60 protein-coding genes (2 of these 60 cut by a window edge) are annotated in these 57,671 nt (G+C 30.4%); 41 read left to right on the top strand and 19 right to left on the bottom strand.

The window, feature by feature from the left end; genetic code table 11:
• Nucleotides 1-99: the 3' portion of an FAD/NAD(P)-binding protein gene (locus BUC03_RS03280; RefSeq protein ID WP_073148220.1), read on the top strand. The gene continues 1,665 nt to the left of window position 1, outside the view; the window shows 99 of its 1,764 coding nt (coding positions 1,666-1,764); the start codon falls outside the window, past its left edge; it ends in the stop codon at nt 97-99.
• Between the two features lie 15 nt (nt 100-114).
• Complete coding sequence (locus BUC03_RS03275) at nt 115-1,572, top strand: alanine racemase (protein WP_073148218.1); 1,458 nt, start codon at nt 115-117, stop codon at nt 1,570-1,572.
• Between the two features lies 1 nt (nt 1,573).
• On the opposite strand, the gene BUC03_RS03270 is transcribed toward BUC03_RS03275, so the two are convergent.
• Complete coding sequence (locus tag BUC03_RS03270; RefSeq protein ID WP_073148216.1) at nt 1,574-2,251, bottom strand: LytR/AlgR family response regulator transcription factor; 678 nt, start codon at nt 2,249-2,251, stop codon at nt 1,574-1,576.
• Between the two features lie 170 nt (nt 2,252-2,421).
• On the opposite strand from BUC03_RS03270, the gene BUC03_RS03265 reads away from it, so the two are divergent.
• The 15 genes from BUC03_RS03265 (at nt 2,422) to BUC03_RS03195 (ending at nt 16,049) form a co-directional block, all read left to right on the top strand.
• Nucleotides 2,422-3,753: a DEAD/DEAH box helicase gene (locus BUC03_RS03265; RefSeq protein WP_073148214.1), complete on the top strand. Its 1,332-nt coding sequence runs from the start codon at nt 2,422-2,424 to the stop codon at nt 3,751-3,753.
• 25 nt (nt 3,754-3,778) lie between these two features.
• On the top strand, nt 3,779-4,003 hold the full coding sequence (locus tag BUC03_RS03260) for a hypothetical protein (RefSeq protein ID WP_073148213.1): 225 nt from the start codon (nt 3,779-3,781) through the stop codon (nt 4,001-4,003).
• Between the two features lie 48 nt (nt 4,004-4,051).
• On the top strand, nt 4,052-4,270 hold the full coding sequence (locus BUC03_RS03255; protein ID WP_073148211.1) for a VF530 family protein: 219 nt from the start codon (nt 4,052-4,054) through the stop codon (nt 4,268-4,270).
• 108 nt (nt 4,271-4,378) lie between these two features.
• Nucleotides 4,379-4,828, top strand: coding sequence for a KTSC domain-containing protein (locus BUC03_RS03250; RefSeq protein ID WP_073148209.1), 450 nt, complete (start codon nt 4,379-4,381; stop codon nt 4,826-4,828).
• A 223-nt stretch (nt 4,829-5,051) separates the two neighbouring features.
• The gene (locus BUC03_RS03245; RefSeq protein ID WP_073148207.1) at nt 5,052-6,383 is read left to right on the top strand and encodes a TolC family protein; all 1,332 of its coding nucleotides are present in this window, start codon (nt 5,052-5,054) and stop codon (nt 6,381-6,383) included.
• Nucleotides 6,384-6,395: 12 nt separating this feature from the next.
• Nucleotides 6,396-7,625 (top strand): efflux RND transporter periplasmic adaptor subunit, encoded by a 1,230-nt coding sequence (locus tag BUC03_RS03240; RefSeq protein WP_073148205.1) that lies wholly within the window; start codon nt 6,396-6,398, stop codon nt 7,623-7,625.
• A 6-nt stretch (nt 7,626-7,631) separates the two neighbouring features.
• Nucleotides 7,632-8,375: an ABC transporter ATP-binding protein gene (locus BUC03_RS03235; RefSeq protein ID WP_073148203.1), complete on the top strand. Its 744-nt coding sequence runs from the start codon at nt 7,632-7,634 to the stop codon at nt 8,373-8,375.
• Between the two features lie 2 nt (nt 8,376-8,377).
• Entirely contained in the window at nt 8,378-9,595 is a 1,218-nt protein-coding gene (locus BUC03_RS03230) for an ABC transporter permease (RefSeq protein ID WP_073148201.1), read from the top strand.
• Between the two features lie 316 nt (nt 9,596-9,911).
• Nucleotides 9,912-10,946, top strand: coding sequence for a sensor histidine kinase (locus BUC03_RS03225; protein WP_073148199.1), 1,035 nt, complete (start codon nt 9,912-9,914; stop codon nt 10,944-10,946).
• A gap of 3 nt (nt 10,947-10,949) precedes the next feature.
• Nucleotides 10,950-11,687 carry a LytR/AlgR family response regulator transcription factor gene (locus BUC03_RS03220; protein ID WP_200799123.1) on the top strand — a complete coding sequence of 246 codons (738 nt, stop codon included), beginning with the start codon at nt 10,950-10,952 and terminating at the stop codon, nt 11,685-11,687.
• Nucleotides 11,688-11,810: 123 nt separating this feature from the next.
• Nucleotides 11,811-12,104: an EF-hand domain-containing protein gene (locus BUC03_RS03215; RefSeq protein ID WP_073148197.1), complete on the top strand. Its 294-nt coding sequence runs from the start codon at nt 11,811-11,813 to the stop codon at nt 12,102-12,104.
• Nucleotides 12,105-12,321: 217 nt separating this feature from the next.
• Complete coding sequence (locus tag BUC03_RS03210; protein WP_073148195.1) at nt 12,322-12,909, top strand: DUF6515 family protein; 588 nt, start codon at nt 12,322-12,324, stop codon at nt 12,907-12,909.
• A 126-nt stretch (nt 12,910-13,035) separates the two neighbouring features.
• Nucleotides 13,036-13,716: an NUDIX hydrolase gene (locus BUC03_RS03205; protein ID WP_073148193.1), complete on the top strand. Its 681-nt coding sequence runs from the start codon at nt 13,036-13,038 to the stop codon at nt 13,714-13,716.
• 100 nt (nt 13,717-13,816) lie between these two features.
• Nucleotides 13,817-15,271, top strand: coding sequence for a nicotinate phosphoribosyltransferase (locus tag BUC03_RS03200; RefSeq protein ID WP_073148191.1), 1,455 nt, complete (start codon nt 13,817-13,819; stop codon nt 15,269-15,271).
• 7 nt (nt 15,272-15,278) lie between these two features.
• Complete coding sequence (locus tag BUC03_RS03195; RefSeq protein ID WP_234971595.1) at nt 15,279-16,049, top strand: phosphoribosyltransferase family protein; 771 nt, start codon at nt 15,279-15,281, stop codon at nt 16,047-16,049.
• Nucleotides 16,050-16,116: 67 nt separating this feature from the next.
• On the opposite strand, the gene BUC03_RS03190 is transcribed toward BUC03_RS03195, so the two are convergent.
• From BUC03_RS03190 to BUC03_RS03175, 4 genes are all read right to left on the bottom strand, one after another.
• Nucleotides 16,117-16,758 (bottom strand): thiamine phosphate synthase, encoded by a 642-nt coding sequence (locus BUC03_RS03190; protein WP_073148187.1) that lies wholly within the window; start codon nt 16,756-16,758, stop codon nt 16,117-16,119.
• A 20-nt stretch (nt 16,759-16,778) separates the two neighbouring features.
• Nucleotides 16,779-17,402, bottom strand: coding sequence for a DEAD/DEAH box helicase (locus BUC03_RS03185; RefSeq protein ID WP_073148185.1), 624 nt, complete (start codon nt 17,400-17,402; stop codon nt 16,779-16,781).
• Between the two features lie 155 nt (nt 17,403-17,557).
• A complete protein-coding gene (locus BUC03_RS03180) occupies nt 17,558-18,118 on the bottom strand; it encodes a DUF4494 domain-containing protein (RefSeq protein ID WP_073148750.1) in 561 nt (186 codons plus the stop codon).
• Between the two features lie 128 nt (nt 18,119-18,246).
• Nucleotides 18,247-18,978 (bottom strand): NUDIX hydrolase, encoded by a 732-nt coding sequence (locus tag BUC03_RS03175; RefSeq protein WP_073148183.1) that lies wholly within the window; start codon nt 18,976-18,978, stop codon nt 18,247-18,249.
• A 231-nt stretch (nt 18,979-19,209) separates the two neighbouring features.
• Here BUC03_RS03175 and BUC03_RS03170 point away from each other — a divergent pair, with 231 nt between their 5' ends.
• The 4 genes from BUC03_RS03170 to BUC03_RS03155 are packed head-to-tail and all read left to right on the top strand — an operon-like array spanning nt 19,210 to nt 23,744.
• Entirely contained in the window at nt 19,210-20,115 is a 906-nt protein-coding gene (locus tag BUC03_RS03170) for a hypothetical protein (protein ID WP_234971594.1), read from the top strand.
• Between the two features lie 31 nt (nt 20,116-20,146).
• Complete coding sequence (locus BUC03_RS03165; protein WP_073148181.1) at nt 20,147-21,214, top strand: substrate-binding domain-containing protein; 1,068 nt, start codon at nt 20,147-20,149, stop codon at nt 21,212-21,214.
• 15 nt (nt 21,215-21,229) lie between these two features.
• On the top strand, nt 21,230-22,756 hold the full coding sequence (locus BUC03_RS03160; protein WP_073148179.1) for a sugar ABC transporter ATP-binding protein: 1,527 nt from the start codon (nt 21,230-21,232) through the stop codon (nt 22,754-22,756).
• Nucleotides 22,757-22,775: 19 nt separating this feature from the next.
• Complete coding sequence (locus tag BUC03_RS03155; protein ID WP_073148177.1) at nt 22,776-23,744, top strand: ABC transporter permease; 969 nt, start codon at nt 22,776-22,778, stop codon at nt 23,742-23,744.
• A gap of 160 nt (nt 23,745-23,904) precedes the next feature.
• On the opposite strand, the gene BUC03_RS03150 is transcribed toward BUC03_RS03155, so the two are convergent.
• Complete coding sequence (locus BUC03_RS03150; RefSeq protein ID WP_073148175.1) at nt 23,905-24,519, bottom strand: hypothetical protein; 615 nt, start codon at nt 24,517-24,519, stop codon at nt 23,905-23,907.
• Between the two features lie 52 nt (nt 24,520-24,571).
• Nucleotides 24,572-24,904: a winged helix-turn-helix transcriptional regulator gene (locus BUC03_RS03145; RefSeq protein ID WP_073148173.1), complete on the bottom strand. Its 333-nt coding sequence runs from the start codon at nt 24,902-24,904 to the stop codon at nt 24,572-24,574.
• Between the two features lie 239 nt (nt 24,905-25,143).
• On the opposite strand from BUC03_RS03145, the gene nfsB reads away from it, so the two are divergent.
• Nucleotides 25,144-25,803 carry an oxygen-insensitive NAD(P)H nitroreductase gene (gene nfsB, locus BUC03_RS03140; RefSeq protein WP_073148170.1) on the top strand — a complete coding sequence of 220 codons (660 nt, stop codon included), beginning with the start codon at nt 25,144-25,146 and terminating at the stop codon, nt 25,801-25,803.
• A 19-nt stretch (nt 25,804-25,822) separates the two neighbouring features.
• A complete protein-coding gene (locus BUC03_RS03135; protein WP_073148168.1) occupies nt 25,823-26,653 on the top strand; it encodes a DUF4437 domain-containing protein in 831 nt (276 codons plus the stop codon).
• Nucleotides 26,654-26,940: 287 nt separating this feature from the next.
• Here the strand turns inward: BUC03_RS03135 and BUC03_RS03130 are convergent, their stop codons facing one another.
• Nucleotides 26,941-27,450: a DUF4251 domain-containing protein gene (locus tag BUC03_RS03130; protein ID WP_159432694.1), complete on the bottom strand. Its 510-nt coding sequence runs from the start codon at nt 27,448-27,450 to the stop codon at nt 26,941-26,943.
• A 159-nt stretch (nt 27,451-27,609) separates the two neighbouring features.
• Here BUC03_RS03130 and BUC03_RS03125 point away from each other — a divergent pair, with 159 nt between their 5' ends.
• A complete protein-coding gene (locus tag BUC03_RS03125) occupies nt 27,610-27,864 on the top strand; it encodes a hypothetical protein (RefSeq protein ID WP_234971593.1) in 255 nt (84 codons plus the stop codon).
• 17 nt (nt 27,865-27,881) lie between these two features.
• Here the strand turns inward: BUC03_RS03125 and BUC03_RS03120 are convergent, their stop codons facing one another.
• Nucleotides 27,882-28,529, bottom strand: a complete 648-nt coding sequence (locus tag BUC03_RS03120) for a hypothetical protein (RefSeq protein ID WP_073148164.1) — start codon at nt 28,527-28,529, stop codon at nt 27,882-27,884.
• A gap of 200 nt (nt 28,530-28,729) precedes the next feature.
• On the opposite strand from BUC03_RS03120, the gene BUC03_RS03115 reads away from it, so the two are divergent.
• Nucleotides 28,730-29,557 (top strand): OmpA/MotB family protein, encoded by an 828-nt coding sequence (locus BUC03_RS03115; protein ID WP_073148162.1) that lies wholly within the window; start codon nt 28,730-28,732, stop codon nt 29,555-29,557.
• A gap of 68 nt (nt 29,558-29,625) precedes the next feature.
• Here the strand turns inward: BUC03_RS03115 and BUC03_RS03110 are convergent, their stop codons facing one another.
• The gene (locus BUC03_RS03110; RefSeq protein WP_073148160.1) at nt 29,626-30,471 is read right to left on the bottom strand and encodes a DUF2911 domain-containing protein; all 846 of its coding nucleotides are present in this window, start codon (nt 30,469-30,471) and stop codon (nt 29,626-29,628) included.
• 141 nt (nt 30,472-30,612) lie between these two features.
• On the opposite strand from BUC03_RS03110, the gene BUC03_RS03105 reads away from it, so the two are divergent.
• From BUC03_RS03105 to BUC03_RS03095, 3 genes are read left to right on the top strand one after another with little or no spacing between them, the layout of a single operon-like run.
• On the top strand, nt 30,613-31,077 hold the full coding sequence (locus BUC03_RS03105; RefSeq protein ID WP_073148158.1) for an SRPBCC family protein: 465 nt from the start codon (nt 30,613-30,615) through the stop codon (nt 31,075-31,077).
• Between the two features lie 3 nt (nt 31,078-31,080).
• A complete protein-coding gene (locus BUC03_RS03100) occupies nt 31,081-31,779 on the top strand; it encodes an SDR family NAD(P)-dependent oxidoreductase (RefSeq protein ID WP_073148156.1) in 699 nt (232 codons plus the stop codon).
• Nucleotides 31,780-33,090, top strand: coding sequence for a cryptochrome/photolyase family protein (locus BUC03_RS03095; protein WP_073148154.1), 1,311 nt, complete (start codon nt 31,780-31,782; stop codon nt 33,088-33,090). It abuts the gene before it with no gap.
• Between the two features lie 18 nt (nt 33,091-33,108).
• Here the strand turns inward: BUC03_RS03095 and BUC03_RS03090 are convergent, their stop codons facing one another.
• Nucleotides 33,109-34,221, bottom strand: coding sequence for a DEAD/DEAH box helicase (locus tag BUC03_RS03090; protein WP_073148152.1), 1,113 nt, complete (start codon nt 34,219-34,221; stop codon nt 33,109-33,111).
• A gap of 158 nt (nt 34,222-34,379) precedes the next feature.
• On the opposite strand from BUC03_RS03090, the gene BUC03_RS03085 reads away from it, so the two are divergent.
• Nucleotides 34,380-34,784: an arsenate reductase family protein gene (locus BUC03_RS03085; RefSeq protein ID WP_143159129.1), complete on the top strand. Its 405-nt coding sequence runs from the start codon at nt 34,380-34,382 to the stop codon at nt 34,782-34,784.
• Nucleotides 34,785-34,853: 69 nt separating this feature from the next.
• Here the strand turns inward: BUC03_RS03085 and BUC03_RS03080 are convergent, their stop codons facing one another.
• A complete protein-coding gene (locus BUC03_RS03080; protein ID WP_073148148.1) occupies nt 34,854-36,821 on the bottom strand; it encodes an aconitate hydratase in 1,968 nt (655 codons plus the stop codon).
• 181 nt (nt 36,822-37,002) lie between these two features.
• Between BUC03_RS03080 and hpf the strand changes: the two genes are divergently transcribed.
• On the top strand, nt 37,003-37,305 hold the full coding sequence (hpf, locus tag BUC03_RS03075; protein ID WP_073148146.1) for a ribosome hibernation-promoting factor, HPF/YfiA family: 303 nt from the start codon (nt 37,003-37,005) through the stop codon (nt 37,303-37,305).
• A 69-nt stretch (nt 37,306-37,374) separates the two neighbouring features.
• On the opposite strand, the gene BUC03_RS03070 is transcribed toward hpf, so the two are convergent.
• The 3 genes from BUC03_RS03070 to BUC03_RS03060 all read right to left on the bottom strand — a co-directional run bounded on the left by BUC03_RS03070 (nt 37,375) and on the right by BUC03_RS03060 (nt 40,697).
• Entirely contained in the window at nt 37,375-38,070 is a 696-nt protein-coding gene (locus BUC03_RS03070; RefSeq protein ID WP_073148144.1) for a YiaD family glycine zipper/OmpA-like lipoprotein, read from the bottom strand.
• A 20-nt stretch (nt 38,071-38,090) separates the two neighbouring features.
• Complete coding sequence (locus tag BUC03_RS03065; RefSeq protein WP_073148142.1) at nt 38,091-38,576, bottom strand: lipocalin family protein; 486 nt, start codon at nt 38,574-38,576, stop codon at nt 38,091-38,093.
• A gap of 111 nt (nt 38,577-38,687) precedes the next feature.
• Complete coding sequence (locus tag BUC03_RS03060; protein WP_073148140.1) at nt 38,688-40,697, bottom strand: alpha-ketoacid dehydrogenase subunit alpha/beta; 2,010 nt, start codon at nt 40,695-40,697, stop codon at nt 38,688-38,690.
• 127 nt (nt 40,698-40,824) lie between these two features.
• Between BUC03_RS03060 and BUC03_RS03055 the strand changes: the two genes are divergently transcribed.
• From BUC03_RS03055 to BUC03_RS15155, 7 genes are all read left to right on the top strand, one after another.
• Nucleotides 40,825-41,787 carry an isopenicillin N synthase family dioxygenase gene (locus tag BUC03_RS03055; RefSeq protein ID WP_073148138.1) on the top strand — a complete coding sequence of 321 codons (963 nt, stop codon included), beginning with the start codon at nt 40,825-40,827 and terminating at the stop codon, nt 41,785-41,787.
• Between the two features lie 6 nt (nt 41,788-41,793).
• Nucleotides 41,794-42,123: a translation initiation factor gene (locus tag BUC03_RS03050; protein ID WP_073148136.1), complete on the top strand. Its 330-nt coding sequence runs from the start codon at nt 41,794-41,796 to the stop codon at nt 42,121-42,123.
• Between the two features lie 3 nt (nt 42,124-42,126).
• A complete protein-coding gene (locus BUC03_RS03045; protein WP_073148134.1) occupies nt 42,127-43,059 on the top strand; it encodes a DUF1835 domain-containing protein in 933 nt (310 codons plus the stop codon).
• Between the two features lie 6 nt (nt 43,060-43,065).
• On the top strand, nt 43,066-43,938 hold the full coding sequence (locus tag BUC03_RS03040) for a nucleoside phosphorylase (RefSeq protein ID WP_073148132.1): 873 nt from the start codon (nt 43,066-43,068) through the stop codon (nt 43,936-43,938).
• 67 nt (nt 43,939-44,005) lie between these two features.
• Nucleotides 44,006-46,054, top strand: coding sequence for a polyphosphate kinase 1 (gene ppk1 / locus BUC03_RS03035; RefSeq protein ID WP_073148130.1), 2,049 nt, complete (start codon nt 44,006-44,008; stop codon nt 46,052-46,054).
• The gene (locus tag BUC03_RS03030) at nt 46,054-46,902 is read left to right on the top strand and encodes a substrate-binding domain-containing protein (protein WP_073148128.1); all 849 of its coding nucleotides are present in this window, start codon (nt 46,054-46,056) and stop codon (nt 46,900-46,902) included. Before ppk1 ends, BUC03_RS03030 begins: the two co-directional genes overlap by 1 nt.
• Before the next feature lie 78 nt (nt 46,903-46,980).
• On the top strand, nt 46,981-47,154 hold the full coding sequence (locus BUC03_RS15155; protein WP_159432693.1) for a hypothetical protein: 174 nt from the start codon (nt 46,981-46,983) through the stop codon (nt 47,152-47,154).
• Here the strand turns inward: BUC03_RS15155 and BUC03_RS03025 are convergent.
• Nucleotides 47,126-47,791, bottom strand: coding sequence for a uracil-DNA glycosylase (locus tag BUC03_RS03025; protein ID WP_073148126.1), 666 nt, complete (start codon nt 47,789-47,791; stop codon nt 47,126-47,128). The genes BUC03_RS15155 and BUC03_RS03025 overlap by 29 nt on opposite strands.
• Nucleotides 47,792-47,835: 44 nt before the next feature.
• On the opposite strand from BUC03_RS03025, the gene BUC03_RS03020 reads away from it, so the two are divergent.
• Both BUC03_RS03020 and BUC03_RS03015 read left to right on the top strand, forming a co-directional pair.
• Entirely contained in the window at nt 47,836-50,019 is a 2,184-nt protein-coding gene (locus BUC03_RS03020) for an endonuclease MutS2 (protein ID WP_073148124.1), read from the top strand.
• On the top strand, nt 50,019-50,435 hold the full coding sequence (locus BUC03_RS03015) for a thiol-disulfide oxidoreductase DCC family protein (RefSeq protein WP_073148123.1): 417 nt from the start codon (nt 50,019-50,021) through the stop codon (nt 50,433-50,435). Before BUC03_RS03020 ends, BUC03_RS03015 begins: the two co-directional genes overlap by 1 nt.
• 41 nt (nt 50,436-50,476) lie before the next feature.
• On the opposite strand, the gene BUC03_RS03010 is transcribed toward BUC03_RS03015, so the two are convergent.
• On the bottom strand, nt 50,477-51,781 hold the full coding sequence (locus BUC03_RS03010) for a dicarboxylate/amino acid:cation symporter (protein WP_073148122.1): 1,305 nt from the start codon (nt 51,779-51,781) through the stop codon (nt 50,477-50,479).
• Nucleotides 51,782-51,797: 16 nt separating this feature from the next.
• Nucleotides 51,798-52,859, bottom strand: coding sequence for a chorismate synthase (aroC, locus tag BUC03_RS03005; RefSeq protein ID WP_073148121.1), 1,062 nt, complete (start codon nt 52,857-52,859; stop codon nt 51,798-51,800).
• Nucleotides 52,860-53,173: 314 nt separating this feature from the next.
• On the opposite strand from aroC, the gene BUC03_RS03000 reads away from it, so the two are divergent.
• Both BUC03_RS03000 and BUC03_RS02995 read left to right on the top strand, forming a co-directional pair.
• Nucleotides 53,174-54,022, top strand: a complete 849-nt coding sequence (locus BUC03_RS03000; protein ID WP_073148120.1) for a UDP-2,3-diacylglucosamine diphosphatase — start codon at nt 53,174-53,176, stop codon at nt 54,020-54,022.
• A 27-nt stretch (nt 54,023-54,049) separates the two neighbouring features.
• Nucleotides 54,050-54,886, top strand: coding sequence for a hypothetical protein (locus tag BUC03_RS02995; RefSeq protein ID WP_073148119.1), 837 nt, complete (start codon nt 54,050-54,052; stop codon nt 54,884-54,886).
• 11 nt (nt 54,887-54,897) lie between these two features.
• Here the strand turns inward: BUC03_RS02995 and BUC03_RS02990 are convergent, their stop codons facing one another.
• Nucleotides 54,898-57,671: the 3' portion of an FAD-binding and (Fe-S)-binding domain-containing protein gene (locus BUC03_RS02990; protein ID WP_073148117.1), read on the bottom strand. The gene runs 145 nt beyond the window's last position; 2,774 of the gene's 2,919 nt are visible here — the last part of the coding sequence; its start codon lies beyond the right edge, outside the window; its stop codon occupies nt 54,898-54,900.

The raw sequence follows: 57,671 nt of genomic DNA, 5'->3' as shown, positions 1-57,671 counted from the left end.
CCCACAGAAGGAATTACTTTTGATAACGATACTTTATCTAACCGTAAAAACAACTTTAGTATTTACTGGGCAAAGCATATAACAGAGCAACTCAACTAACAAAACATAACTAAAATGAACTATTATAAAGGAAATAAAACAGAAGGATTAACCCCAATTACATCCCCTTGGATGTTAGAACTTCTACAAAATAGCTCCCTTTTACATTCTTTATTAGATAATTATGGGTCTCCTATAAATATTCATCACCTTCCAAGTTTTAATAAAAATATTAAAAAATTTCAGCAAGTATTTAGAGCTAAAAAAGTAGACGCTCAAATTTTTTATGCTAGAAAAGCTAACAAGTGTAAAGGTTTGGTAAAAGAGGCTTTAAATACAGGGATTGGAGTAGATACAGCAAGCTTTAAAGAGTTGCAACAAAGTATTTCTTTAGGAGGTAAAACAGACAGTTTAGTACTTACTAGCGCTATAAAAACAAAAGATCAAATTACGTTAGCTGTAAAAAAACAAATACCCATTGTGTTAGATAATAATGACGAGGTAGAGTTAACTCAGCAAATTGCAGAGAGCATCAATAAAAATGCATTAATTGCTTTAAGAGTTAGTGGTTTTTTGGTAGATAATAAAAAACTGTATAGTAGGTTTGGTTTTGATATAGAAAAAGTTAAAGAATATATTGTAGAGAATTTTGTGACTACTAATAAATGCAAAAACTTAAAATTAAAAGGTTTACATTTTCATTTAGATGGTTATTCTACCAAGCAAAGAGCCATAGCACTACAAACTTGTATAGATTTAGTAGAAGAACTACATCAGTATCAAATTAATATAGAGTTTATAGATATGGGAGGCGGAATTTTAATTAACTATTTAGCCGATGAAAATGAATGGATTCAGTTTAACAAAAAACTACAAGATTCTGTAAAAAATAAAGAAGAAAGTTTAACATTTAATGGTACAGGTTTAGGTTATGAAATGATTGAAGGGAAACTACAGGGAAGCCTAAAAACCTATCCGTATTTCAATAAAGTTAATAGTGAATCTTTTCTTGAAGAAGTGCTGGTTAATGATTTTAAAGACAGTAGTTTAAGTAATTCAGAAAGAGCTATAGAAAATAATATTCAACTAAGAATAGAACCAGGAAGATCTTTATTAAATCAAGTCGGGGTAACTGTAGCAAAAGTAGCACATCGTAAGCAAGATGCAAAAGGGCAATGGCTTGTTGGGTTAGAAATGAATATGAGTCAAATGCTTAGTAGTAGTGCAGATTTTTTATTAGATCCGTTTGTAGTTTATCAAGAAGATGTAACAAGTAACGATGAGGCTGTGAGTTTGTATTTTACAGGAGCTTACTGCTTAGAGCGTGATATACTTTTAAAAAGAAGTATTAAACTACCAAAATTACCAGAAATAGGTGATTTAGTAATGTTTGTAAATACAGCAGGGTATATGATGCATTTTTTTGAAACAGAAGCTCACTTATTTGAATTGTCTACCAATTTAATTTACAAAAAATTAGATGTAAATAAAGCACCTACCACAAAAGATTTTATTAACGATGATAATTTATAATTTAAAATAAATCTTTTTTTACTCGTTCATAATAAGAGTCGCTTACAGGTATTTTTAAATTACCCAAAAGTAAATCTCGGCCTTTTAACCCTGTAACTTTAGATTTGTTAATAATAAAAGATCTATGCACTCTTAAAAATTGTTGGCTGTTAAGCGTTTTTTCTAAAGATTTCAAGCTTTGGTGACTCATTAATTTTTTTCCTAAGTAATGAAAAACAACATATTCACTATCGCTTTCAATATGAGTAATATCATCTGTTTTTAATCGGTGTAAATCATATCCAGATTTAACCGTAACCATATCAGAAGGGGGAGTATTACTTTGTTTATTAGCTTTTAGTTTATTTACGGCAGTTAAAAATCGCTCAAAAGTAATAGGTTTAAGTAAATAATCTAAAGCATTTAGTTCAAATCCTTTTAAAGCATATTCAGAGTACGCAGTAGTAAAAATAACCCTAGTTTCTGGAGAAATCATTTTTGCGAAATCTGTACCATTTAAATCTGGCATTTGTATATCTAAAAACAGAAGATCTACTTGGTTAGATTTTAAGGTAGGCAAAGCTTCAATTGGGCTTTCAAAAGAATTTAATAACTCTAAAAAGTCAATTTTCTTTATATAACTTTCTAATAAAGTTCTTGCTAATTCTTCGTCATCAACAATTATACAGTTATACTTCATTTTTCTAGTTTAAAAGTTCTTTTCTTACAAATTAACAGAAATCAACTTTAATAAATAGAGATTGATTAACAAAATTGCTGAATTTTTCTAGAAGGATATTAAAAAAATAAGAATTTCAATTTATAGTATTTAGAAGAAAAGTGTAGTTATCTTTGCTAAAAAAACAGAAAATGTTAAAACAATTTTCAGCCTTAGGAGTTAAAGAAGAATTACAGAAAAGTTTAGTGAATTTACAAATTTCTGAACCAACAGAAATTCAGAAAAAAGCTATTCCTGCCATTCTAAATCAAAAAGAAGATGTGGTTGTTTTAGCAAAAACCGGTACAGGTAAAACAGCAGCATTTGGTTTACCATTATTACAGCTAGTAAGTGCAGCAAATGAAGATATACAAGCGCTTATTTTAGCACCTACTAGAGAATTAGGGCAACAAATTTATACTAATTTACTTGCTTTTGCAGGAGAGAATTCTGCAGTAGAAATTGTTTCTATTTGTGGTGGTACGCCAATTAAACCACAGATTGAGCAGCTTAAAAGCAAAACGCATATTGTGATTGCTACTCCTGGTAGATTAATAGATTTACATAAAAGAAATGCTCTTGATTTAAAAAGCTTGAAATATCTAGTTTTAGATGAAGCAGATGAAATGTTGAGCGCTTTAAAAGAAGAGGTAGAAACTATTTTAAAAGAAATACCTAAAACCAAAAGAACATTTTTGTTTACAGCAACCATGCCAGGTTACATTAAACAATTAGTTCAAAATTATTTAGCCAAAAAGGTAATTCACCTAGAGGCAGATATGCAGACTATAGGTCATCAAGGTATAGATCACCAATACGTAGTAGTAGAACCTATTGAAAAGCTGGAAGTATTACTACATTTTTTAAGTACAAGAGAAGGGGAGCGTGGTATTATTTTTTGCAAAACAAAAGCTGCAGTAAACAAATTAGCAAAAAAATTAGCTATTAATAAATTCTCATCCGGTTCTATTCACGGTAGCTTAACTCAAGCAATTAGAGACCGTATTATGGGGCAGTTTAGAGAAGGGCATATAGATATTTTAGTTGCTACAGATTTAGCTGCAAGAGGTATAGATGTAAAAGATATTAGTTATGTAGTAAATTACCATTTGCCAGATACTTACGATGCATATGTACATAGAAGTGGTAGAACGGCTAGAGCAGGAGCCAAAGGTTTTTCTTTGACAATATTACAAGAAGAAGAAGTGCCAGAAATAGCAGATTTTGAGCAAGAATTAGGTATTGTTTTTAAACCTCTAAAAAAAGCAGATGCTCAAAGTATTGAAGAAAATAACACTCTGTTGTGGGCTAAAAAAATATTTAAAACAAAACCCAATCGTGAAATTTCTGAGGAATTTAAAACGAAAGTAAAAACAGTTTTTCATCACCTTACTAAAGATGAGCTTATAGAAAAAGTATTGGCGCATTACATAGCACAAAATAACACAAGTCACCTTCCTTCAGAAAATTTAAACAAAAAATAATTATTTAATTGATTCACTGTAAGTTTTGAAAACAAAATTAAACGTATTATTTGTAGGATTAGTAATATCTTTAAGTGCTTTTACCTATCCTGTTACAGAAAATGTGTATATATGTAAAGGTCCATCCAGTAAAAAATACCATTTAAAAAAGAATTGTAGAGGACTCTCTAATTGTTCTACAGATATTTATAGCGTAACCAAAGAAAAAGCCAAAAGCCTAAATAGAACCCTTTGTGGTTGGGAAGATTAGTAGATTTACTATTTCTTTTCTATTTAAAATTTATACAGCACTATTAAAATGAGTGAAATACAACCTAACAACCCGTTACACGGCGTAAAACTTAAAGATATACTTGAATTTTTAATAGATTATTATGGTTGGGATGGTTTAGCTCAGCGTATTAATATTAATTGTTTTAAATCAAATCCTACTTTAAAATCGAGCCTAAATTTTTTAAGAAAAACACCTTGGGCAAGAACTAAAGTAGAAAACCTCTACTTAAAAACAAAAAAGTAAATCTAGAACTAATAATATATTTTACTGTTAATTATAACTTTAATGTTGTAAGAATGTAATTTGTAACATAATATCGCTTACTTTCGCGCCTTCAAATAAAAATGCAATATGAAGCGTATTAACGAATACAAAAAACTCTTTGGGGTAGAAAAAGAAATTGAATTAAAAGCTCTAAAAAAGAGTTACCGTAATTTAGTTAAAGAATGGCACCCAGATAAATTTCAAAATGGAGACGCTTTACAAGCAGAAGCAGAGTTAAAGAGTAGACAAATTATAGATGGTTATCATTTTTTAGTGAGTATTGCTCCAGAAACAATAGCAGATAATCTAGAGGCATATACAGAAACCATCACAAATTCTGGTATAGCAGATTACCAGCATAAAGGTTTGTTATTAGAAATTACTTTTTTAGATGGTACTACTTACGAGTATTTTGGTGTTACAAAACAAGTATATATAAAAATGATTAATAGTAATAAACTTAACCGTTTTGCTAAAAGATCTATTTACCCTAATTACCTTTATAGAAAATCAAAAAGAACAATGGAAGAAGCATAAAATAAGCTTTTATCTAAATATTTTTAATCTCAAAACCTCTCTAAAAACTAGTTTTAGAGAGGTTTTTATATATATAAAATACCTCACTATTTCTTCTATTTATAAAAAATTTCATCGATAAAATAGAATGCTTTGTATAGGCAATTCTCTCAAACATCTATTACTATTTTATAAGGTACAATATAGTCACATATTTGATATGTAAATTAAAAACACTTCATCAATGAAACTATATATTATCATAGCAAGTTTTTTATTTGTTCAGCTAACTTTTTCACAAGAAGAAGAAACAAATAAAGTTTCTAAAGTTTGGTCTTTACAAGACTGTATTGATTATGCATTAGCAAATAATATAACAGTAAAAGAAGCCACTTTAAATAAAAACATTGCAGAGGTAGATTATTATCAAGCAAAATCTTCTAGGTTGCCTAATTTATATGGTAGCGGTTCTCAAAGTTTTTCTAGTGGTAATACGATAGACCCTATTACAAGTGATTATGTTACAGATCAAATACATAGTACTAATGTAGGATTAAATACAGCGGTAACCTTATTTCAAGGTAGCCAAATTACTAACCAAATAAAGCAAAATAAATTATTAACAGAGCAAAGTATATTTCAAGAAGAAGTAGAAAAAAATAATATAGTTTTAAACTTATTAGAAACCTACTTACAAACGCTTTATAGCAAAGAAAGTATTACTATAGCTAACAATAATTTAGAAGCTTCAGAAAAAGAAGTAGAAAGAGCAAAAGCAAGATTAGATGCAGGTACTATTGCTTTAAATGATTATACAGAAGCTCAAAGTCAACTAGCTACTAATAAATATAATGTTATTGCAGCTAAAAATGATTACCAACAATACTTAATTACATTAAAACAGTTATTAGAACTACCATTATCTGAAGAATTAGAAATAGAGAAAGTAGATGATACGCCAGGTTTAATAAGTCAAGCATTAGATAAAACAGAATTATACAGTAGTGCAATAGAAACTTTACCAGAAGTTAAAGTAAACGATTTAAGTATTGCTTCTAACGAAAAACAATTAGACATAGCTAAGGGAGGGTATTTACCAACTTTATCTTTAACAGGTAGTTTAGGTACAGGGTACACCAGTATAGATGACGAAACATTTTCAGATCAATTTGACATCAATTTTAATCAACGTGTAGGTTTATCTCTAACAATTCCAATATTTAATAGAAATGAAACCAAAGCGGTAGTAAAAACAGCTACACTAAACATTGAGAAAGCTAAAATTCAAAAGCAAATTACAGAAAAAGAAATTTATAAAAAGGTAGAAACAGCTTACCAAAACGCTCTATCTGCACAAGAACAAGTAATAGCATCAGAAGCATCAAAAATAGCTGCAGAACAAAGTTATTTACTTGCTCAAAAGAAATATGAATTAGGAGATTTAAGTACAACAGACTTAGTAATTAGCCAAAATACCTATACCAATGCTCAGCAAAATTATTTACAGTCTAAGTATTTAAACATTTTATACTATCAATTATTACAATTTTACCAAGGAAACGATATCAAACTTTAATCTATAAATAAAATGAAAAATAAAAAGAATATTATTATATCCATCATTGTTATAGTAGTTATAGCAGTTGTAGCATATAGCTTTTTAAAACCAGATGATGCAATACCTATTGAAGCAAAAACTATAACAGCTCAAAAGGGAGAAATTACCACACTGGTAACAGCAACAGGAACAATAGAACCTATTAATCAAGTAGATGTAGGTACACAAGTATCTGGAGTAGTAGAGAAAATTTACGTAGACTATAATAGTGAAGTAAAAGAAGGGCAGCTAATTGCAGAATTAGATAAAACTAACCTTAAAGCTGCCCTTACACAAGCACAAGCATCTTACGATAATGCTGTTAGCCAAAGAAATTACATGAAAACTATCTATGATAGACAAAAAACATTATACGATAATAAAGTAATTAGCAAGTCAGATTTTGATGATGCTACTTATAATTACGAAACAGCAAAAGGAACCGTAATACAACGTTATTCAGATTTAGAGTCTGCAAGAACTAACTTAGGCTACGCAAATATATATTCTCCTATTGATGGGGTAGTACTATCTAAAGATATAGAAGAAGGCCAAACAGTAGCAGCAAGTTATAGTACACCAACATTATTTACTATTGCACAAGACTTAAAAGAAATGCAAGTAGAGGCAGATGTTGATGAAGCAGATATAGGAAACGTAGTAGAAGGTCAACATGTAGATTTTACAGTAGATGCTTATATAGGTGAAATATTTAAAGGTACAGTAACGCAAGTACGTTTAGATTATACAGAATCATCTAACGTGATTACTTATACGGTTATCATAAAAGCAGATAATCCTAATTTAAAATTAAAACCAGGTTTAACTACCACCATATCTATTTACACTTTAGAGCTGAAAGATGTATTAACAACAGAAGCAAAAGCAGTTAATTTCAAGCCTTCTCCGCCCGTATTAATGGCTTATAATGAACAAGAAAACCTTCAAGCAGAAGGAAATTCTCAAAATCGTCCAGCTCCTCCAACAGAAAATGAAGAAGAAGAAACTACCCTTTGGGTGTTAGAAAGTAATGGAGCTATAACTCCAAGAAAAGTAACTTTAGGTGCAAGTGATGGGGTTAACGTGCAGATATTGAGTGGTATAAAAGAAGGTGAAAAATTAGTTTACGATTTAAGTGGAGCTGCAAATGTAGTTTCAGGTCAATCAGGAGCTGGTGAAAGTCCATTTATGCCAAAACCACCTGGAGCCAAAAAAAAATAAAAAGAGATGAGTAAAGAAATAATAAAAATAGAAAACTTAAAAAGAGAGTTTACTATGGGTAGTGAAACTGTTCACGCCTTAAAAGGAATTTCATTTACCATACATGAAGGGGAGTTTGTAACTATTATGGGTTCTAGTGGTTCTGGTAAAAGTACAATGTTAAATATCTTAGGATGCTTAGACCAACCCTCTTCAGGTACATATGAAATTGATGGAGTACGTGTAAAAGATCTTAATAGAAATCAATTAGCAAATATAAGAAACGAGAAAATTGGTTTTATTTTTCAATCTTATAATTTATTAGCAAGAACCTCTGCTATAGAAAATGTAGAATTACCATTATTATACAATAGTAAAGTATCTACAGAAGAGAGAAGAAGAAGAGCTATTGAAGCTTTAAAAATGGTTGGGCTAGGAGAAAGATTACATCATACTCCTTCCCAACTCTCTGGAGGGCAACAACAAAGAGTAGCAATAGCAAGATCACTGGTAAATAAACCAGTACTAATATTAGCAGATGAGGCAACTGGTAACTTAGATACGCGTACCTCTTATGAAATTATGTCTTTATTTCAAGAGCTTAATAGTAAAGGTATTACCATAGCATTTGTTACTCACGAGCCAGATATTGCAGTATTTAGTAATAGAACCGTCATTTTAAAAGATGGTAATATTATTCAAGATAAAATAAATTCAAATATTCAGTCTGCTGCACAACAACTGGCCAATTTACCTAAAGAAGATCATTAATTATGAGAATATTAAATTTATTAAAGATAGCCTTTAAAGCAATTGTTCTTAATAAAATGAGAACTTTGCTTACCATGCTAGGGATTATTATTGGTGTAGCTTCTGTTATTGCAATGTTAGCTATTGGAGAAGGCTCTAAAGCAAGTATTAGAGAAACTATTTCTGCTATGGGTTCTAATATGGTTACTGTTAGACCTGGAGCAGATGATAGAGGTCCAGCAAGAGGAAGTGGAGGAGATGTACAAACTCTTATTTATAAAGATTACGAAAAAATAAAAGAAGAAGTAAGCTTAATTAATTACATAACTCCAGTAGTAAATGGCGGCGGACAAGTAATTAATGGTTCTAATAACTGGCCAAGTACTATTTATGGTGTAAATCCAGATTACTTAAATATTAAAGTAGTTGGCCTACAAAGCGGAAGCATGTTTACAGATGCTGAAGTACAGTCTGCATCTAAAGTAGTGTTGCTTGGGCAAACGGTAGTAGATAATGTTTTTCCAGATGAAGAACCAGTAGGTAAAATGATTCGTTTTAATAATATTCCATTTAAAGTTATTGGAGTTTTAGAAGAAAAAGGAGAAAATACTTTTGGTCAAGATCAAGATGATGTAGTAATTGCACCATATACAACCGTACAAAAACGTATTCTAGCAATAGATTATCTAAATCAAATAATGGCATCTGCAGTTAGTGAAGATGATGCCTCAGAAGTTGTAGAGCAAGTTACAGAAATTTTACGTTCACAACACAAATTATTAGATAGTGAAGATGATGATTTTACGGTACGTTCTATGGAAGAATTAATTTCAACATTTAGTTCAACCAGTGAAATGCTCACTATTTTATTAGTTGCAGTAGCAAGTATTTCTTTATTAATTGGTGGTATTGGTATTATGAATATTATGTATGTTTCTGTTAAAGAGCGTACCAAAGAAATTGGTTTGCGTATGGCAGTTGGTGGTAAAGGTTCAGATATATTAATGCAGTTTTTAATAGAAGCTATTTTAATAAGTATAACAGGTGGGTTGTTAGGAGTTTTACTGGGACTTACAGCTACCGTTTTTATAGAAAATTTCTTGCACTGGCCAACTAGTGTAGCTTTATATTCTATTATTGTATCTTTTGCAGTATGTGCAATTACAGGTATATTCTTTGGATGGTACCCTGCAAAAAAAGCCGCCGCATTAGACCCTATTACGGCATTACGTTATGAGTAATATTTGTAATAAAGAGAGCAAAAATATTTTTGCTCTCTTTATTATATCTTTCTTTTTCTAAACTGAGTAGCAGTTAACCCAGTGTTTCTTTACTATTTTGAGAAAATATTCTTACATTATAAAGTAAAACAAGCAGTAATTCAACTATACAGAGCACTTGGAGGAGGGTGGCAATAAAATTATATCGATATAATTATAATATTCATATAGTTTATATACCTAATCATCTATTAAAACAAGAGAAAATTATAAATAAATTTATATTTGAATTATTGATTTTATAAAATGTAAAATCAATAATTCAAATTAAAGTAATATGCATAGAAATACAAAAGTTACTATTTTATCACATACCTTAGTATGGTTTGTATTATTCAGTATGCCCTATTTATTATCTTACGGGCAAGAACAAGAAATTAATAGAGTAATTGCACATTTCTGGATTCCTTTATTTTTTTCAGTAATTGTATTTTACGTCAATTACTTAGTAATTATAGATCGTTTTTTATTTACTAAAAAAGCATTTGTTTACGTACTAATTAATGTGATAATTATAGCATTATTCATTTTTTTAAAAGAGTACATAGAAAATACTTTCTATGAAGATTTAATAAGAAAGAAAAATGAAAATGACAATACAGGTCCTCCTTTCAAGATGTTTGTATACGTGCAAATGGTATCTTATATGGCACCTTTATTCTTCGCTATTGCAGTAAAAACCACAAAAAGATGGGTGAAAACAGAAGCAGAACGTAAAGAAGCGGCAAATTTTAAACTACAGTCAGAGTTACAACATTTACATTATCAATTACAACCGCATTTCTTTTTCAATTCTTTAAATAATATTTATGCATTGGTAGATATATCTCCAAATGAAGCAAAAGCATCTATTCATAGTTTAAGTAAACTTATGCGTTATATGCTATATGAAACAAATGTTGAGTTGGTACCTTTAAATAAAGAAATTGATTTCATGAAAAAATATATAGATTTAATGAAATTAAGAGTATCAGATAAAACAAGCGTTAGTTATTCTTTTCCAGAACAAGTAAACACTGTAAAAATAGCTCCATTATTATTTATATCTTTAATAGAAAACGCTTTTAAGCATGGGGTTTCTGCTAGTAAAGAAAGTACTATAGATATTAATATGACTTATTCAGGAGATACCATAATGTTTAAAATTGAAAACAATAATTTCCCAAAAAAAGTAGAAGATAAAAGTGGTTCTGGTATTGGAATAATTAATATTAAAAAACGATTAGAATTATTGTATCCGCATAAAAACAATTTTAAAACATTTGTAGATAATAATCGTTTTATAGCAGTATTAGAACTAAAAATCAACTAAATTATGAGTAATATAAAAATATCATGCGTTATAGTAGATGATGAGCCAATGGCTCTTAATTTAGTAGAAAGTTATGTAGAAAAAACCCCGTTTTTAATTCTAAAAAAGAAGTGTAATAGTGCTATTGATGCTATGGAGTTTATTAAAGATAATCCCGTAGACTTATTGTTTTTAGATATTCAAATGCCAGATTTAACAGGAATAGAATTTTCTAAAATGATACCTAAAGAAACACGTATTATATTTACCACCGCTTTTGATCAATATGCTTTAGAGGGTTTTAAAGTAGAAGCGTTAGATTATCTTTTAAAACCATTTGATTATGCAGAATTTTTAGTGGCAGCAAATAAGGCAAATACGTGGTTTAAACTAGTTAAAAATGGAAATAAACAAAACATAATTTCTGAAGAAAAAGAATTTCTATTTGTAAAATCTGAATACAAACAATTACGTATTAAACTGGCAGATGTATTGTATTTTGAGGGTTTAAAAGATTATATTAAAATTTGGTTAAAAGACAATCCTAAACCAATTTTGACTTTGATGAGTTTAAAATCTTTAGAAGAAGAATTACCAGAAACTCAATTTATGCGTATACACCGTTCATTTATTGTTTCTTTAAAAAATATTGAAGTTATAGAGCGAAGCCAAATTATTATCAATCAGCAAAGAATCACTGTTTCAGAAAATTATAAGCCTAAATTTTTAGAATTTGTAAACAATAACTCATTAAACTTATAATTTACATTCATCTATAGATTAAGTCATTTTGTAGATAGATATAGGGAAATGGTCTAATTTAATTCTTACTAAACAAGAATGACAATATTTTTGCCGTACATTAAAATAGAAATAACCAATATTATGAAAAAAACAATACTAGCTTTAATATTTGCTGCTACTTTAGTTAGCTGTGATAGCACATCAGGTTTAACTTCACAAGCATCTACTGCTGCAAGCTTATTAGGTTCTTTAAGTTCTAACTCTACAGTACAACAAATTACAACATTATTTAATTTACTAGATACAGATAATAATGAAGAAATAAGTTCTTCAGAAGCTATTGGTTCTGTATCAGAAAATTTTGATGTATTAGATACAAATAACAATTCTAGTTTAAACCTATCAGAATTAACAGGTTTATTAGATTTATTATAAGATAAATTAATAGGTTGGTTTTTAAAAGAGCATACTTTTATGAGTATGCTCTTTTTTTGTTATTATTTATATCTAGAAAATAATATTTCTGGTAGATAAATTTTACCTGTTGGTCTATTTTAGTTTACAAAAACTCTTATCTACTATATCTTTATATCATAATTAGAGATTACATCATCTAATTTATAATAGAAGTTTAACGTAATTAAAAAGAGTTATGAAACTATATATTAAAGCATTTACCTTCGTTGCTATACTTGTATTTGTTACTAGTTTAGATATATCTGCACAAACAACCAGGAGTAATAAAAACACTAAAACTACTAAAGTTATTTCTACAAGAAATACTACAAATCACGTTTCAAGAAGTAAGGTAACTTACAAAAAAGAATCTAAAAAAATTAAAAGTGTACGTAATTTACCTAATAAAACAGTAATAAAACATAATGGTAATAACTACTATTACACTAATCAAAAGTACTATACATATTCTGGAGGGCGTTACATATCTATAGCACCAAAGGTAGGGTTTAGAGTAAATACATTACCAAATAATTTTATCCGCATAAATTATAATAATAGAACATTTTATAACGCAAATGGTATATTTTACATACAAGTGAATAATACTTATGAAGTTGTAGAACCAGAAATAGGTACAGTAGTGTCAGAACTTCCTGCAGATTATGAAAAAGTAACTATAGATGGTCTTACTTACTATGAATATGCAAATGTATTATATGAAAAAATACAAGTTAACGGTACTAGAGCTTACGAAGTAGTAGGTATTATAGACGTAGAATGAAAATAATTGTTTGATTATTGATTGATTGGTTAGTAAAAGAGGGTAGTTATTAAGTTAATTGCCCTCTTTTCATTTCTAATTTTTTATGCGTATTATTTTATATATTAGCGTATAAAATACGCTAATATGAAACAGTCCATCAAACTTACTGTAGACGCTGTGGTTTTTGGCTATGAAGCTAAAACAGAAACTATTTCAGTATTACTCGTTAAAAGAAAATATAAACCATTTCAAGGTAAATGGGCACTACCTGGTGGTTTTGTTTTACAAGAAGAATCTTTAGAAGATGCTGTAGAAAGGGAGCTTAATGAAGAAACTGGTTTGCAAATTAATTATTTAGAGCAACTCTATACTTTTGGACAACCAGAAAGAGACCCAAGAAGTAGGGTAGTTTCTGTAGCTTATTTTGGTCTTATAAAACCTAGTAATTTTAAAATTGCTGCAGCTACAGATGCAGAAGATGTACAATGGTTTAAAACTACCGAGCTTCCTAAACTTTCATTTGATCACGATAAAATACTAAAACTCGCAATTGCGAGATTAAAAGGAAAAATAACTTATGAGCCTATTGGTTTTCAATTGCTAGATAATAAATTCCCTTTTTCAGATTTAGAAAAATTATATACCACGCTTCTTGGTAGAACCATAGATAGACGTAATTTCAGAAAGAAAATATTGAGTTTAAATATTTTAGATGAATTAGACGAAAAAATTTCTAGAGGTTCTGGTAGACCAGCTAACTTATTTAAATTCAATAAAGAAAGGTATTTTCAATTAAAAAACGAAGGTATCATTTTTGAAATATAATTTTAAAATTTTATAGTTTGTGTAAAATTAACACAAATAAACTTGCTTAATAACTACAACTAATTTAAGTTTGTGTTATAATTACACAAATACAAATATTATGAACGGATTATTTTTAACAGACGGATATAAAACAGGACACCACCAACAATACCCAAAAGGTACAGAAGAGGTATATTCTAACTGGACACCAAGAAGCAATAGTTATGCACCTAAAGGCTGTGATAAAGTAGTGTCATTTGGGCAACAATATGTTTTTCAATGGTTGCATGATTATTTTGAAGCGAATTTTTTTTCTAAGCCAAAAGGTGAAGTTTGCAATGAGCTAAAAGAAGAATTATCCTTGTATTTAAATACAGATTATGATGTTACTCATTTTGAAGATTTACACGATTTACAATATTTACCAATTAAAGTAAAATCTTTACCAGAAGGAGTAGAGGTGCCTATTAGAGTGCCTATGGTAACGGTAGTAAATACAAGTAAAAAGTTCTATTGGATAACTAATTTTTTAGAAACTATTTTATCTACCATGCTTTGGCAACCTATGACGTCTGCTTCTATAGCTTTACGTTATAAAAGAATATTTAAAGATTGGACACTAAAAACAGATAAAGATAATTTAGCATTTATAGATTTTCAAGGTCACGATTTTTCTATGAGAGGTATGGGTGGTTTACAAAGTGCTATTTCTTCTGGTATGGGACATGCTGCTGTATTTTTAGGTTCAGATACGTTACCAGTAATTAGTAGCTTGCGTAAATATTATAAAGCAGAAGGCTTTGTAGTAGGCTCTGTAAATGCAACAGAACACTCTGTGATGTGTGCTGGTACGAAAGATGATGAAATAGGTACTTTTAAAGCGTTAATGAATACATACCCAACAGGAATTCTATCTGTAGTAAGTGATACTTGGGATTTGTGGAAAGTACTAACAGAGTATTTACCAAAATTGAAAGAAGAAGTTTTAGCTAGAGATGGTAAATTAGTTATAAGACCAGATAGTGGAGATCCTGTAGATATTATTTGTGGGGAAACTAAAGAACTAGGAGGCAAAAATCCAAAAGATAAAGGAGTTGTGGAGTTATTGTGGGATATTTTTGGAGGCTCTATTAACCAACAAGGTTATAAAGTTTTAGATAGCCATATAGGTGCTATTTATGGAGATAGTATAACTACAGAAAGAGCAGAAAATATTTGTCAACGGTTAAGTGATAAAGGCTTTGCTACAACGAATGTTGTTTTAGGGATTGGTTCATTTACTTATCAATATAATACTAGAGATACTTTTGGTTTTGCAATGAAAGCAACTTCTGTAGTAGTTAATGGAGAACGAAGAGAAATTTTTAAAGATCCAATTACAGATAATGGTGTAAAAAAATCTGCAAAAGGATTAATAAAGGTAGACTTAGTAGATGGGGAATTTACACTAGTAGACCAAGTAACACCAGAGCAAGAGAATAAAGGTGCTTTACAAGTTATTTACGAAAATGGTAAATTTTTAAATCAAGTGAATATACAAGAAATTAGAGATCGCATTAATCAAAATCTTTAAACTAAGTATGATGAAATATGAAATAAAAGATTTTAATGATGGCCAAATTGCTGCTAAAATAGTAGAAAGTGGAGACCTTCATATAAAAATTAGAGGAAATAGTTATAAAGATTTATTTAAAGTGGCCTCCATAAAAGAGGCTTGGGATGCTGAAAATACTACTAACAAACTTGGAGTAGCCCAATTAACTATATTTTGTTTAATAGGTCAACGTTCAGACAGGCGTTTTAATAAGGGAGAGTCGTTTGATTTAAAAGTAATATGCAATTTTATTAATTCTATGAATTTTGATAAAGTTTATATTCTGCATCCGCATAGCCCTATTTCATTGGCTTTAATTAACAATTCAGAAAAAATATCACATTTCAGTTTCGTAGAAAAAGCATTTCACACAATAGGAAATCCAGTATTGGTAAGTCCAGATGCAGGAGCTTATAAAACTACACATGAAATTGCAGAAAAACTAAATGCAGATTTAGTTCCATCTAACAAAGTAAGGGTAAATGGAGCTCCTATAATTAGTATTCAAGGAGATGTGAAAGGCAAAGAATGTTTAATTGTAGATGATTTAGCTGATGGCGGAAGAACCTTTAAATTTTTAGCCGAAGCTCTTAAAAAACAAGGAGCTACTAAAGTGAATTTATATGTTACGCACGGCCAATTTAATTACGGGTTTGAAGAATTAAAAGAAACTATAGACCATATTTATTGTACCAATAGTTTTAAAGAGATAACTAGTGATTATGTTACTCAGTATAAATTAGAAGGTATTCTTTAAAAACTAAAAGGCCTCCATTATTTGCTAAAAAATTTGGAGGCTTTTAATATTTATAAAGCGGTGCAGTTTATTTAAAACTATGACGCTGCTCTTGGGTAGAAGAGGCATTTAATAACAAATTAAAGTCTCTTGTACTATTAAAATTAGCAGTAATAGCTCGGTCTACTGCTACGCCAGAAATACCGGTAGCTAAAATAGCAGTTACTTCTGGTAGAGTAATTTCTCCATAACCAAGTATTGGCGTAGTAGTATTTAATGCTTCTAAAATTAAGGTATATCCGTTTAACCCTAAGGCTAAATCAAGATTCTCAGAAGATGATTTTTTTTGAAAAGGAGCTAAGTATAAATAATCTACTTCCTCTTTAATTAAAGTTTCACACTCTTCTAGATTATTGGCAGTTGCGCCAATGGTTTGCCAAGTAAATAACTCTTTACTTAATAGAGAAGGAGAGGTGTTAGATTTCTCTAAATGTACTCCATCAGCTTTTATTTCTTTAGCAACTTTATAACGATTTCTAATAATTAGTCTTGTTTGAAAATGACTTGTTATTTCTCTAGCTTCAAGAGCATATTTTAAAAATTTTTTATCAGAAAGGTGATCTAAATTTAATAAAACCAACTCGGCACCAGAAGTACACGCATTTTGAAGATTCTCTAGGTGTATTTTAGCAGAATCTCCTTCGGTTATATAGTGTAATTTTGGTATCATTTAGTGAAGTATTTACTTGTTTATTGATCACTAACTTTTTTAGAATACTCCATAAAATAAGATTCAAAACGTTTTAGTTTAGCATCTAACTTTTCAGAATATAAAACGTATTGACTTTTTATTATACTTTGACTTATAGATAAAAGCGCTGCATAGTCTGATTGTTGAGCAAGAAAATCTGCATCATCTACACTAAAGATTTTTATTTGAGAAGTATGTACACCATTCAGTAAAAATAATTTATTTAAATTTTTAGGTGTAGAAATAAGTATATCTATACCAGCTAAAATTTCAGATTTTTGCAAATCTATGTGCATTTTTTCGTGAGCTACATACAAACGCAAAGAAGTACGTCTGGTAAATGGCATAAATGCATCTTGCATTTCTAATGCTTTTTCTTTATTTTCTACCAAAACAACAGCTCTAGGTGCTTCTCCAACCGCTTCACATTGTAACGCTTGTAAAGTGGTAAGTATAAGTGTTGTAGTTTTACCACTACCTGCTGGGGCTATACAAAATGTATTAATACCACTTTTAATTACTGGTATACTGTTAATTTGCAGAGAATTTGGGGTGGTAATTTCTCGATTTTCTAATGTTTCTTTCAGATGATCGTGTAATTTTTTAAAAGGCTTGGGAAACATAGAAATAGATAATTTTTTCAGTTAATTTATAATAGGTTACAAATATACTTAGGTATACCCAATTAAAGAGAGTGATGTGGTTTTTTCTGTAAGTGATAGTGAAAAATAGAAGTTATTTACACCATTATTACTGTAAACAACTTCTATTTTTTAATTTACTCTGCTTCAGAGATAAAAGAGTCTTCCATTGCTAACTCTTCATTTTCATCATTATTTACAGGTACAGAGTTTTTTAGTCTGGTAAACTCTTCTGCAAGTTCTGCTTGATCTTCTTCATCAGAAAAATAGGGAAAAACATCCATAATAGGAGATTCTGATACGGCAGGTATGCTATATTCACCCATGGTATCTTTCATTGTGGTGATGGTATTTTCAAAAGCTTCTTTTACATCATTAGCTTGTACTAACAAGTATAAATTGGTCTTACGCTCTTTACCGCTTTCTTCATCAAAAGCAATAAGGGATATTTTAGATTTAAACCATCTATCAGAGTTTTCAAACGGATGTATTTCAGCGTAATTAGCTACTTTGATATTGGTAATTTTAATTTCTTCACCTTCCATCAAATAAGCAGCCATCTCTTCTGTAATTCTAGTTTCTGCTTCTGTATAAGAAATAGCATCTACCAAAAAAGCTTCTGTTTTTACTTTTTGCGTACCAGAGGCTTCGTCAAATTTTCTATATTTTACTTTACATTCATACCAAGTTGCACTCATATCTTTTTGTTTTAAGGATGCCAAAAATAAGGTTTAGCTACTAGCAAATGCCTTAAAACAGAAGATAGATATTCACAATTTGAAGTATAAATTTTTAGCAGTTTTAAAGTGAGCTACTTATAGAAATTTTAAATATTAATTAAATAGTTTTTTTGAAACATTTTGTCATATACATCTTTACTAAATATATATAATTGAGCTGGTTTTTTAGATACTCCAACTTGTTTTTCATCTAAAGCTATGATGTATTTTTTATTAATCAATTTTCTTCTAAAATTTCTATTATCTATTTTTATACCTAGTATAGATTCGTATAAATCTTGCACATCATTAATGGTAAATTTATCTGGTAATAGTTTAAAAATAATAGGTTCAGACAAACATTTTGTCTTTAAATCTTCATAAGCTTCTGTAATTATTTTTTTATGATCAAATCCTAGTTCTGGTAAATTATTAACAGGAAACCATTTTGCTTGGTGTTCATTTTTATTTAAATCAACATCATCTGTTTTTAATAAAAAGTAGTAAGCTATGGTAAAGGTTCTGGTATTAAATTCTTCATTTTTAATCCAAATTAAATCCTTTTCATTAGTCAAACGGTCAGGATTACCAAAAGCCTTAAATTGTTTCTTGTATTGGTTGGTTAATCCAGTTAATTCTTTTAATACTCTAGTAGCAGTATCATCTAAGGTTTCGTGTTGGTAAACGTGGTACCCTGTTAATACATAATCATCTACTAAAACTTCTTTTTCAGATTCTAAAAAACGTTTTATTACTAATACGTTTAAAGATTTTGTAGCAACATCGTACCCAAACACAACACAATCTACAGATACATTTAATATTTTCTCGTTTTTCATAAATAGTTGTATGTTGAATATTTTTCAAATATAGATTAAACGTTTTAAAAACGTTAGTAAATGTAATTAATTATTAATAATAACCTATATAAACGCTAATAAAATTAAGGATAGCGCATTTATTTCTGTATTTTATTTTGAATAATTAGGTTTTTATAAAAAAATTAAGATATATTTGAAAAACAAACGTAAAGATGACGTTTATAAAATGTTATCTAAAAATATTTAATAATGAATAAAAATTTTACCCCACCACTAAAAAAGAGCTTTGGTTATAGCAGCAAAGTGAATGCTAAAAGAAGTTTATTAATCATTAAAATAGCATTGTTCTTTTTTGCAAATGTAATTACTGCTCAATATGCAGAGGTAACAAATGATACTCTAGTGAGTGAAGAAGTTACTGCAGAAAAAAAGTATACTCCTGTAAGTATTGGTGCACACCTAAAAAATATGCATACATGGCATGGTTTTGTAGTACATCCTGGAGCTATGATTGCTACCAATATTGAATATAACTCTAAAAATGAAAAATTCACTTTTGGATTTTGGGGGGGAGCAAGTTTTTCTTCTGTAGATGTAAAAAACATTACTACTGGAGAGAATGAAAGTGCTTATTACAAAGAGGTTTCTATTTATACGAAATATCGTTTTTCAGATAAGTTTTTTATAGAAGCAGTAACTCATAACAATTTTACAGGGGTAGAAGAGAGAGGAGACGAGTTAAATTACTGGAGTTATGATAAAACCCAAGGCTATAACTTTGTAGATTTAAATTTTGGCTACCAAGTATTACCAAGCACATCTTTATACTTAGCTACTATTATTGGAGGTGGTTCTGGAGATTATGAAGTAGAAGATAATGGAAATTTAAAAAACTCTTGGACACATTATTTTGAAGTGAGTAGTAAAGTTTGGAAAAATGAAAACTCTAGTGTTTCACTTTTTGCTGGTGGGGCTTGGTCTTTTTTAACTACGAAAACGTTTTATACAGAAGGTACTGGCAATATTATTAATGTTGGTGTAACTTACAATAAACAATTTGAAGTACTAAAACATACGCTTCCGGTAGATGTAACCTTAATGTGGAATCCAGAACAGAAAAGAACCGTATTACAATTTGATCTTACTTTATTTTAATCGGTAATTAATTATTTAAAAATCTAAGATTATGAAAACAAAATTTTCTACATACAAACTTGCTAAAGGAGTATCACTGTTATTTTTCATCATTTTAACAAGTAGTTTAATTGGTTGTGCAGAACAATTAGATAAAACCAAAACTCTTAAAAATACTTCAACAGAAGAAGTAAAAGATGTATTTGAGAGTAAAATTGATTTAAAAGGTAAAAAAATAGGCTATTGTTCTCCAACATTAAACGCTCCGTATTACCAAGCCTTATGGCAAAGTATAAAATCTACTACAGAAAAAAACGGAATGGAATTTATTTCTGCAGATGGGCAAAATGATATCAACAAACAAATTGCAGCGGTAGAAGATTTAATTACCAAAGGGGTAGATGCTTTACTACTAAACCCTAAAGATCCAGATGCTTTGGTAGGTGTTACGCAAATGGCAAAAGCCGCAGGTATCCCTGTTTTTATTATAGATAGTTCTATTAATCCAACGGCAGATTTTGTAACAACAATTCAATCTAACAATTTGGCAAACGGAGAATTAGCAGGGGAGTGGTTAGCTAAAAAATTTGGTAGTAAACCTATGAATATTGCACTTTTAAGTGGTAACGCTGGTAACCCAGTGGGTCGTACACGTAAACAAGGTTTGTTGCAAGGTATTACAGAAGAGCAATTAAGAGCACAAGGTAAAATCACTTTAAATGTAAAAACTCAAGCATATACTGAGTGGTCTTACGCAGGTGGTTTACAAGCTATGGAAGATATTTTAGTAGCTCACCCAGATATTAATGTAGTAATTACAGAATCTGATGTTTGTGTATTAGGTGCAATTAAAGCAATAGCTCAAGCAGGTAAAACAGATGATATTTTAATTGTAGCAGGAGCAGATGGACAAAAAGAGGCTATTAAATATATTATGGAAACTGATTTTTATGGCTGCACAGCTATGAATAGTCCTGTGCAAATTGGTAAAAATGCAGTACAATATGCCATAGAGTATATGAACGGAAAAAGAGACTTCAATAAAAAATCTTACACAGCTCCGTTATTAATTACTAAAGAGAATGCTGCAGAATATTACAACCCTAACGCTATTTTCTAATTTTAAATTGTAAACATGAAAAATTCAGAAATAGAATATCGTTTAGAAATGACAGGAATATCCAAAAGTTTTGGGGTTGTTTCTGTACTTAAAGATGTAAACCTCAAAGTTAAGGCTGGAGAAATTCACGCTTTGTTGGGAGAAAATGGAGCAGGAAAATCTACATTAATTAAAATATTAAGTGGAGTACACCAAAAAGATGCTGGTGCTGTGGTTTTAGACGGTCAAGAAATAAATCCTAAAAATACGCATGAAGGTCAAGTATTGGGTATTAATGTAGTATATCAAGAATTATCTTTAGTTAACGATTTATCGGTTGCAGAAAATATTTATTTACACAAATTAGGTGCAAATAAAATCTGGATGAATTGGAAGAGTTTAACCCAAGATGCTCAAAAATTACTAGATTCTTTAGGCTTTACGATAGATGCTTCTGTAAAAGTTAAAACCTTAAGTATTGTTCAAAAACAAGTAGTAGAAATAGCAAAAGCAATAGCAGAAGACACCAAAGTTTTAGTGCTAGATGAACCTACAACAGTATTTGATCCTAATGATGTTAAAAAACTATTTAATATACTATCTCAATTAAAAAAATCTGGGGTATCTATTATATACATATCACATCATTTAGATGAAATTTTTACCATAGCAGACTCTGTAACTGTATTAAGAGATGGTGTAGATACTGGTACAATGGCTATTGAAAATACAGATAAAGACGGAGTTATACATTTAATGATAGGTAGAGAATTAAATGATTTGTACCCTAAAAGAGATATAAAAATAGGAGACAAACCTGTTTTTGAAGTGAAAAATTTAACTTCTAAAAATACGCTAGTTCACAATGTTTCTTTTGATGTAAAACCCGGAGAAGTATTAGGTATTGCAGGATTGGGTGGTAGCGGAAGAACAGAAACAGCTAAACTTATTTTTGGAGCAGATAAGAAAAAATCTGGTACAATAATTTTAAATGGAGAAGAAATAGAAACTAACTCTCCTGTAGATGCTGCAGAATATAAAATAGGTTTAGTTTCTGAAGATAGAAAAGAAGAAGGGGTGTTTTTACCTTTATCTATTAGACGAAATATAAGTGTTACCAGTTTTGATTCTATTTCTAGTAAACTTGGTTTTATAAACATAGACAATGAATACAAAAAAGTACTAGGGTTAATAGAAAAACTGAATATTAAAACTCCACATTCAGAAATTGATGTAAAAAACCTAAGTGGTGGTAATCAACAAAAAGTAGCTCTAGCCAAATGGTTAAGCATAGATAGTAAAGTAATTTTTATAGATGAGCCTACACGTGGTGTAGATGTAGGAGCAAAAATTGAAATTTATAATCTAATTAATGAAGTAGCTAAAAAAGGAGTAGGGGTTGTAGTAATCTCTTCAGATATGCCAGAAATTATGGGTATTTCAGATCGAATTTTAGTTATGCACGAAGGTACCGTTTATGGCGAATTAGCTAAAGAGCAATTTTCTGAAGAAAACATTTTACGCCTATCTATAGGTGAACCTCTAAAAAAAGTATCAATCTAATTAAAAAAACATTTGCGTTATGGCTTTAACAATAAAACAACAATTAAGCAGTCCAGGAGGCATTCTTAAGTTTCTAGTAAAATACAATACTATATTTATATTTATACTATTAGTAATATTTTCAGCATTTATATCTGATGTATTTTTTACATCTGTTAATTTATCTAACCTACTAAAACAAGTTTCTGGTATTGGTATTATTAGTATTGGGATGCTTCTTGTAATTTTAACAGGAGGTATAGACTTATCTGTAGGCTCTATGGTTGCCCTTTTGGCGGTAATGTTTGCTATTTTAGTTAACATCTTTATTTTGCCCGTGGCAATTTTATTTACATTATTACTAGGTTTTGGTTTGGGTAGTATTTCTGGCTATTTGGTAGCTTACCAAAAAATGGCTCCATTTGTAGCTACTCTAGCATTAATGACGGTAGCTAGAGGTATGAGTTTTATCTACTCTAAAGGTTCTCCAGTAACATTTACCACCGTTGGCGGACAGTTTATGTCTAATTTTGCCAATAACTCTACCTTGGGTATACCTAATATCGCTATTGTGTTTTTTATAATCGTAATTATGGCAATGGTAATGTTGCGTTACAATGTTTTTGGTAGATTAATTATAGCTATAGGAAGTAACGAAGAAGCCTCTAGACTATCTGGTATTAAAGTAAATAAGTATAAGTTTTTAGTATATGCTATCTCTGGTGCATTGGCTGCAACTGCAGCAATTATTGTAGCTTCTAGAACTAATTTAGGTTCTCCAAATATGGGAATGGCTTGGGAGCTAGATGCGATTGCCGCAGTAGTAATTGGTGGTGCTAGTTTAAATGGAGGTAAAGGTACAGCTATAAACACGCTAATGGGAGTACTAATTTTAGGTTTAATAGGTAATATTCTTAATTTATTAAATGTACCATCTTATCCGCAACAAGTAGTAAAAGGGGTAATTATAATTTTTGCAGTGTTATTACAAAAGTTTGAAAGTAAATAAACTTTCATTTTAATTACTTACATATAATTGATAAATGTAGGTATAAGTGAAAATGCTTTTACCTACATTTTTTAGTATATCTATTAGAATAAACTAACCTTCCTTAAAAAATAAAAACCAAATTACACTTAAAGTAATTATTTATATTGCTTGAGTCAAATTATTTAAAATCAAATAATTTAGAAATATCACTAATAATATATTCTTTTAATTTTTTTACAGATTTTGGATTGGTAGCTTTTACTTCGGTTTTAGCTATGGGTTGGTGATTAATAGTAGTATTAATATTGTAAACCGCTACTTCAATAGTATAGGTTGTAATTTTTTTAGTATCGTATTCTACTTTTTCATTAGACGTAGTTTTACCTAATTCTAATGGTTTTAAAGAATTCATGTAATTATGAAGAGACTTAGTTAAAACCGTATCTACGGTAATTGATTTTTGAGATGCAAATAAGATTTTATCTATATTCTTATTTTTACATTCTACAATAAAAGCATTAATCTCTTCTGGAGATCTGTCTTCTTGATATTTTACCTGCGGAAACAACTCGTGCATAGTAACCGTAGTAATACCTTTTTTGCTTAAAACTTCCGAAGTTTTATTTTCAAAATCGCTTTGTAAACTAGTATCTTCTGTATTGGCAAAAATAAGCATGCGCTCTACAGATTTTGGTTTAAAATCTTCAGAAACCCATGAATTAGATTCTATTTTAGAAGTAGAACAGCTACTCACTAAAACTATTATATATATTAAAAGTGTAATTTTTTTCATTATTTAATAGAATAGAAAGAGGTTAAAATTAAAAATGATTTAAAACTATGATTTATTTTTTGCTATTAACTACAAATACACCCCAGTCTGCAATAGATTTAATGGTAGGTATTAGTGTTTTTCCAAACTCAGTTAAGGAGTATTCTACTTTCAAAGGTGGCTTAGTAGTATAAACTTTTCTTTTAATTACACCATCTTCTTCTAATGTCTTTAATTGTAAGCTTAACGTACGTTCTGTCACTGTAGGCATTTCTTTTCTTAATTCGTTATACCTAAGCGGACCATCAATTAAATGAAATAGTATTACCGTTTTCCATTTACCACCAATAACTCCCATTGTTAAACTAGCACAACAAGGATACTCTTTACCTTTAAATTTATACATAAACTTAATTTTAAGTTATACAAAGGTATTATACTATCATTAATTACACAACTATACTTTTTATAGTTTATTTAACATTTTGTATAAATACCTATTATCACTGGTATTATCAGATGTTATAACCATTAAATTTTATACTATCATTTATGACCGTTATTGCACAGAATGTAAACTACCAATATTTTTGCAACTATACTTTTGATAGTATAAATTAAAACTATAATAAAAATCAATTAAAAATGAGTTTAAAAGAAACATTAAATTGGAGATACACTACTAAAGAATTTGATCCAACAAAAAAAATATCTGAAGCAGATATGGCTGAAGTCAAAAACCTATTAAGAATGAGCCCATCAAGTGTCAACCTACAACCTTGGCATTTTATTATTGCTGAAACTGAAGAAGGAAAAGCACGTATAGCAAAAGGAACACAAGGTTTTTTCCATTTTAATGAACCTAAAGTAACCAATGCTTCAGCTGTTGTGCTTTTTTGTGCAAAAACAGATGCAGATGAAGATTATTACCAACACATTGCGGACACCGAAGATAAAAATGGAAGATTTCCCAACGAAGACATTAAAAACGGATTTTTAGGTGCCGTTAAAGCGTTTGCAGGTATTCATAAATACGATTTAAAAGATTTAAATCATTGGATGGAAAAACAAGTATATCTTAACATAGGAAGCTTTTTATTAGGTGTTGCAACTTTAGGTATTGATGCCACACCAATGGAAGGTATAGATGTTAAAGCTTTAGATGATGAATTCGGGTTAAGAGAAAAAGGATTTACAGCTTTAGTTGCAGTTTCTATAGGTTACAGGGCAGAATCTGACTTTAACACCACAGATAAAACACCAAAATCTAGATTGCCGGAAAGTGAAATTTTTACTGAAATATAAATCATTTTAATCCATAGTGATGAAAAAATTTATAATGGTTGTCTTCTTATTCTTAGCAATTAGAGTCAGTGCCCAAACACCAACTACAGATCCAGCAAAATCTATAAACGAAGTTGTTACTGCAGAAAATGTAGAATGGGGTTGGTTAAATCCGTTGAGAGGCGATAAAAGTCCGGCTGCAGGAAAACTCTGGGGCGACCGAACTAAAAACGAGCCTGCAGGTTTTTTAGTGAAATTTAAAAAAGGATTTTCTTCGCCACCACATATTCACAACATCACGTATCGTGGTGTCGTGATTAAAGGATTTTTACATAATGATGATGAAAACGCCGAAAAACAATGGTTGCCAGCCGGTTCGTACTGGCAACAACCTGCTGGCGAAGCACATATTACAGCTGCAGATGCAGAAGATAATATGGCGTTTTTAGATATACAAGAAGGGCCATATTTAGTGAAACCAACATCGGAAGCTTTTGATAATGGCGAAAGACCAATAAATGTAGATAAAAACAATTTAGTTTGGTTAAATGCTAACGATATTGAATGGATTGCAGAAAAAAGTAATGTAAAAACTGCATTTTTATGGGGAAGCCACGAAAAAAACCAACTTCGTGCCACACTTTTAAAATTACCTGCTGGTTTCAAGGGTAAAATTAAAAATTTAAGTCCAAATTTTAGAGCTGTTGTTATTTCTGGCAAAGTAACTCATCAATTTTCTAAAAAAGATGACGAAAACATATTAAAAATAGGTTCTTATTTTGGTGCGGAAGAAGGTGCAGAACCTTTATTAAGCACAGAGATCGAGACCGTAATTTATATTCGTTCAAACGGGAAGTTCAAAATAAAATAAACCCTGAGTTTAGTTTGATTGATTAATAGCAGAAAAAGCCACCAAATGTTAAATGCATTCTGTGTGGCTTTTTCAGTATATCAGCAAAATTATGTAAAATACTACGTATGTGTGCGCTCTTTTATTCATATTATATATTTGTACTATAATTTATATTATGTAAAATAGAATATTTTAGAAACTACCCTAGATAATTGTATTACTATAAAAAGCCTATTAATAAGTTATACTGACAAATCAGTAATCGGAAATTTGTGAAGAGTAAATCTTATCTCCTGAAATATATTCTACTGAATAGAATCTAACATAGAAATATAACCTTGGTAACTAATGTTGTCTCTTTGGTTAGAAACTACGTAGGTATTTACTTTTTTGTTGTGATAAATGGTTAAGTTAAATTGATATGCTTCAGATTGATTTTTAGCTTCAAAAGAAATGCTGATTTCTTTCTCTTTATCATAATTTACGCTTAGGTTTTTATAGGTACCGTTTATTTCAATTCCGCCAGTACTTCCGTAGCTATTTCCAAATTGTCTAACGCCGTAATATGGCAAAAAGACACTAATACTATCACCATACATTTTAATATAGTTATCATTATTAGTAATAGATATTTGTTGTACACGCAAAGGTTTCATCCATTGGTGTTCAATGATAAAATGAGATTTATTAATTAGTTGTTGTAGGTCTGTATTTTCTTTTACTTTTTGCTCTTCGGTTTTACTACTTCTGCAGCCAAATATAAAAGCAGCTATTAGAGAAATTAAAAACAGATTTTTATAAAAAGATTTCTCCATAACGTGATTTTTAATCATTAAAATAAGCTTAAATATAATTTATAGACATATTTTTGTATTCAGATTAACAAAAAACAGCTAATTTTATTCTTTCTTTTAACAATAAGACTAGTTGTAATTCAAGGATAAATACTTAATCAACATATAATTTTAAGGCTAATGTTAAATATAAAGAAATACTACTTAACTATAATTTTAGTTCTATTTGTAGCAATAGATGCGTATTGTCACACTACAGAATATGATTCTAAATCTACAATAATTAATAACGGAATTGGGATTGGATCTACAATAGCTGCAATTGCTTCTTGGGAAAGAAACAAGTCTATTTTATGGGCAATTATTCATGCTTTTTTCAGCTGGTTTTACGTAGCTTACTTTGTAATTACTAGAAGTAAAAGTGAAAAAAAGTAAAAAAGGTAGCCACTACTCTATTCTGTTTTTACTACAATAAAAGAAGCTTTATATCCTGTAGCTAGATTCCAAATATTAGAACTTATAATATTTCCACTTTCGTCTAATACCTTAAATTCTGCAGTATTTGGTCCAGATTGCCCTTGGTTTAGAGCTTCTATTTCAATTTTATTAAAGCCACTTTTTAGCTCTAAATAAACCGTTTTGTATTTACCTTCTAAGTAAATTTTTGGAGCAACTACTTCCCCATCTTGGTAAACTTTTACCATATCTCCATCTACCGCTTGGTGATCTCTACATATAATTTTTATTTGTCCGCTAGTAGTTTTAAAATCACCTAAATATTGATTTTCTTTAAACTTATCGTCCATTTTATTTTCTGGTTCCTGCTTTAAGTATTTAGGATCAAAATTTATTTCTGGATCAATAAAACCTTCGTTCTCTGTAATATCAATTTTCTCTTCTTTATCTTCTAATCTTGCAGTTTGCGGTCTTTTGTAAAAACTATTGTTTTTTTGACTTAAGCTAGGTGCTGTTCTAGAAGTAGTACTAATTTCATTAGGGGTGCTAATAGAATTTCCTGTAGTGGTGGTGGTTGGACTATCTAATTGTGCCCAAGCTGAAATACTACAAATTCCGAAAATTAATAAAAAGAAGTTTTTCATAGAATAACTATATATTAACGAAAGTAATAACTTTAAATTTATTATTGAATCTTAAAATCAATAATCTTGCCATCACCTAAATTTAAAGACTTCCAATTTTTTTTAAAATTACAGTTTTAACAAAAAAATAAGGTTTCTCAAACAAAATTTAAGAATCTAAACCCATTACTTCGCTTCTTATAAATCAAAAAAAATAAATTATGAAAAAAGCAATGATGCTTTCTGCAGTTTCTTTAAGCCTTTTACTAGGTTCTTGTGTATCTAAAAAGAAGTATACAGAAATTGAAACTCAATTAGATGACACCAGAAGTGAGTTAATGCAAACCAGAGTAGACAAAGAAGAATGTGAAGATAAGTATGCACAAATTCAAGAAAAAGTTTCTAATTACTATTCTAAAATCAACTCTCTACAAGAAGAGAATGATAATAAATTAGAAATGGTAGATAACATTGCCGCAATGTCTACCAAGTCTAAAGAAGCAATGCGTAGAACGCTTCAAAATGTAGATTCAGAAAAATTAAGTGGAGCAAAAACTTTAAGTGACTCTATTAATTTAGCTGTTTCTTATAATTTAACTAAGTCTTTAAATGAAGGTGACGACGATGGAATTGATATTAATGTAGAAGAAACGGTAGTGCAAATTACTATTTCTGATGCATTATTGTTTAAAAGTGGTAGTTACTGGGTAAACTCTAAAGCTCATAAATTATTAGGTAAAATTGCACAGGTAGTAAAATCTGAACCATCTATGGAGATATTAGTAGAAGGGCATACAGATAACCAAACCATTAAAAAAGAATCTTATTTAGAAGATAACTGGGATTTAAGTGTACGTCGTGCAACTTCTATTGTAAGAGTTTTACAAGATAAGTATGGTGTAGATGGTAAACAATTAATTGCCTCTGGACGTAGTAGTTATATGCCTTTAGAAGACAACTCTACAGCTACAGGAAGAGAAAAAAACAGAAGAACTCGTATTTTAATTTTACCAAACTTAGATAAGTTTTTGGCAATGTTAGAAGAGTAATTTTATATAGTTAATAAAAAAAGGGAAAGCCAATGGCTTTCCCTTTTTTGTATATAGAAGTTAAATAATTATTTAGCTCCCCATTCTTTTAAAGAATCTTCATTCATTTTCACGTAGTCTGCATTTCCTGCTTTTTTTGCAGCCTCTAAAGAAGCCTTGGCAGATTTAATAGCATCTTTTTTCTTTCCTAATTTAGCTTCAATTAAAGATTTTTTACGCAACATGTAAAAAGGAGCAGATTCTTGCATATCTATTGCTTTTTCCATCCAAGTTAAAGCTTGTTTTAAATCTTTATTTTCTGCATAATAATAACTAGCTGCATTGTAATATTCTCTAGCAGAAGGTCCGTTCATAGCACCTTCAATACTTTTCATAGTAATAGCATCTGTTGGTACATTTACTTTAAAAGCAGCTACAGTTTCTTCCCAAAGAAAGTTTACCATCGCAGAGTCATTAGTTAACTCATCAATAACTATAGTAAAAGTTTCCATAGTCATTGGCATTTTTTGAGTTTCTACTTTTATAGAAAGTGCTACTTGTGAAGCATCCCATTCTTTAGGTAAACCCCAGTTATCTGTTTTTTTGTAAAATATCACCTCCCAATTAGCTGCAGTTGGTACGGTGTAGATAGCGTAAGTCCCTTTTGTTAAGTTTTTACCGTCTATAGTAACATCTGTAGAGAAAGTAATGGTTGTATTTTCGTTAGCTCCGGTTCTCCAAGTTTTACCAAACGGAATTAAATTTCCAAAAACTTCACGACCTCTCATAGATGGTCTAGAATATTCTACCGTAAAATCTGTTAAACCAACTTTTTGCCAAATTTTAGCTTGTGGACTAGGCTGTGGAGTTTGAATTTGAGCCTGTAGGGTAATTACTGCTAAAAGCAATAAACATAAAGAAATAATTTTTTTCATAATAGAATTATATTGATCTTTTAATTAGTGAGTAAAAATAATGTATTTCCCCCTATTTTGTAAATTATATTTTTCAAAACAATAACTTTTGTTTAACTTTTAAGCTAGTTTATTAAACAAAATATATTGTAATTTTAACTTATGAAAATTTATAAACTACATAAGTACCAAAAACTGCCAATTACAAAAGCTCAGGCTTGGGAGTTTTTATCAGATCCGGCAAATTTAAAAGTAATTACTCCAAATTATATGGGGTTTGATATTTTAGATGGAGCAGACAGAAAAATGTATCAAGGGCAAGTAATACAATACATTGTCACTCCTGTGGCAGGTATTAAAACAAAATGGGTTACAGAAATTACACACGTAAAAGAAGGAGAATATTTTGTAGATGAGCAACGTTTTGGTCCGTACGCATTATGGCATCACAAGCATTTTATCAAAGAAATTGAGGGCGGTATAGAAATGGAAGATATCATCCATTACAAATTGCCTTTTGGTTTGTTAGGCAGAATTGCACACCCGATTATTGTAAAAAATAAGCTAGAAGAAATATTTGCGTATAGACAAAAAAAGTTAATTGAATTATTTGGAGATTATAAATAGAAATTGATGAAAAATATAGTACTTATAGGCGGAAGTAAAGGAATTGGCTTAGCAACTGCTAAATTATTAAATGAAGAATACAAGGTAATTGTAGCATCGAGATCTAAAGGAGATTTAGAAAATATAAATGTTACGCACTTAGAATTTGATGTACTAAAAGACGATATTTCTACTCTTGATTTACCAGAAATAATTGATGGTTTAGCTTTTTTTCCTGGAAGTATAAATTTGAAGCCTTTTAAAATGTTGAAAACAACAGATTTTGAGACAGATTTACAACTCAATTTTATATCTTTAGTTAAAGTAGTTCAAGGTTTATTAGATAAATTAAAAAAATCTAATCAAGCTAGTTTGGTGTTTTTTAGTACCATTGCAGCACAAACAGGTATGCCGTTTCATACTAGCGTGGCAGCATCTAAAAGTGCTATAGAGGGTTTTGCTAAATCTCTAGCTGCAGAGTTAGCTCCTAAAATACGTGTGAATGTAATAGCTCCTTCTCTAACCAATACATCTTTAGCAGAAAAATTATTAAATAAAGAAGAAAAAATCACCAAAATGGCACAACGCCATCCATTAAAAAAAATAGGAGAACCTGAAGATATAGCTAAACTTACAAAGTTTTTACTAACAGAAGAAAGTAGTTGGATAACCGGACAAGTAATAGGCATAGACGGAGGTTTGTCTACTTTAAACTTACAATAAATGAATACTCAAAAATATAATATTTTTTGGTTTAGAAGAGATTTAAGACTAGACGATAATATTGGTTTTTATAAAGCATTACAGAGTGATTACCCTGTAATACCTATTTTTATTTTTGATAGTGAAATTTTAAAAGATTTACCAGAAGATGATGCTAGGGTAAATTTTATACACCAACAATTACAGACTATGCGCAAAGAACTTCAAGAAAACTATGAGAGTTCTATTGCCATATATTACGGTAAACCTAAAGAGATATTTGCACAATTACTTCAAGATTATTCTATTGCTGAAGTTTTTACTAATAGAGATTACGAGCCCTATGCAAAAGATAGAGATCAAGAAATTTCAGATTTATTAGAAAAAGAAAAAATTGAATTGCATACCTACAAAGATCAAGTTATTTTTGAAAAAGACGAGGTTGTAAAAAAAGATGGAGACCCTTATTTAGTCTACACGCCATACATGAAAACTTGGAAAAGTAATTTTAAAGAAGATAAACTCAAAATATTTTATACCAACGATTATTTAGAAAATTTAATAAAAAACTCAAGACTACCTAATTTAAGTTTATCAGACATAAAATTTAAAAAGTCTTCTATAGAAGTGCCAGATTATACTCTAACTAAAACCTTAATGAAAGAGTATGATGAAAACAGAAATTTGCCTGCTAAAGATGCTACCTCATATTTAAGTACGCACTTAAGGTTTGGTACTGTTAGTATTAGAAAAATGATAAAAAAAGCCATTCAAGTTAAAAACGAAACTTTTTTAGAAGAATTAATTTGGAGAGAGTTTTTTATGCAAATTCTTTATCATTATCCAGAAACGGTAACAGAAGCTTTTAAAAAAAAATATGATAGAATTGAATGGAGAAATAAAGAAGCAGAATTTAAAAAATGGAAAGAAGGTAAAACAGGATACCCTTTAGTAGATGCAGGAATGAGGCAACTTAACGAGTCTGGATTAATGCACAACCGTGTAAGAATGGTTGTGGGGAGTTTTTTATGTAAACACCTTTTAATAGATTGGCGATGGGGAGAAGCTTATTTTGCTGAAAAACTACTAGATTATGAAATGTCTTCTAACGTTGGTAACTGGCAATGGGTTGCTGGTAGCGGTGTAGATGCAGCTCCTTATTTTAGAATATTTAACCCTACTTCTCAAAAAGAAAAGTTTGATAAAGAAGAAAAATATATAAAAAAATGGATACCAGAATATGGTACCAATAAATATCCCGAGCCTATGGTAGACCATAAAGAAGCTCGGGAACGTTGTTTGTCTGTCTACAAAAAAGCGGTAAGTAATTAGTTTACTTACTGCTTTTGTTTATTTCTTTTCAATAAAAGTAATGCCTAATTCTTTTTGTAATTCTTTAATCTGAGCAATTTCTTGTGGTAAAATTAAAGCAATAGAAACGCCAGACTTCCCTCCTCTTGCTGTTCTACCACTTCGGTGTGTGTAATAAGCTAAAGATTCTGGTAATTGGTAATGTATTACAAAAGCCAAATTATTTACATCAATACCTCTTGCAGAAACATCTGTAGAAACTAAAAATTGAGTAATTCCCTTTTTAAAGCCACGCATTACTTTTTCTCGGTCACGTTGCTGCATATTTCCTTCTAACGCTTCAACAGAAAAACCTTCTTCTTTCAAGGTTTTAGTCAGTTTTTGAGCTCCAGCCTTAGTTCTAGTAAAAATAATACCACGTTCTTGTTTTCTTCCATCTAACAATTGGATCAACGCATCATCTTTATCTTTTAAGCTAGTATTAATGTATTGGTGAGTAATATTGGTGTTCACCAAGTTTTTGTTAGGCTCAATTTTAATAGCCTTGTTAGACATGTATTTTTTAATAAGCTGATTTAGTTCAGCTGGCATAGTAGCAGAAAATAACCACGTATTTTTTGTTTGTCCGGTATATTTTAAAATCTTGTCTAAATCCTCTTTAAAGCCCATGCTTAGCATTTCGTCTGCTTCATCTAGCACAAGTGTTTTTATATGCTTTAGGTCTAATGAGCCTCTTTCAATTAAATCTAATAATCTACCAGGAGTAGCCACTACAATATGCGTAGGTCTTTTTAGATTATTAATCTGAATATTAATTTTCTCACCCCCATAAACCTCTTCCGTAAAAATTTTACCATCTATGTATTTGGTAAACTTAAACAGCTGTTTTTTAATTTGCTGAGCCAATTCTCTAGTAGGAGATAAAATAAGTGCTTGTATTACTTTATTTTCTATATCTATTTGCTGAAGAATAGGTAGCCCATATGCCGCAGTTTTACCTGTTCCTGTAGGTGCAATACCAATAAAATCTGTTGGCTTGTCTAATAAAACAGGAATAGTTTCATTCTGAATTTGAGTAGGTTCTACAATACCTAACTCATTTAAACCTTTTATAAAATCTTTACTAATTCCTAATTTTTGGAAAGTACTCATAAATTCTTTTTTTCTAGGCTGCTAAGTTACGCTTATAATTACTAAGGTTAGAAAAAATATAACAACTTCTCTAACGTGCTAAATAAATGATAAAAACTTTTCTATGTAAAACTATTGAGTTTACTTTATAGTAAATGCTAAAATTTAAAAGAAAAAATATGTCAGTACTAGCCAAAAATGAAAGACAGCTAACCGTATATTACGATTCTAAAAGTGAACTTGGTAAGAAGATTAGAGCGAGAGCAGAATCATCTGACTTGAAAGTCTTACCTGTAGATTTACTGAAAAGTAATCTTACAGGAACAGAATGGACAGAACTTGCAGAAATGTTAGGGGTTACTGTAGATAAATTGATTAATCAAGACCATCCTATTTTTAAAGAGTTGTATGGTGATGATCCGGTAGATTTTGATGAAAATAGTGCTATTAAAGTACTTGTTAAAAATCCAGAAACTTTAGTTTTCCCTATTGGCGTAAGAGGTAACAGAGCTGTGCAAGTAAAATTGTTGAGCGATTTAAACCCTTTATTTGATACCGATACAGGGGAAATACCACAACCATAAATAACAAATTGAATCCTAAAAAAAGCCTGAATATTATATTCAGGCTTTATTAATTTAAAGAAATTCAGATTAGCTCAACTTTTCTTTAAATTCATTAATAATTCCTCCTTTCAATAAAACTCTAATTTGTCTATCACTTAAGGTATGTTTGGTTGGGATAGTTACAGAATCGCCATTTTCTTTAACAATTTCCACTTGAATTGTTTCTCTATTTTTTACGGCATCACGAAGATTTTTCAGCTTAATTGTATCTCCTTGTTCAAATTTTTCATAATCATCGTTATTTTCAAACTCTAGAGGTAGTATTCCGAAGTTCACTAAATTTTGCCAAGCAATTCTGGCATAACTTTTAGCTATTACCGCAATTTGACCTAAGTATTTTGGCGCAATAGCAGCGTGCTCTCTACTAGAACCTTGTGCGTAATTATCTGCCGCAACCACTATATGTCCGCCAAATTGATCTTTGGTTTGCATAGCTCTATCGTAGTAAGTTTCATCTATTACCGTAAAGGCATACTTACTAATTTCTGGAAGGTTACTTCTAAAAGGTAAAACCTCTGCTCCTGCTTTTAGAATTTCATCGGTAGAAATATTATCTCCCATTTTTAGTAAAACAGGAACTTCTGCTGAATCTTTTAATTTATCTATATGCGGAAGCGACTTAATATTAGGTCCTTTTTGTAATTCTACACTTTTATTATCTTCTAACGGAGCCACTAGCATATCTGTATTGATAATATGAATTTCTGGATCTACGTACTCAGGATACTTCATATCATACAATTTTTCTAAATCTCTAGGATCGGTAATTTTTCCTGTTAATGCTGAAGCTGCTGCAGTTTCTGGACTACATAAATGTACTTGATCATCTTTAGTACCGCTACGATCTGGGAAATTTCTTGGCATCGTTCTTAAACTAATCGTTCCGCTTGCGGGTGCTTGCCCCATACCAATACAACCCATACAACCACTTTGATGAAAACGTGCTCCTGCGGTAATTAAATTTCCGAAGGTTTTAATATCTATCATATTCTGAATAATCTGTCTAGAAGTAGGATTTATATCTAAACTTACTTCTGCATTTACAGATTTTCCTTTTACAATCTCACCCACAATCCAAAAATCTCTTAAACCAGGATTAGCAGAAGAACCTACCACACATTGACTTATTTTTTTACCAGCAACTTCACTCACAGGCACAACATTACCTGGACTAGTTGGCAAAGCAATTAATGGCACCAATTCATCTAAAATAATTTCGTCGTGCAAATCATATTCACAACCTTCATCTGCTTTTAACTCTACCCAATCATCTTCTCTGGTTTGCGATTTTAAAAAGCGTTTAGTTTCTTCATCACTTGGGAAAACGGTGGTAGTTGCACCTAATTCTGCTCCCATATTGGCGATCACGTGACGATCCATCGCGCTTAAATGTTGTAAACCTTCACCATAGTATTCAATAATTTTGCCCACACCACCTTTTACATCATGACGACGAAGCATTTCTAAAATAATATCTTTAGCACTTACCCAATCTGGTAATTTACCAGTTAGTTTCACGCCCATTACTTTTGGCATTTTTACGTAGTAAGGCTGACCTGCTATAGCAGAAGCAACATCTAAACCACCTGTACCAATAGCCAACATACCTAAAGAACCAGCAGCACAACTATGACTATCGGACCCTACTAGGGTTTTACCGGGTTTGCCAAAACGTTCCATATGTACGGGGTGACTTACACCGTTACCGGGTCTGCTAAACCATAAACCAAATCGTTGAGCTGCAGATTTTAAAAATAAATGGTCATCTGCATTTTTAAAATCTGTTTGTAATAAGTTATGATCTACATATTGTACAGCTACTTCGGTTTTAGCTCTATCGAGCCCCATAGCTTCTAATTCTAACTGCACTAAGGTACCTGTTGCATCTTGTAATAGAGCTTGATCTATTTTTATTCCTATTTCTTTACCAGGAATTAGCTCTCCTTCTACTAAATGATCTTTAATAAGTTTTTGAGTAACGTTTAAGGCTGACATTTTTCTTTTAGTTTTTAGTTAATTTTTTCTTTTAATTTAAAAAATCTTATCAGCAATTACAGGGAGTTTAACAAGCTTTTAGGTTTACGGGTTTTTAAAGAGAAAATTGCTAAAAGCATATTAAAAAAATAGGTTTACAGCATTGTAAATTGTATCTTTCAATAAACTTAAATAAATAACTATGGATACCAATTTTAATTATGTTCACGTAAGTGCTAGCGAGCGTTTAGAAGAATTTACAAAAACTAAACTTGACAAATTAAAAGATAGATATGAATTTTTAATTAGTGCTGAAGTATTTTTTAAAACAGAAAATTCTACCTCTAAAGATAAAGGAAGAATTGCAGAAATACAGTTAAGTGTACCTGGACCAAGAATTTTTGCTTCTTCTAATGAAGAGAATTTTGAAATAGCTGTTTCTAAAACTATTAACGATTTAAAAACACAACTACAAAAAAAGAAAGAGAAAATGCAAACCCATTAATCTCTTAAATTATTTTAATAAAAAAAGCCGCTAAATTAGCGGCTTTTTTGTGTGCTAACAATAACACTATTAATTAGTTTGTTGTGCAGCTTCTTCTTTCATTTCTTCGTTTGCCACAATAGCCAACTCTACTCTTCTATTTTTAGACCTTCCCTCTGCAGTATTATTGTCATATTTAGGTTGAGTTTCTCCGTACCAATTGGTGGTAAATCTTCCGTTAGATAAACCCTGACTAGTTAAATAATTGGTTACAGAATTAGCTCTTTTTTTAGAAAGGGTCATATTATAATCTTCTGCTCCTGTATTATCTGTGTGACCTTCAACTAAAACATTTGTGTTAGGGTACTCTTTAAATATGGCAACTAGTTTTTCTAAAGTTTCTTTAGATTTAGAATTGATATCAGATTTATTGGTATCAAAATAAACTCCACTATTTTCATCAAAAGTTACACTAATCCCTTCACCTACTCTAGTTACTTCTGCACCAGGTATTTCTTGTTCTATTTCTTGCGCTTGTTTATCCATACGGTTACCAATATATGCACCAGTAGCACCACCAACTACACCACCAATAATGGCACCTAAAGCAGTATTGTTACCATCACCTATATTATTACCAATTACACCGCCAATTACAGCTCCGCCTGTAGCACCAACGGCACCTCCCTTTTGTGTATTGTTTGCATTTTTAATGGCATCACAACCTGTTAATACAAGAGTTAATGACATTATTAAAATTATTGATTTACTAGCTATCTTTTTCATAATATATTTTTTTGATTTGATTAATAATTTGATTTAGAAAAATTCATTCTAATAATAAAAGGTTGTCCTTCATAAGATACGGTTTGCTCCCAAACCATATTTGTTTCAGATAGAGATACAAGATTTAATCTAAATCCCGTGTTTATTTTTCTAGCATTTTCTCCGTCATTAATAGGTTTTAAGGTAAAATCATATAAACCACTATCTGCATTTTCTTCTTGTACAGCCCAAATAAAATTTCTAGTACCTTCATTACAATTTGCGCCAGATAAAGTATAAGTGCCTTTGTTGTTATTACTAATAAAATTCCATTGAGAGTTTCTAAAGCAATTGGCAGAGGCATCTTGAAATAAAGTAACATCTACAAACCCATCACTATTTGGGTAAGTAACATTATTTAAAGTCCAAGAGCCTTTAAACGTTCTTTCGGCTTGTCTTTCAATTTTGGTTGTTCCGCAAGCAAATAATAATAAACTTACAGTAACTAATGCAATAATTTTTTTCATAATTAAAAATGATTGGTTATCTATTTCAATCAAATTTAAAGGGTGCTTTCTTTTTAGCCGAAAATGTTAAGAATGTTTAACTATGAATTGTTAAAATATAGCTAAGAATAATTAGTATTGAAGTAATGCTTCTATAGTCTGTTGTAATCTATGTTTAGCTAAATACTGTATTTCTAAATTTTTAGCAAAAGGAATAGGAGTTTCTAGGCTAGCAACCCTTTTTACAGGAGCATCTAAATATTCGAAACAATTTTCCATAATTAAAGCAGAAATATCAGACATTATACCTCCAAACATAGAATCTTCTTGCAATAAAACTACTTTACCTGTTTTTTTTACTGAAGCGTATATAGTGTCTTTATCTAATGGCTGAAGGGTTCTCAAATCTATAAGATCTGCATCTACCTTTGAATGTTGATCTAAATAATCTAAAGCCCAATGCACCCCAGCACCATAAGTAATAATACTAATGCTCTTACCTTCTTTTAAAAGGGAAGCTTTACCTAAAGGAATAGTGAAGTAATTTTTAGAAACTTCTTGGCGTATGCTTCTATATAAAGCTTTATGCTCGAAAAATAATACAGGATTTGGGTCTTCTATAGAAGTACATAGTAAGCCTTTTGCATCTTGCGGAAATGCTGGATAAACAACTTTTAAGCCTGGAGTTTTGGTAAACCAAGCTTCGTTAGTTTGACTATGAAATGGGCCAGCTCCAACTCCTGCTCCACAAGGCATTCTTACTACTACCTCTGCAGATTGCCCCCAACGATAGTTTACCTTTGCTAAATAATTAACTATAGGGTTAAAGCCACTAGAAACAAAATCTGCAAACTGCATTTCTACCACCGCTTTCATTTTATTAATAGATAGACCCATTGCGGTAGAAATTATAGCCGATTCACATATAGGAGTATTTCTTATACGTGATTTACCAAATTTTTCTACAAAACCTTCCGTGATTTTAAAAACACCACCATAATCGGCAATATCTTGCCCCATAACTACAAGCTGGTCAAATTTTTCTAGCGATTGTTTTAGGCCATCTGAAATAGCATCTATAAACCTTAGTTCTTGTTTATTAGAAGATGGTTTTGTTTGTTTTAAAGTAAAAGGAGAATAAACATCATATAATTCATCATCTAAATTTGCTTGTATTTCTTCTTCTGTATTAGCTATTTTAAGATGATGGTTAATTTCTTCAATAATGTCGTCTTTTATTTTTTTATCTTCAGCTGGTGTGAGTAAGTTTTCTGCAATTAGGTGTTTTTTTAATAATTCTACAGGATCTTTTTTAGCCCAATTATCAAGTAAGTTTTGAGGTACATATTTAGTACCACTAGCTTCTTCATGGCCGCGCATTCTAAAGGTTTTAAATTCTATTAAAACAGGACGAGGATTTTCTCTCACGCTCTCCACTATTTTAGATAAGCGATAATAAACTTCTAGAATATTATTGCCATCTATTAAATGAGCTTCCATACCATACCCTTTGCCTTTATCTACTATATTTTCACATCTAAATTGCTCGTTAATTGGCGTAGATAAACCGTAACCATTATTTTCAATACAAAATAAAACAGGTAAACTCCATACAGCTGCTACATTTAAAGCTTCGTGAAAATCACCTTCACTAGTACCTCCTTCTCCAGAGAAGACAGCAGTAACTTTCTTTTCTTTTCTTAGTTTATGGGCTAAAGCAATACCATCTGCAACACCTAGTTGTGGTCCCAAATGAGAAATCATTCCTATAATCTTGAATTCTTGCGTACCAAAATGAAAACTTCTATCTCTTCCTTTAGTAAAACCACTTAGTTTACCTTGCCATTGCGCAAACAACCGATGTAGAGGTATCTCTCTAGTTGTAAATACTCCTAAATTTCTATGCATAGGAAGAATGTATTCATCTTTTGTAAGCACAGATGTAACTCCCACAGAGATTGCTTCTTGACCAATACCGCTAAACCATTTAGAGATTTTACCTTGCCTTAGCAACACTAGCATTTTTTCTTCTACTAGCCTAGGTTTCAATAAACGTTTATACAAAAGTAATTTTACTGAATTAGAAACGTTTTGTGAATAAAAACTAGCAATAGTATCTTCTGTAGTGTTTGCAGAGTTCATAAATTATAAGATTGTTTAATATCAAATTTATTATAAATCTTTTTAGTTAATATAAATAATTCTGATTAATATTAAATTAAAGAAAATCATTAGCTTTGTTTTAAGCTTAATATAAAAAACATAAATCATGTCTATAAATAATATCCCTAGTGTAAATTTAGCAGACTTTCTGTCTGACGATGCTAAACGAAAACAAAAATTTGTTGATGAAATAGGGAAAGCTTATGAAGAAATTGGATTTGTTTCTTTAAAAAATCACTTTTTAAGTGATGATTTGGTAGATGAATTATATAAAGAAGTAACTTCTTTTTTCGCACTACCTCTAGAGACTAAAAAAAAGTATGAAATTGAAGGTCTAGGTGGCCAACGTGGTTATATTAGCTTTGGGAAAGAGCACGCCAAAGGTAAAAAAGAAGGAGATTTAAAAGAATTTTGGCATTTTGGACAAGAACCTTCTGAAGATGCAAATTTAATTGAAGAATATCCAGAAAATGTTCAAGTAGAAGAGTTAAAAGATTTTAACCATACTGGGATGGAAGCCTATAGAATGTTAGAAAAAACAGGAATTTACGTTTTACGAGCACTAGCATTATACATAGGTTTAGAAGAACATTATTTTGATCATTGGGCAAGTAATGGAAATAGTATTTTAAGACCAATACACTACCCTCCTATCACAGAAGAACCAAAAGGTGCTGTTAGAGCTGGAGCTCACGGTGATATTAATTTAATCACACTTCTTATGGGAGCTTCTACTGGAGGTCTTCAAGTATTAAGAAAAGATGGAGAATGGATAGATGCTATTCCTCAAGAAGATGAGTTAGTAATTAACGTTGGAGATATGTTAGAAAGACATACCAATAACAAATTACGCTCAACTGTACATAGAGTGATTAATCCACCAAAAGAACAATGGGGAGAACCAAGATATTCTATTCCGTTTTTTATGCACCCAAGAAGTGAAATGCCTTTAAATTGTTTAGAAGAATGTATAGATAAAGAAAACCCTAAACATTTTGAAGATATAACAGCAGGTCAATTTTTACACCAACGTTTAGTAGAAATAGGTTTAATTAAAGAAGATAAATAAGCTAAAATGGATTTACAAGATCAGCTTAAAAATTTATTTCCAGATCACGAACCAGAAGAAACGCCTGTAGAAGAAAATACAGAAGATAATTTATGGTTACAAGACGATCCGTTAATCTGTAAATATGAAAAAAGAAAAGGTAAACCCATTACAATAATTGAAGGCTACACGGGAGCAGATGACGATTTTAAAAAACTAGCTAAAGAAATTAAAACAACTTTAGGTGTTGGTGGTAGCTTTAAAAATGAAAAAATTATTGTTCAAGGAGATTACCGACCGCAAATAATGGAAATACTTCAAGATAAGGGTTTTAAGGTGAAACGTGTTGGTGGTTAGTAAATGAGCAAAAAACAACTACATATCACTAACGGAGATAATTTAACTCAAAGAATTGAAAATTTAAATATTTCTGGTCAAATAATCACATGGCGAGAGATGCTATGTGAAGGCAAAACTATTCAAGAAATTGGAAGTTTAGATTTTATAGAAACACGCAAACAATTTTTAGAATTTTATTACCATATCCCGCCGAGTGATTATGAAGATAAATTTGTAAAAGAACTTAATAACCTGTGTTTAGCTAAAAATTATGAAGAAATAATTTTATGGTTTGAGTTTGATTTATTTTGCCATTTTAATATGATTGCCGCTATTCAGTTTTTATTTCAGCAAAAAATTGAAAAGCCTATATATTTAGTATGTAGTAAACGTTTAAAAGGAGAAGAAAAATTACAAGGACTCTCTCTATTAACAGATAAAGAACTACTCAATCATTTTACCCATAAAATTTTATTAAACAAAGATGATTTAGAGTTAGCTCAACTAGTTTGGAGTTTTTACTGCGGAAACAATCCGTTGCGTTTAAAACCAGAAATTAAGAAAAACTCTAATTTTGAATATTTATCAAGTTGTTTAAGAGCTCATATAGAGCGTTTTCCTAATATGGAGTCTGGACTAAATTCTCTAGAAAATAATATTTTAAAACTAATAGTTAACAATACTATTACAAGTGATAATCAATTATTGGGTTATGCATTAGAGTATCAAGGTTACTATGGTTATGGAGATATGCAGATGCTTAGAGTTATAAATAAGCTTCAGCCATTTTATTACTTCAATAACGCAAAATTTAGCTTAACAGAAGAAGGCAAAATGGCTATCAATAAATCGCAAAATTTTTATCAAGAACTTAAAGACGATTTATATTACGGCGGTGCAAAAAAATACGATTTTTTATACAATCAAGAATCACATCAATTATTAAAACTTTAATTCACAATGATTAAAGAATCTGAGTTAATCTTAAATAAAGATGGTAGTATTTATCACCTTCATTTACAACCTAATCAAATAGCAGATACAATCATTACTGTAGGAGATCCAGAACGGGTAGAAAAAGTAACAAAATATTTTGATGAGGTAGAATTTATTGTAAGAAAACGTGAATTTCATACGCAAACAGGTACTTATAAAGGTAAACGCTTAACCGTTATCTCTACAGGTATAGGCACAGATAATATAGATATTGTTTTTAATGAAATTGATGCATTAGCAAATATTAATCTTAAAACAAGACAAGTAAATAAAAAGCTTAAAAAATTAAAATTTATAAGAATTGGTACTTCTGGAGCTATTCAGAAAAACATTCCTATAAATTCTTTAATAGCAACAGAAACAGCTATTGGTTTTGATAGTTTACTGCATTTTTATAAAAGTGAAACCATACAAGAAACTAAAGTAGCTCTAGAGGTTTATCAGCAATTGGCTCTTACCAATTCTAAATCTAAACCATATGTAGTTAATGGTTCTAAAAAACTATTAAAACATTTTACTTCATCTGGAGAAATTACTACAGGTTTTACTGCTACTAACGTAGGATTTTATGCTCCGCAAGGTAGAGTTTTAAGGGCGCCGCTTCAAGATGAAAAGTTTATGGATAAGCTTAGTAATTTTAAATACCAAAAATTAAAGATTACAAATTTAGAAATGGAAACCAGTGGTATTTATGGAATGGCAAAATTATTAGGCCATAGAGCTATTTCTTTAAATGCAATTTTAGCCAATAGAATTACAGGAGAATTTAGTAAAACTCCTGAAAAAATAGTAGATAACCTCATTAAACTTACTCTAGAAAAGCTCTTAGACCTCTAGGTTTATTTAACAGAACTTTAGAAATACCTACTCAGGCTTATTTGTAATTTTGAAGAAATTAAACTACATGACAGAACCCCAAGATAAAAAATTTCAACATAGGGATATAGACTGGCTTAACTTTAACAAAAGAGTTTTACAAGAAGCAGCAGACCAATCTAACCCTGTTTATGAGCGGTTAAAATTTTTGGCAATATTCTCATCTAATTTAGATGAATATTACAGAGTAAGGGTTTCTCAGCTAAGACAAATTAAAAAAATTAAAAAAAGCTTACGCAAAAAACTTGCTTTAAGACCTACAAAAAAAATAAAGCAAATTGTAAAAGACGTAGCACAACAGCAAATTCAATTTGGTGAAATATTTAGAGATCAAATTTTACCAGAATTAGCAAATCATCATATACACTTAATTCAATACAAAGATTTTAACGAAGATCAATTAAAAGAAGCTTCTGTATATTACACCGAAAAATTAAAACCACAATTAGAGCCGCAATTAGTAAATCTTGAAGAAAAAAATCAGTTTTTTTTAGAAAACAATACAATTTACTTTTTTGTTTCTTTCAAAAACTCTAATAATGCAGGTTTAGTAAATATACCTGTAGAGAAATTAGGAAGATTTATAACTCTAAACAAAGAAAAGGAAGAGCATTATATTACTTTTTTAGACGATTTAATAAGAGCAGAAATGCATCAGGTTTTTCCTAACCAAACTATAGAAGGTATTTTTGAAATTAAAATGTCTAGAGATGCAGAGCTTTATATAGACGATCAATATAATGGTGTTTTAGCAGAAAAAATTTACGATTCTTTGGCACAACGTACAGATGGCCAACCTACCAGATTGTTGTATGATGCAGAAATGCCAAAAGAACTAAGAAAATTGTTACGTAAACATTTAGGTTTAGGTAAAATAGATATGATGCCTGGCGGTAAATATCATAATTTTAGTGATTTTTTTGCATTTCCAGACCCAACTAACAATCCAGAGTTAAAACATCAACCGCTCGCTCCTATTCCGCATAAAGCATTTGAAGCTAATAAAGATTATTTTGAAGTAATTAAAGCAAAAGACCAATTACTGCACTTTCCATATATGTCTTTTAATTACATAGAAAATTTTATAGAACAAGCTGCTGTAGATAACGATGTAATTTCTATAAAAATATCTCTCTATCGAGTAGCAGATAAATCAGCATTAACCTCTTCTCTACTTAAAGCACTAGAAAAAGGAAAAGAAGTTACCGTTTTTATTGAAGCAAAAGCAAGATTTGACGAAGAAAACAATATTTCTTGGGGGCGTAAATTTGAAGAAAAAGGAGCGCACGTAATATATAGCTATCCAAAAATTAAGGTCCATTCAAAAATATTTTTAATTGACAGAATAGAATCTGGAGAAAGTGTAAAATACGCTTATATAGGTACTGGTAATTTTAATGCAGAAACCAGTAAAATTTATTGTGATCACGCCCTATTTACTGCTCATAAAAAAATAACAAAAGAGCTAGATAGAGTATTTAAAGTGTTAGAAGGTGAGTTAATTATACCTCGAGCAAAAAACCTTTTAGTTTCCCCTTTTGATACTAGAAGAGAATTTACATCTATGATTTTAAAAGAAATAGATGAAGCAGAAGCAGGCAGAAAAGCTAAAATTACAGCTAAAATTAATAGTCTTGAAGATGAAGAAATTATAGATTTACTCTACAGAGCTAATAATAGCGGTGTAAATATAAGAATGTTAGTAAGAGGTTTTACCAGTCTTATAGCGGGTGTAGATGGTTTGAGTGAAAATATTTATATTACCAGCATTATTGACCGTTTTTTAGAACACGGTAGAATTTATATGTTTCATAACGCAGGAGATGAAAGAATTTTTATAGGAAGCGCAGATTGGATGAATAGAAATTTAGATAGAAGAATAGAAGTTTTAGCACCTATTTTTGATGAAGATTTAAAGGAAGAATTAAAAGATATTTTACAAATTCAGTTAAATGATAATGTAAAAGCAAGAATACAAGATTATACCCAAAAGAATGAATATGTAAAACATAGTTCTACAAAAACAATTCGTTCTCAATATGAAATTTACAATTACTTACAGAAAAAACATTCTTAATGACAACTATTAAAGTAGGAGGTGTTCCAGAGCATTTTAACTATCCGTGGCATATTGCTATTGAAGAAAAGAAATTTGAAGAAGCAGGTATTAATATTGAGTGGACAGATTTTTACGGAGGCACTGGTGAGTTAAGTGAAGCTTTAAGTAATGGAGAAATAGATATTGCTTTAATGCTTACAGAAGGGGTTGTAAAAAAAATTATTGAGGGCAGTGATTTTAAAATACTACAAAATTATATTGCTAGTCCTTTAATCTGGGGTATTCACGTAGCAGCAAATTCTAAATTTAACCACGTAAATGAATTAGAAAATACTACTGCAGCAATTAGTAGATTTGGCTCTGGGTCTCACCTATTAGCATATATTAATGCCAAAAACCATGGTTGGGATACTTCTAACCTAAATTTTGAAGTAGTAAATGATTTGTCTGGCGCTGTAAAAGCATTACCAAACGACGATGCTCAATATTTTATGTGGGAGCATTTTACAACCAAACCTTTGGTAGATGATGGTACTTTTAGAAGATTGGGCGATTGCCCAAGTCCTTGGCCTTGTTTTGTTATTGCTTCTACACAAAAATTCACTCAAAATTTTAATAAAGACATTACTACAGTTTTAGAAATATTAAACTCTATTACTAGAGACTTTAAAAAATTAGATAATTTAGCAGAAATTTTAGCAGACAGATATCATCAAAAAGAGGAAGACATAAAATTGTGGCTGCAAAAGACAGAATGGGATCAAGAGCAAATAAAAGAAGAAACTATAGAAGAAACTCAAAACCAGCTGTTTGATCTAGATTTAATTAATAAAAAGCTCCCTTTTCTAGATTTTATTACTATTTAAAAATTATTTTAAAATAATTTACGCAACCTTTTCGTTCTTTGGGTATCTACTATGTAGAAAACCCAATAAAACCTTTGTATGATTATTTTTCTTAGTGTATTAGCAGCGCTATTAGTAATTAATGTTTTACTATTTATATTCAGTAGAAATAAAATAGAACCTAAAAATACTTCTAATTATAAAAAAGTATTTTATAAAAAAGGAGCTAGAAATGTATCTCACACTACCACTCCACAGGTACAAGAGTCTTAGATTTTAAATAATCGTTTGTTTTGCTAAAATGTTTATTACCAAACCAGTAACCTCTATTTGCACTTAATGGAGATGGGTGACCAGATGTTAAAACCAAATGTTTCTCTTGGTCTATTAATTTAATTTTCTTTTTAGCAAAACCTCCCCATAATAAAAACACAACATTACTTTTATTTTTAGAAATTGTAGAAATTACTTTGTCTGTAAATTTTTCCCATCCCTTTTTTTGATGACTTCCTGCTTCATGTGCTCTAACCGTTAATGTTGCATTTAATAATAACACTCCTTGTTTTGCCCAACGTTCTAAATTTCCATTTTCTGGAACAGTAATATTTAAGTCTTGCTCAATTTCTTTAAAAATATTAATTAAAGAAGGCGGTGTTTTAATATGGTCTTTTACAGAAAAACACAATCCATTAGCTTGATCTACTCCGTGATAAGGGTCTTGGCCCAGTATAACTACTTTTAAATCATTAAAATGGCAATAATCAAAAGCGGCAAAAATATCTTTACCCTGTGGGTAGCAAGTATGCTCGGCATATTCTGTTTTAACAAAAGAGGTTAACTCTTTAAAATAAGGTTTATCAAATTCATCATTTAATTGTTTTTTCCAGCTATTGTGAATGTTCACCTTCATAAAATATTCATTAAGTTTGTCGTACTACGAAAGTAGATATTGCTATGATAAAAATTACAGAAAAAACACTTAAAGATTTAGAGTTTCCAACCGTTTGTCAACAAATAAGTGATTATTGTATCACAGACAAAGGGATAGAAAAATCATTAAACATCAAACCTTTTCAAAAGGTTTCAGACATTTTATTTTCATTACATCAAACTAATGAATACAAATCTTCTGCTTTACAAGAAACAAGAATACCAAATCATGGTTTTGATGTGATAGATAATGAGCTAAGATTTTTAAATATAGAAGATAGTATTTTAGATGTTTCTGGTATTAGAAAAATTGCATCTCTTTCTAACACGGTAAATACACACATACTTTATTTTAGAAAATATAAAGAAATTTACCCAAGCTTGTATGAAACTACTAATGAGGTAGAGTATACAAAGCATTTAGTTGAAAAAATTGAAGAAATAATTAATCAATTTGGAGAAGTTAAAGATGAAGCCTCTCCTCTATTACAAAATACAAGAAGAGCTATTAATTTAGTTAGAGGGCAAATTAACTCTAGTTTTTCTAGTGCATTATCTAAATACCACAGCGCTGGTTATTTAGATGATATTAAAGAAACTGTAGTAGAAAATATTAGAGTATTGGCAGTTACTGCTATGTACCGCAGAAAAGTAAAAGGTTCTATATTAGGAAGCTCTAAAACAGGAAGTATTGTTTACATACAACCAGAAACTACATTACAATATGCAAGAGAGCTCAATAATCTTCAATACGAAGAAAAAGAAGAAGTTAAGCGTATTTTAAAATACCTTACAGAGTACATTAGACCTTCTAGACCTTTATTAATTCAATACCAAGAACTATTAAGCGAGATAGATGTAATTGCTGCAAAAGTGAGGTATGCAGAAGAGTTAAATGCAGTTTTACCAACTATTACAAAAAGTAGAGAGTTAGATGTTAAAGAGGCCTACCACCCTCTTCTTTATTTAACCAATAAAAAAAGTAATAAAAAAACGTTTCCTCAAGATATATCTTTAGCACCAGATAATAGAATTATTGTTATTTCTGGACCTAATGCAGGTGGTAAAAGTATTACACTTAAAACCATAGGTTTACTACAAGTTATGCTACAAAGTGGTATGCTAATACCTGTGCATGAATATAGTAGAGTTTGTTTTTTCACGAAAGTATTAACAGATATTGGAGATAATCAAAGTATAGAAAATCATTTAAGCACTTATTCTTACCGTCTTAAAAATATGAAGTATTTTTTAAGACAATGTGATGATAAGACCTTATTTTTAATAGATGAATTTGGTACTGGTAGTGATCCAGAATTGGGAGGCGCTTTAGCAGAAACTTTTTTAGAGGTATTTTATGAAAAAGAATCTTACGGAATAATTACTACACATTATGCCAATTTAAAGAAAATGGCACAAGAAACAGAAGCAATTTCTAATGCAAATATGCTTTTTGACTCTAAAACTTTAGAACCTATTTACAAACTTCATTTAGGTGAAGCTGGTAGCTCTTTTACTTTTGAAGTAGCTCAAAAAAACGGAATACCTTATAGTTTAATTAATCGTTCTAAAAAGAAAGTAGAGCGCGGCAAAATTAGATTTGATAAAAGTATAGCTAAACTTCAGCAAGAACGCTCTAAACTTTCTAAAACTACTTCTAGCTTAAAAGAAAAAGAACAAAAAGCAGCAGAAGAGAAAAAACGTTTAGATGAAATTAATGCAAAAGTTCAGCAAAAATTAGAAGGTTTTCAGGAGTTATATGATAGTAACCAGAGAATGATTTATATAGGTCAAAAAATAGATGACTTAAGTGAAAAGTTTTTTAATAATAAAGACAAGAAGCTTTTAATTGGTGAGTTTTTAAAATTTGTAGCTATAGAGAATTCTAAAAGAAAAAAAGAAACCAAGAAAAAAGCTGAAGCAAAAAAAGCACAAGTTCAAAAAATTAAGAAAGAAGCTGAAAAGAAGATAGAAGTTATTCGACAAAAGAAAAAAATAGAAAAAGAAAAGCAGGCAGAACAAGAAAAGAAAGCTACAGAAAAGAAAATTGTATCTTTTAAAATTAATGATAAAGTGAGATTAGAAGATAGTCGCTCTGTTGGTACTATAGATAAAATTGAAAAAGGAAAAGCAATTATTAACTATGGTATGTTTACCACAGAAGTAGCTTTAGATAGATTAGAATTGGTACAACGAGCTAAAAAATAATGAGTACTATACCCCAAAATAAAAAAATCATTTTGTTTGATGGCGTTTGTAACCTATGCAATAACGCTGTGAACAAAATTATAGATCACGACAAGAATGATGTATTTAGGTTTGCTTCTTTACAAAGTTCTTTGGGTATTCAATTAGCTGAAGAACGTGGTATTGATACCACAGAAGTAGATTCTATGATTTTAATAGATCCAGGTAATGCTTATTACCTAAAATCTACCGCAGCTTTACAAATTGCTAAACATTTATCTGGTATATATAAATTAGCAAGTTATTTTCTTTTTATTCCGGAAGGATTTAGAAATATGATTTATGATTTTATAGCTAAAAATAGATACAAATGGTTTGGTAAAGAAGATAACTGCCGTATCCCTACCCCAGAATTAAAAGAGAAATTTATAGAATAAAAAAAGAGACTTTAGATTAAAAATTAAAGTCCCTTTTTCTACTATTTCTTATAAGAGTCGTCCCAATTTTTAACTAGTGGTTTCTCTCTTAATTTACCCACTGCTTTTGCTACTAGCATAGATACAGAAGCATCTCCAGTTACATTTACAGTAGTTCTACACATATCTAAAGGTCTATCTATTGCAAAAATTAATGCTAATCCAGCTTCTGGGATTCCTGCTTGTGCTAAAACAATAACAAGCATTACCATACCAGCACCAGGTACGGCAGCAGAACCAATAGACGCTAATGTAGCGGTAGCAATAATACCTAATTGAGTTGCAAAATCTAATTCCATACCAAAAGCTTGTGCTATAAATACGGCAGCTACTGCTTGGTAAAGACTTGTACCGTCCATATTTATGGTAGCACCAATTGGTAAAACAAAGCTAGAGACTTCTTTTTCTACACCTAAATGCTCTTCTACCCTTTCCATAGTAACAGGAAGTGTAGCTGCGCTAGAACTTGTAGAAAATGCTAATAATTGCGCTGGTGAAATACCATTTATAAAAAAAGAAGGTGTTTTTTTAGTGAAAACCCAAACTAGTAGTATGTAAACACCAATCATTAATAAAAGTCCACCTATTACACAAAGCGCATACATACCAAGGGCGGCAAATAAATCTGCACTTGGAGCTTCAACAACTAAAGCTGCAAGTAAAGCAAATACACCATATGGAGCTGCTAGCATTATAATATCTATCATTTTGAGAATTACCTCATTAAAACCATCAAAAAAAGCTTTTACAGGTTTAGATTTTTCTTCAGGTATTAATATTAATCCTATTCCGAAGAAAATTGCAAAGAAAATTACTTGTAACATATTAGCATTACTAGAAGAGGCACCTACAATATTGCTAGGTACTATATCTACTAATGCTTGTAAGGGACCCGCTTTTTTTTGCTTTTCTGCATCTTGACGTTTTAATTCTGCATCTCCCCCATAGTTTTCTACTAATTCTGTACGAGTTTCTTCAGAAATGGAAGAACCTGGTTTTACTAAATTAACTACTACTAAACCAATACTTACAGCAATAACCGTAGTTAAAATATAAGTACCAATAGTTCTAAATCCCATTTTAGATAATTTAGAAATATCTTTTAAATCTGAAACTCCTTTAATTAACGAAGCTAATATTAATGGTACTGCAATAAGTTTTAAAGCATTAATAAAAATAGTACCAAAAGGTTTTATCCAGTCTGCAACAAAATCTGCTCCCCAAGAAAAATTAGTCATAATAAGGGCAAAAATTACCCCTAGTGCCATTCCTATTAATATTTGCCAGTGTAGTGCAAGTTTCTTCATATATAAGTTTAGTTCTTTACGCTTTAGTTGTTCGGTTTATTAAGAAAAAGTCTGCAATAGTGAGTGCTGCCATAGCCTCTACAATTGGCACCGCTCTAGGTACTACGCAGGGGTCGTGACGCCCTTTCCCTTGCATCTCTACCTTTTCTCCTTCACTGTTTATGGTTTCTTGTTTTTGCATAATTGTAGCTACAGGTTTAAAAGCTACATTAAAGTAAATATCCATACCGTTAGATATACCTCCTTGTATACCTCCGCTATAATTAGTTTTAGTACTTCCGTCAGAATTAAAAGCATCATTATGCTCACTTCCTTTCATTTGAGTGCCTTTAAAGCCACTACCGTACTCAAAACCTTTAACAGCATTAATAGAAAGCATAGCTTTCCCTAATTCTGCATGTAGTTTATCAAAAACAGGTTCGCCTAAGCCAACTGGTACATTTTTAATTACGCAAGCAACTGTACCGCCAACGGTATCCCCTTCTTTTCTTATTTGTTTGATATAATCTTCCATTGCTGCAGCTTTTTGAGCATTTGGGCAGCGTACAGGATTTTTTTCAATTTCTGTAAAATCTATAGTATCGTTTTCTTCTAATTCAATTTTTCCTACAGAGGTTACGTAAGCGTAAAATTCTATATTCTTTAAAAATTGTTTAGCAATTGCACCTGCAACTACTCTACTTGCTGTTTCTCTTGCAGAGCTTCTTCCGCCACCACGATAATCTCTTACTCCGTATTTTTCTGTATAGGTAAAATCTGCGTGACTAGGTCTGTACACGTCTTTTATATGTCCGTAATCTTTAGATTTTTGGTTGGTATTTTCAATTACAAAACCTATAGAAGTACCGGTAGTTTTTCCTTCAAAAATACCAGATAGAAATTGAACCGTGTCTGGTTCTTTACGTTGAGTAACAATGGCAGATTGGCCAGGTTTTCTACGGTTAAGTTCAAGTTGAATTTGTTCTAAATCAATATCAATACCTGCTGGGCAACCATCAATAATACCTCCTAGTGCTTTCCCGTGAGATTCACCAAAAGTAGTTAGCTTAAAAATTGTTCCGAAGGAATTTCCTGCCATAATACGATTTTCCACAAATGTAATTTTTTAGGGTTACATTTAAAAATGGATTTTTAAGAAAGATTGGTTTTAATCGAGAAGCAATAACAAATCTTCAATAATTTACTCTTAATCGTTAAATAAATAAAATACTTGGCTCTAAAATTATTTTTTTGTCAATAGAACAACTATCTACTTTTAGATTTATATTTTGAAATGCCGTTTTTGTAACTAACTATATTTATTTTGAGTAACAATAACTTCAACTTTGCTTAAAATCAAATTAATATGTTTTTGTAATTGCTTTCTTTACTTTGTATAAAACAAGATTTATTTTGCAAGGACAAAAAAAAAGAAAAGTAGATTTAGTAGTAATATCTGATGTACACTTAGGTACATTTGGTTGTCATGCAAAAGAGTTATTGCTGTATTTAGATAGTGTAAAGCCTAAAAAATTAATTTTAAACGGAGATATTGTAGATATTTGGCAGTTTAGAAAACGCTATTTCCCAAAATCTCATCTAGAAGTAATAAAAAAAATAATAGATCTCTCTGCAAAGGGTACAGAAGTAACCTATATTACAGGTAATCACGATGATTTGTTAAGAAAATTTACCGATGTAGAAATGGGTAGAATTTCTTTAGTAGATAAATTAGTATTAGAGTTAGATGGTAAAAAAGCGTGGTTTTTTCACGGAGATGTTTTTGATGCTTCTATACAAAATGCTAAATGGTTAGCTAAATTAGGTGGTTGGGGATATGATTTTTTAATTCTTTTTAATCGGTTTATTAATTGGTGCTTAACTAAAATGAACCGAGAGAAGTATTCTCTATCTAAAAAAATAAAAAACAGTGTAAAAAAGGCAGTAAAACATATTCAAGATTTTGAAACTGTAGCTTCAGATTTAGCAATAGAAAATAATTATAAATATGTTATTTGCGGACATATACATCAGCCTCAAATTGTAAGAAAAGTAAATAAATTTGGAACTTGCCTTTATTTAAACTCTGGAGATTGGATAGAAAATTTAAGTTCTTTAGAGTATCACGACGGGCGTTGGAGTCTTAACTACTTTAAAAAAGAAGATTATGCTCCAGAGGTAGTAACAGAAAAAGACGTAAAAGATTTTCAAGGGATGTTAGCGGCCATTACTATTACTTCTCAGCCAGAAAAAAATAAATAGTATATTTGTTACAAATCAATTTTTGTAATGAAGAAATTAAACTTATTATTCTTAGCCTTTTCTATTCTTTTAACTGCATCTTGTTCTAGTGATGACAGTAATAGTGATGAGAATGAAGAAACTACTTCTAATTATTTTCCGTTAACTGTTAGTAATAGTTGGACGTATAACAATGAATTTGTGTACGAAGATGGTAATACAACAAATACGCAAGAAACCTTAAGCATTTCTTCTTTAATTGAAGAACAAGGTGTGAGTTATTATTCGTTAAATTCTGATGCTAGTATTGAAGATCAAGGTTTTGTAACAGGCTTATTAGCTAACGGACAATTAACGGTTGCAGATAACCAGTTAATTTACAACGGAGAGTTAGAGTTAGACGCTACAAATTTAGGAATTGTAGATACAGAGAACATTGTTATACCACTAATAAACATTATTATTTTTGATGCAGATGCAAATGTTGGTGATGAACTTTCTGAAAATGAAGATTCATTTACTCAGTCGGTAGATATTCAAGGAGTAGATATCCCTTTTACTTTTGATTATACCATAACTTCTACCCAAAATAGTTTTTATGAAAGCTATACCGCAGGAGAGCAAATTTTTGAAGATGTAATTAGCTCTAATATTGCTGTGAATATAGAAATTAATGCTAGTTTTTTTGGTGTTGATATTCCGGTTTTAGAACCTCAAGACGCTGTACAAATTACCAATTATTACGCTAATAATGTAGGAATGATTTATAGTGAAACTGCTATTAATTATAATTTTGAAGAAATTAATATACCAACAGTTTCTAGCATTCCTGATTATCAATTTGATATAACGCAAGAAATTGATTCATATACTATTACAGAGTAATTTTTAAAGTATTACTTTAATAAATATTTATTTAAAATGCTTACCGGATGGTAAGCATTTTTTTGTGTTCCATCTTTTATTTGGTGTCTACAACTAGTACCATTTGCTATAATAATTGTTTCTGCATTGGCTCTTTTTACAGCAGGAAAAAGAGTTTGCTCCCCTATTTGCATACTAACTTCGTAATGTTCTTTTTCGTAACCAAAACTACCGGCCATACCGCAGCACCCAGAGGGTATTATAGTGACTTTAAAATTTGCAGGAAGATTTAAAATATCAAAAGTATGTTTGCTATTAGAAAGCGATTTTTGGTGACAATGCGCATGAATTTTAACTTCTTTAAATTCACTACTAAATTGAGAGGATGTGATATTTCCTTTTTTAATTTCTGAAGAAAGAAACTCTTCAATCAAAAAAGCATTTTTAGATAGTTTTAAAGCATCTTCCCTATTTTCTGCTAATCTTAAGTATTCATCTCTAAAAGATAAAATAGAAGATGGCTCTATACCTAATAAAGGGACTTCTTCTGTAATTATATCTTTAAAAACATTTATATTTTTATTAGCTAACACTTTTGCTTCTTCTAAAAAACCTTTAGATAAATAACTTCTGCCACTCTCTGCATGTGTTGTAGTTTTAATTTCATAACCTAAGCCTACCAATAATTCTATAGCATCTATACCTATAGGTGTATCTAATAAGTTGGTAAATTCATCTATAAATAAATAAACACTTTTTATCTTTTTCTTCGGAATTAATGGAATCTCTTTCTTTTGTATTAATTTTCTTAGACTTGTTTTAGAAACTGTAGGTAATGAGCGTTTTTCTGCCACACCCATTAATTTTTTAATAAAACTAGAAGAAACGTTGTTAGTAAATAAATGATTGGTGATTCCAGAAAATACAGAACCAAATTTGTTGGCTTTATTATTATGCGCAAACATTTTGTTTCTTAAGCTAAATCCGTTTTCTTTTTGGTATTGGTACAAAAACTCAGCTTTATAACTTGCCATATCTACGTTAGAAGGACACTCACTTTTACACCCTTTACAACTAATACATAAATCTAACACCTCTTTTAATTCATGGTGGTTAAATTGATTTGGCTGTTCACTTTGGGTTAAAAACTCTCGCAATACATTGGCACGACCACGCGTGGTATCTTTTTCATTTTTGGTAGCTCTATAACTTGGGCACATAGTGCCTCCTGCTTCTACACTCTTTCTGCAATCTCCCGTACCATTACATTTTTCTATAGCACGTAAAATACCATTAGTATCAGAAAAATCTTGAAAGGTTTCTATTTTTGGCTCTTTACGGTCTGCTACATACCTTAGGGAAGTTTCCATAGGTTTTGCAAAAACAATTTTACCAGGATTAAAAATCTGTTGCGGATCAAATAGTTTTTTTACTTCTATAAAAAGCTGATAGTTTTTCTCTCCCACCATTTCTTCAATAAACTCTGCTCTCACTCTACCATCTCCGTGTTCCCCACTTAAAGAACCATTATATTTTTTAACTAATCTAGCAACGTCGTGTGTAATTTGCTTAAACAATTTTACATCTTTACTAGCTTTTAAGTTTAAAATAGGTCGTAGGTGTATTTCTCCTGCGCCTGCATGTGCATAATAAACAGCACGTTGGTGGTACGCTTTCATAATAGCAGTAAACTCTCCAATATAATTAGCTAGATTAGGAATACTAACTGCTGTATCTTCTATACAAGCAACTGCTTTTTCATCTCCATTCATATTCCCCAACAAACCTAAACCTGCTTTACGCAGCTCTATTGCCATTTCTATTTGCATACCTTTTAAAATAGGTTGTGCATAACATCTTGTATTTTGTTTAATTTCTTCTAAAAGAGTTTGAATTTGAGAAAGAAGACCTTTTTGGTGATGATCTCTAATTTCTAACAGTAAAATAGCTTCAGGGTCATCTTCGATAAAAAACCTATTCTCTTTATATTTTAAGTTGCTTTTAGTGCAATCTAAAATGGTTTCATCCATCATTTCACAAGTGTAAAGTGAATGTTTCATCACTGGTGCAACGGCCGCTAAACAATCTTCTATACTTGTAAAATGTGCTGCAATTAGTACAGATTCTTTGGGTGGTAAATCATCTAATTGTAAAGTAAGTTCTGTTGTAAATGCTAAAGTACCTTCACTACCAGAAAGTAGTTTACAAATGTTTATTTGGTTGGTACTACTAGAAAATACTTCAGAATTAATAATTTCATCAATAGCATAACCGGTATTTCTTCGATGTATATCCCTTTGAGGAAATTCTTTATGTATTTCTTCTTGTACCTCTTTAGGTTTTAGTAATTCATATAATTTTCTGTAAATATTACCTTCTAAAGAAGAAAGTTTACATTTTTCTTGAAATTCTTCCGCAGTTAAAGCTTTAAAAACTACTTCACTTCCATCTGCAAGTAAACATTTCATAGAGATAACTTTATCTCGTGTAACACCATATTTAATAGAAGTAGTTCCGCTAGAGTTATTACCTGCCATTCCGCCCAACATACACCTGTTAGAGGTTGAAGTATTGGGAGCAAAAAATAAATTGTAAGGTTCTAAAAATCTGTTTAAATCGTCTCTAATAACACCTGGTTGAACGGTAACAGTTTTATTTATTTTATCTAGCTGAATTATGTCTGTAAAATATTTAGAAATATCTACTACAATACCATCTCCCACACATTGACCTGCTAAACTAGTACCCGCAGCACGTGGAATTAGGCTAGTATTGTTTTTAATACAAAACTGAATGAGTAGCTGTA

The sequence above is a fragment of the Mesonia phycicola genome, from assembly GCF_900141885.1.
Lineage (GTDB): Bacteria > Bacteroidota > Bacteroidia > Flavobacteriales > Flavobacteriaceae > Mesonia > Mesonia phycicola.
This window is presented reverse-complemented; position numbering and strand designations above follow the sequence as displayed.

Bases quoted from the DNA above. Each gene is read 5' to 3' on its own strand.
- BUC03_RS03275 (WP_073148218.1), top strand. From the start codon at position 115: ATGAACTATTATAAAGGAAATAAAACAGAAGGATTAACCCCAATTACA.
- BUC03_RS03270 (WP_073148216.1), bottom strand. From the start codon at position 2,251: ATGAAGTATAACTGTATAATTGTTGATGACGAAGAATTAGCAAGAACT.
- BUC03_RS03265 (WP_073148214.1), top strand. From the start codon at position 2,422: ATGTTAAAACAATTTTCAGCCTTAGGAGTTAAAGAAGAATTACAGAAA.
- BUC03_RS03255 (WP_073148211.1), top strand. From the start codon at position 4,052: ATGAGTGAAATACAACCTAACAACCCGTTACACGGCGTAAAACTTAAA.
- BUC03_RS03250 (WP_073148209.1), top strand. From the start codon at position 4,379: ATGAAGCGTATTAACGAATACAAAAAACTCTTTGGGGTAGAAAAAGAA.
- BUC03_RS03245 (WP_073148207.1), top strand. From the start codon at position 5,052: ATGAAACTATATATTATCATAGCAAGTTTTTTATTTGTTCAGCTAACT.
- BUC03_RS03240 (WP_073148205.1), top strand. From the start codon at position 6,396: ATGAAAAATAAAAAGAATATTATTATATCCATCATTGTTATAGTAGTT.
- BUC03_RS03235 (WP_073148203.1), top strand. From the start codon at position 7,632: ATGAGTAAAGAAATAATAAAAATAGAAAACTTAAAAAGAGAGTTTACT.
- BUC03_RS03230 (WP_073148201.1), top strand. From the start codon at position 8,378: ATGAGAATATTAAATTTATTAAAGATAGCCTTTAAAGCAATTGTTCTT.
- BUC03_RS03225 (WP_073148199.1), top strand. From the start codon at position 9,912: ATGCATAGAAATACAAAAGTTACTATTTTATCACATACCTTAGTATGG.
- BUC03_RS03220 (WP_200799123.1), top strand. From the start codon at position 10,950: ATGAGTAATATAAAAATATCATGCGTTATAGTAGATGATGAGCCAATG.
- BUC03_RS03215 (WP_073148197.1), top strand. From the start codon at position 11,811: ATGAAAAAAACAATACTAGCTTTAATATTTGCTGCTACTTTAGTTAGC.
- BUC03_RS03210 (WP_073148195.1), top strand. From the start codon at position 12,322: ATGAAACTATATATTAAAGCATTTACCTTCGTTGCTATACTTGTATTT.
- BUC03_RS03205 (WP_073148193.1), top strand. From the start codon at position 13,036: ATGAAACAGTCCATCAAACTTACTGTAGACGCTGTGGTTTTTGGCTAT.
- BUC03_RS03200 (WP_073148191.1), top strand. From the start codon at position 13,817: ATGAACGGATTATTTTTAACAGACGGATATAAAACAGGACACCACCAA.
- BUC03_RS03195 (WP_234971595.1), top strand. From the start codon at position 15,279: ATGATGAAATATGAAATAAAAGATTTTAATGATGGCCAAATTGCTGCT.
- BUC03_RS03190 (WP_073148187.1), bottom strand. From the start codon at position 16,758: ATGATACCAAAATTACACTATATAACCGAAGGAGATTCTGCTAAAATA.
- BUC03_RS03185 (WP_073148185.1), bottom strand. From the start codon at position 17,402: ATGTTTCCCAAGCCTTTTAAAAAATTACACGATCATCTGAAAGAAACA.
- BUC03_RS03180 (WP_073148750.1), bottom strand. From the start codon at position 18,118: ATGAGTGCAACTTGGTATGAATGTAAAGTAAAATATAGAAAATTTGAC.
- BUC03_RS03175 (WP_073148183.1), bottom strand. From the start codon at position 18,978: ATGAAAAACGAGAAAATATTAAATGTATCTGTAGATTGTGTTGTGTTT.
- BUC03_RS03170 (WP_234971594.1), top strand. From the start codon at position 19,210: ATGAATAAAAATTTTACCCCACCACTAAAAAAGAGCTTTGGTTATAGC.
- BUC03_RS03165 (WP_073148181.1), top strand. From the start codon at position 20,147: ATGAAAACAAAATTTTCTACATACAAACTTGCTAAAGGAGTATCACTG.
- BUC03_RS03160 (WP_073148179.1), top strand. From the start codon at position 21,230: ATGAAAAATTCAGAAATAGAATATCGTTTAGAAATGACAGGAATATCC.
- BUC03_RS03155 (WP_073148177.1), top strand. From the start codon at position 22,776: ATGGCTTTAACAATAAAACAACAATTAAGCAGTCCAGGAGGCATTCTT.
- BUC03_RS03150 (WP_073148175.1), bottom strand. From the start codon at position 24,519: ATGAAAAAAATTACACTTTTAATATATATAATAGTTTTAGTGAGTAGC.
- BUC03_RS03145 (WP_073148173.1), bottom strand. From the start codon at position 24,904: ATGTATAAATTTAAAGGTAAAGAGTATCCTTGTTGTGCTAGTTTAACA.
- nfsB (WP_073148170.1), top strand. From the start codon at position 25,144: ATGAGTTTAAAAGAAACATTAAATTGGAGATACACTACTAAAGAATTT.
- BUC03_RS03135 (WP_073148168.1), top strand. From the start codon at position 25,823: ATGAAAAAATTTATAATGGTTGTCTTCTTATTCTTAGCAATTAGAGTC.
- BUC03_RS03130 (WP_159432694.1), bottom strand. From the start codon at position 27,450: ATGGAGAAATCTTTTTATAAAAATCTGTTTTTAATTTCTCTAATAGCT.
- BUC03_RS03125 (WP_234971593.1), top strand. From the start codon at position 27,610: ATGTTAAATATAAAGAAATACTACTTAACTATAATTTTAGTTCTATTT.
- BUC03_RS03120 (WP_073148164.1), bottom strand. From the start codon at position 28,529: ATGAAAAACTTCTTTTTATTAATTTTCGGAATTTGTAGTATTTCAGCT.
- BUC03_RS03115 (WP_073148162.1), top strand. From the start codon at position 28,730: ATGAAAAAAGCAATGATGCTTTCTGCAGTTTCTTTAAGCCTTTTACTA.
- BUC03_RS03110 (WP_073148160.1), bottom strand. From the start codon at position 30,471: ATGAAAAAAATTATTTCTTTATGTTTATTGCTTTTAGCAGTAATTACC.
- BUC03_RS03105 (WP_073148158.1), top strand. From the start codon at position 30,613: ATGAAAATTTATAAACTACATAAGTACCAAAAACTGCCAATTACAAAA.
- BUC03_RS03095 (WP_073148154.1), top strand. From the start codon at position 31,780: ATGAATACTCAAAAATATAATATTTTTTGGTTTAGAAGAGATTTAAGA.
- BUC03_RS03090 (WP_073148152.1), bottom strand. From the start codon at position 34,221: ATGAGTACTTTCCAAAAATTAGGAATTAGTAAAGATTTTATAAAAGGT.
- BUC03_RS03085 (WP_143159129.1), top strand. From the start codon at position 34,380: ATGTCAGTACTAGCCAAAAATGAAAGACAGCTAACCGTATATTACGAT.
- BUC03_RS03080 (WP_073148148.1), bottom strand. From the start codon at position 36,821: ATGTCAGCCTTAAACGTTACTCAAAAACTTATTAAAGATCATTTAGTA.
- hpf (WP_073148146.1), top strand. From the start codon at position 37,003: ATGGATACCAATTTTAATTATGTTCACGTAAGTGCTAGCGAGCGTTTA.
- BUC03_RS03070 (WP_073148144.1), bottom strand. From the start codon at position 38,070: ATGAAAAAGATAGCTAGTAAATCAATAATTTTAATAATGTCATTAACT.
- BUC03_RS03065 (WP_073148142.1), bottom strand. From the start codon at position 38,576: ATGAAAAAAATTATTGCATTAGTTACTGTAAGTTTATTATTATTTGCT.
- BUC03_RS03060 (WP_073148140.1), bottom strand. From the start codon at position 40,697: ATGAACTCTGCAAACACTACAGAAGATACTATTGCTAGTTTTTATTCA.
- BUC03_RS03055 (WP_073148138.1), top strand. From the start codon at position 40,825: ATGTCTATAAATAATATCCCTAGTGTAAATTTAGCAGACTTTCTGTCT.
- BUC03_RS03050 (WP_073148136.1), top strand. From the start codon at position 41,794: ATGGATTTACAAGATCAGCTTAAAAATTTATTTCCAGATCACGAACCA.
- BUC03_RS03045 (WP_073148134.1), top strand. From the start codon at position 42,127: ATGAGCAAAAAACAACTACATATCACTAACGGAGATAATTTAACTCAA.
- BUC03_RS03040 (WP_073148132.1), top strand. From the start codon at position 43,066: ATGATTAAAGAATCTGAGTTAATCTTAAATAAAGATGGTAGTATTTAT.
- ppk1 (WP_073148130.1), top strand. From the start codon at position 44,006: ATGACAGAACCCCAAGATAAAAAATTTCAACATAGGGATATAGACTGG.
- BUC03_RS03030 (WP_073148128.1), top strand. From the start codon at position 46,054: ATGACAACTATTAAAGTAGGAGGTGTTCCAGAGCATTTTAACTATCCG.
- BUC03_RS15155 (WP_159432693.1), top strand. From the start codon at position 46,981: ATGATTATTTTTCTTAGTGTATTAGCAGCGCTATTAGTAATTAATGTT.
- BUC03_RS03025 (WP_073148126.1), bottom strand. From the start codon at position 47,791: ATGAAGGTGAACATTCACAATAGCTGGAAAAAACAATTAAATGATGAA.
- BUC03_RS03020 (WP_073148124.1), top strand. From the start codon at position 47,836: ATGATAAAAATTACAGAAAAAACACTTAAAGATTTAGAGTTTCCAACC.
- BUC03_RS03015 (WP_073148123.1), top strand. From the start codon at position 50,019: ATGAGTACTATACCCCAAAATAAAAAAATCATTTTGTTTGATGGCGTT.
- BUC03_RS03010 (WP_073148122.1), bottom strand. From the start codon at position 51,781: ATGAAGAAACTTGCACTACACTGGCAAATATTAATAGGAATGGCACTA.
- aroC (WP_073148121.1), bottom strand. From the start codon at position 52,859: ATGGCAGGAAATTCCTTCGGAACAATTTTTAAGCTAACTACTTTTGGT.
- BUC03_RS02995 (WP_073148119.1), top strand. From the start codon at position 54,050: ATGAAGAAATTAAACTTATTATTCTTAGCCTTTTCTATTCTTTTAACT.